General features: G+C 40.9%; 44 protein-coding genes and 1 other RNA gene. 20 read left to right on the top strand and 25 right to left on the bottom strand.

The annotated features are described in order from the left end of the window. Positions 1-227: 227 nt before the first annotated feature. Complete coding sequence (locus tag Q0064_RS12325; protein ID WP_298148518.1) at positions 228-626, bottom strand: hypothetical protein; 399 nt, start codon at positions 624-626, stop codon at positions 228-230. Between the two features lie 233 nt (positions 627-859). Beyond that, a complete protein-coding gene (gene dnaX / locus Q0064_RS12320) occupies positions 860-1945 on the bottom strand; it encodes a DNA polymerase III subunit gamma/tau (RefSeq protein WP_298148517.1) in 1086 nt (361 codons plus the stop codon). A 386-nt stretch (positions 1946-2331) separates the two neighbouring features. Between dnaX and Q0064_RS12315 the strand changes: the two genes are divergently transcribed. Together Q0064_RS12315 and rpsA are read left to right on the top strand one after the other, a co-directional pair. Further along, on the top strand, positions 2332-4563 hold the full coding sequence (locus Q0064_RS12315) for a M1 family metallopeptidase (RefSeq protein ID WP_298148516.1): 2232 nt from the start codon (positions 2332-2334) through the stop codon (positions 4561-4563). Positions 4564-5029: 466 nt separating this feature from the next. Then, a complete protein-coding gene (gene rpsA, locus Q0064_RS12310) occupies positions 5030-6790 on the top strand; it encodes a 30S ribosomal protein S1 (protein WP_094486184.1) in 1761 nt (586 codons plus the stop codon). A gap of 741 nt (positions 6791-7531) precedes the next feature. Here rpsA and Q0064_RS12305 read toward each other — a convergent pair. The 4 genes from Q0064_RS12305 to glyA are packed head-to-tail and all read right to left on the bottom strand — an operon-like array spanning position 7532 to position 11179. Beyond that, a complete protein-coding gene (locus Q0064_RS12305) occupies positions 7532-8794 on the bottom strand; it encodes an MFS transporter (protein ID WP_298148515.1) in 1263 nt (420 codons plus the stop codon). Then, entirely contained in the window at positions 8791-9303 is a 513-nt protein-coding gene (locus Q0064_RS12300; RefSeq protein WP_298148514.1) for a GNAT family N-acetyltransferase, read from the bottom strand. Before Q0064_RS12300 ends, Q0064_RS12305 begins: the two co-directional genes overlap by 4 nt. Continuing rightward, a complete protein-coding gene (locus Q0064_RS12295) occupies positions 9300-9887 on the bottom strand; it encodes a tRNA-(ms[2]io[6]A)-hydroxylase (protein WP_298148513.1) in 588 nt (195 codons plus the stop codon). The genes Q0064_RS12300 and Q0064_RS12295 overlap by 4 nt, the downstream gene beginning before the upstream one ends. Before the next feature lie 17 nt (positions 9888-9904). Continuing rightward, complete coding sequence (gene glyA / locus Q0064_RS12290; RefSeq protein WP_298148512.1) at positions 9905-11179, bottom strand: serine hydroxymethyltransferase; 1275 nt, start codon at positions 11177-11179, stop codon at positions 9905-9907. A 95-nt stretch (positions 11180-11274) separates the two neighbouring features. On the opposite strand from glyA, the gene fahA reads away from it, so the two are divergent. The 3 genes from fahA (at position 11275) to Q0064_RS12275 (ending at position 16062) form a co-directional block, all read left to right on the top strand. After that, on the top strand, positions 11275-12558 hold the full coding sequence (gene fahA / locus Q0064_RS12285) for a fumarylacetoacetase (protein ID WP_298148511.1): 1284 nt from the start codon (positions 11275-11277) through the stop codon (positions 12556-12558). A 158-nt stretch (positions 12559-12716) separates the two neighbouring features. Then, complete coding sequence (locus Q0064_RS12280; protein WP_298148510.1) at positions 12717-13964, top strand: DEAD/DEAH box helicase; 1248 nt, start codon at positions 12717-12719, stop codon at positions 13962-13964. 124 nt (positions 13965-14088) lie between these two features. After that, positions 14089-16062 (top strand): KUP/HAK/KT family potassium transporter, encoded by a 1974-nt coding sequence (locus Q0064_RS12275; RefSeq protein WP_298148509.1) that lies wholly within the window; start codon positions 14089-14091, stop codon positions 16060-16062. 246 nt (positions 16063-16308) lie between these two features. On the opposite strand, the gene Q0064_RS12270 is transcribed toward Q0064_RS12275, so the two are convergent. After that, positions 16309-16623, bottom strand: coding sequence for a helix-turn-helix transcriptional regulator (locus Q0064_RS12270; protein ID WP_298148508.1), 315 nt, complete (start codon positions 16621-16623; stop codon positions 16309-16311). A gap of 659 nt (positions 16624-17282) precedes the next feature. Here Q0064_RS12270 and Q0064_RS12265 point away from each other — a divergent pair. The 3 genes from Q0064_RS12265 to Q0064_RS12255 are packed head-to-tail and all read left to right on the top strand — an operon-like array spanning position 17283 to position 19078. Beyond that, positions 17283-18164 (top strand): hypothetical protein, encoded by an 882-nt coding sequence (locus tag Q0064_RS12265; protein ID WP_298148507.1) that lies wholly within the window; start codon positions 17283-17285, stop codon positions 18162-18164. A gap of 31 nt (positions 18165-18195) precedes the next feature. Beyond that, complete coding sequence (locus tag Q0064_RS12260) at positions 18196-18549, top strand: STAS-like domain-containing protein (protein ID WP_298148506.1); 354 nt, start codon at positions 18196-18198, stop codon at positions 18547-18549. After that, the gene (locus Q0064_RS12255) at positions 18536-19078 is read left to right on the top strand and encodes a PIN domain-containing protein (protein WP_298148505.1); all 543 of its coding nucleotides are present in this window, start codon (positions 18536-18538) and stop codon (positions 19076-19078) included. Before Q0064_RS12260 ends, Q0064_RS12255 begins: the two co-directional genes overlap by 14 nt. 202 nt (positions 19079-19280) lie before the next feature. On the opposite strand, the gene Q0064_RS12250 is transcribed toward Q0064_RS12255, so the two are convergent. From Q0064_RS12250 to Q0064_RS12215, 8 genes are all read right to left on the bottom strand, one after another. Then, positions 19281-19979: a hypothetical protein gene (locus Q0064_RS12250; protein WP_298148504.1), complete on the bottom strand. Its 699-nt coding sequence runs from the start codon at positions 19977-19979 to the stop codon at positions 19281-19283. An 87-nt stretch (positions 19980-20066) separates the two neighbouring features. Continuing rightward, the gene (locus tag Q0064_RS12245; RefSeq protein WP_298148503.1) at positions 20067-21509 is read right to left on the bottom strand and encodes a hypothetical protein; all 1443 of its coding nucleotides are present in this window, start codon (positions 21507-21509) and stop codon (positions 20067-20069) included. Between the two features lie 702 nt (positions 21510-22211). After that, positions 22212-22805: a CHAP domain-containing protein gene (locus tag Q0064_RS12240; protein ID WP_298148502.1), complete on the bottom strand. Its 594-nt coding sequence runs from the start codon at positions 22803-22805 to the stop codon at positions 22212-22214. A 71-nt stretch (positions 22806-22876) separates the two neighbouring features. Then, entirely contained in the window at positions 22877-23428 is a 552-nt protein-coding gene (locus tag Q0064_RS12235; RefSeq protein WP_298148501.1) for a GNAT family N-acetyltransferase, read from the bottom strand. Between the two features lie 6 nt (positions 23429-23434). Next, a complete protein-coding gene (locus Q0064_RS12230; RefSeq protein WP_298148500.1) occupies positions 23435-23845 on the bottom strand; it encodes a cupin domain-containing protein in 411 nt (136 codons plus the stop codon). Positions 23846-24087: 242 nt separating this feature from the next. Beyond that, positions 24088-25077: a serine hydrolase domain-containing protein gene (locus tag Q0064_RS12225; RefSeq protein WP_298148499.1), complete on the bottom strand. Its 990-nt coding sequence runs from the start codon at positions 25075-25077 to the stop codon at positions 24088-24090. Between the two features lie 2024 nt (positions 25078-27101). Beyond that, the gene (locus tag Q0064_RS12220; protein WP_298148498.1) at positions 27102-27683 is read right to left on the bottom strand and encodes a DUF4142 domain-containing protein; all 582 of its coding nucleotides are present in this window, start codon (positions 27681-27683) and stop codon (positions 27102-27104) included. 81 nt (positions 27684-27764) lie between these two features. Then, complete coding sequence (locus Q0064_RS12215) at positions 27765-29177, bottom strand: AAA family ATPase (RefSeq protein ID WP_298148497.1); 1413 nt, start codon at positions 29175-29177, stop codon at positions 27765-27767. A 117-nt stretch (positions 29178-29294) separates the two neighbouring features. On the opposite strand from Q0064_RS12215, the gene Q0064_RS12210 reads away from it, so the two are divergent. Next, entirely contained in the window at positions 29295-30083 is a 789-nt protein-coding gene (locus Q0064_RS12210) for a DUF3822 family protein (RefSeq protein WP_298148496.1), read from the top strand. After that, positions 30080-30628 (top strand): RsmD family RNA methyltransferase, encoded by a 549-nt coding sequence (locus Q0064_RS12205; protein ID WP_298148495.1) that lies wholly within the window; start codon positions 30080-30082, stop codon positions 30626-30628. The genes Q0064_RS12210 and Q0064_RS12205 overlap by 4 nt, the downstream gene beginning before the upstream one ends. 13 nt (positions 30629-30641) lie before the next feature. Here Q0064_RS12205 and rnpB read toward each other — a convergent pair. Then, positions 30642-30968: RNase P RNA component class A (rnpB, locus tag Q0064_RS12200), an RNA gene on the bottom strand. Positions 30969-31536: 568 nt separating this feature from the next. On the opposite strand from rnpB, the gene hisG reads away from it, so the two are divergent. Genes hisG through hisIE form a run of 8 tightly spaced genes read left to right on the top strand, consistent with a single transcriptional unit; the run spans position 31537 to position 38412 of the window. Next, a complete protein-coding gene (hisG, locus tag Q0064_RS12195; protein ID WP_298148494.1) occupies positions 31537-32394 on the top strand; it encodes an ATP phosphoribosyltransferase in 858 nt (285 codons plus the stop codon). 9 nt (positions 32395-32403) lie between these two features. Then, entirely contained in the window at positions 32404-33699 is a 1296-nt protein-coding gene (gene hisD / locus Q0064_RS12190; protein WP_298148493.1) for a histidinol dehydrogenase, read from the top strand. Beyond that, on the top strand, positions 33696-34709 hold the full coding sequence (gene hisC, locus Q0064_RS12185; RefSeq protein ID WP_298148492.1) for a histidinol-phosphate transaminase: 1014 nt from the start codon (positions 33696-33698) through the stop codon (positions 34707-34709). Before hisD ends, hisC begins: the two co-directional genes overlap by 4 nt. Then, the gene (gene hisB / locus Q0064_RS12180) at positions 34706-35794 is read left to right on the top strand and encodes a bifunctional histidinol-phosphatase/imidazoleglycerol-phosphate dehydratase HisB (protein ID WP_298148491.1); all 1089 of its coding nucleotides are present in this window, start codon (positions 34706-34708) and stop codon (positions 35792-35794) included. Before hisC ends, hisB begins: the two co-directional genes overlap by 4 nt. Further along, entirely contained in the window at positions 35791-36372 is a 582-nt protein-coding gene (gene hisH, locus Q0064_RS12175; protein WP_298148490.1) for an imidazole glycerol phosphate synthase subunit HisH, read from the top strand. The genes hisB and hisH overlap by 4 nt, the downstream gene beginning before the upstream one ends. Continuing rightward, complete coding sequence (hisA, locus tag Q0064_RS12170) at positions 36369-37082, top strand: 1-(5-phosphoribosyl)-5-[(5-phosphoribosylamino)methylideneamino]imidazole-4-carboxamide isomerase (RefSeq protein ID WP_298148489.1); 714 nt, start codon at positions 36369-36371, stop codon at positions 37080-37082. Before hisH ends, hisA begins: the two co-directional genes overlap by 4 nt. Continuing rightward, positions 37076-37828: an imidazole glycerol phosphate synthase subunit HisF gene (gene hisF / locus Q0064_RS12165; protein ID WP_298148488.1), complete on the top strand. Its 753-nt coding sequence runs from the start codon at positions 37076-37078 to the stop codon at positions 37826-37828. The genes hisA and hisF overlap by 7 nt, the downstream gene beginning before the upstream one ends. Continuing rightward, positions 37825-38412, top strand: a complete 588-nt coding sequence (gene hisIE, locus Q0064_RS12160) for a bifunctional phosphoribosyl-AMP cyclohydrolase/phosphoribosyl-ATP diphosphatase HisIE (RefSeq protein ID WP_298148487.1) — start codon at positions 37825-37827, stop codon at positions 38410-38412. The genes hisF and hisIE overlap by 4 nt, the downstream gene beginning before the upstream one ends. Before the next feature lie 2 nt (positions 38413-38414). Here hisIE and Q0064_RS12155 read toward each other — a convergent pair whose 3' ends face one another. The 7 genes from Q0064_RS12155 to Q0064_RS12125 all read right to left on the bottom strand — a co-directional run bounded on the left by Q0064_RS12155 (position 38415) and on the right by Q0064_RS12125 (position 46836). Continuing rightward, entirely contained in the window at positions 38415-41432 is a 3018-nt protein-coding gene (locus Q0064_RS12155) for a glycoside hydrolase family 3 N-terminal domain-containing protein (RefSeq protein ID WP_298148486.1), read from the bottom strand. A 1-nt stretch (position 41433) separates the two neighbouring features. Continuing rightward, the gene (locus tag Q0064_RS12150) at positions 41434-41916 is read right to left on the bottom strand and encodes an ABC transporter ATPase (protein ID WP_298148485.1); all 483 of its coding nucleotides are present in this window, start codon (positions 41914-41916) and stop codon (positions 41434-41436) included. A gap of 2 nt (positions 41917-41918) precedes the next feature. Next, entirely contained in the window at positions 41919-42710 is a 792-nt protein-coding gene (locus Q0064_RS12145) for a (Fe-S)-binding protein (protein ID WP_298148484.1), read from the bottom strand. A gap of 12 nt (positions 42711-42722) precedes the next feature. Then, entirely contained in the window at positions 42723-43169 is a 447-nt protein-coding gene (locus Q0064_RS12140; protein WP_298148483.1) for a phosphoheptose isomerase, read from the bottom strand. A gap of 186 nt (positions 43170-43355) precedes the next feature. Next, positions 43356-44675, bottom strand: a complete 1320-nt coding sequence (locus Q0064_RS12135; protein ID WP_298148482.1) for a (Fe-S)-binding protein — start codon at positions 44673-44675, stop codon at positions 43356-43358. 5 nt (positions 44676-44680) lie between these two features. Then, a complete protein-coding gene (locus tag Q0064_RS12130) occupies positions 44681-45640 on the bottom strand; it encodes an MlaD family protein (protein ID WP_298148481.1) in 960 nt (319 codons plus the stop codon). Positions 45641-45681: 41 nt separating this feature from the next. Continuing rightward, complete coding sequence (locus Q0064_RS12125) at positions 45682-46836, bottom strand: N-acetylmuramoyl-L-alanine amidase (protein ID WP_298148480.1); 1155 nt, start codon at positions 46834-46836, stop codon at positions 45682-45684. 131 nt (positions 46837-46967) lie between these two features. Between Q0064_RS12125 and Q0064_RS12120 the strand changes: the two genes are divergently transcribed. Together Q0064_RS12120 and Q0064_RS12115 are read left to right on the top strand one after the other, a co-directional pair. Then, positions 46968-49625 (top strand): putative LPS assembly protein LptD, encoded by a 2658-nt coding sequence (locus Q0064_RS12120; protein ID WP_298148479.1) that lies wholly within the window; start codon positions 46968-46970, stop codon positions 49623-49625. Positions 49626-49840: 215 nt separating this feature from the next. Continuing rightward, positions 49841-50224, top strand: a complete 384-nt coding sequence (locus Q0064_RS12115; protein WP_298148478.1) for a RidA family protein — start codon at positions 49841-49843, stop codon at positions 50222-50224. A gap of 62 nt (positions 50225-50286) precedes the next feature. Here Q0064_RS12115 and Q0064_RS12110 read toward each other — a convergent pair whose 3' ends face one another. Continuing rightward, positions 50287-50793: a hypothetical protein gene (locus Q0064_RS12110; protein WP_298148477.1), complete on the bottom strand. Its 507-nt coding sequence runs from the start codon at positions 50791-50793 to the stop codon at positions 50287-50289. A 3-nt stretch (positions 50794-50796) separates the two neighbouring features. Continuing rightward, a complete protein-coding gene (locus tag Q0064_RS12105; protein WP_298148476.1) occupies positions 50797-51171 on the bottom strand; it encodes a DoxX family membrane protein in 375 nt (124 codons plus the stop codon). Between the last annotated feature and the right edge of the window lie 1039 nt (positions 51172-52210).

Below are 52210 nucleotides of genomic sequence, written 5' to 3'. Positions count from 1 at the left end.
TTATTTCGAGGAATTTCGTACGTGGGAATCGCTCCCCATCCCTCCCGCCCCCATCAAAGCGAAGATTTTAAAAAAAATCGATATACGATTACGGGTTTTCCACATATTTTTTGGAAGTAGTAAGATTGGAGTATTAAGACTTAGCGACGCATTACAAAAAAAATCTTAATTTGGAGGTAAAAGTTATGCTTTCGTAAAAATTGTCTGTTACCACAGTATCACTCCTCTTAATCCAATTCCAAATCGAAGGTTCGGCGCAGCTTATCAAGCAACGGATTAATTTCTTCCAAGCGGTTGTACTTGTCTTGAGGTGTAATATACCGTTTCGGCTTTGCGTTTTCATTAACCGCTACTTCGATGTCGATGTCGTGATTTTTCAAATGTCCGCGCAAATACCCCAAAAGTGCTGGAATTTCCTTTTCAAAATCGAGCTTAGAACCTTCGTTCGGAAAAGTCACAAAAACTTGCGTTCCTTCCAAGCGCGGCTCGTTCATCAGCAGTAACGATTCGGCAATTTTTTGTCCGCTATCCCCTAATTTCTGCGCATATTTCGACCAGTAAATGCGAAAATCTGTTTCCGTAAACGATTCGCGCAGATGTATATCGGTAGATGGTCGGAGTTCCAATCCCGCTGCTTTTTGCAGTTCTTTTTTTAACGCTAAGGCTTTTAATGACGTTGCCGAAACATACGAACCGCTTGCTACTGCGGGTGTTGGCGGACTACTCGGTGCAGCTTGTTTTGCTATTTCTGCTGCCTGATTTTCGACTTCAGCAGAAGTAACTGCTGGAGTCTCAGTTGGTGTACTTTGGTTGCTAACTGCGGGCGTTTCTTGTACAGCGACCTGACCGTTAGGTGGAATTATGAAAAACCTAGATTTTTTTTTTCAGGGTCGGCAGTAAGCGAACAAATTTGCATCAGGCAAAGTTCGAGCAGTAATCGCTGATTTTGAGACGATTTGAAGTTTAAATCGGCCGCATTTGCCAAGTCTATAGCGCGCAACAAGAAATCTACCGTTACCGTTTGCGATTGTGCGGCATATTTTTGTTTGGTAAGTTCGCCAGCTTCAATTAAATCGAGCGTTCCCGGATTTTTCACCATAAGTAAATCGCGAAAATGTAAGCCCAATCCAATAATAAATTGATGGCTATCGAATCCGCGACTCAAAATATCGTTAAACTGAATTAATGCCGCAGGAATATTCGCTTGACGCAGATTTTCAGTCATTTCCAGATACACATCGTAATCTAAAACGTTTAGGTTCTCGCTAACAGCTTTTCGACTCAGATGATTTCCGGCGTAGGTAACAACACGATCAAAAATCGACAATGCGTCGCGCATGGCACCATCTGCTTTTTGAGCGATGATTTGCAGAGCTTCGTCTTCAACAGTAACATTCTGACTTTTAGCTACTTCTGCTAAATAATTTTTAGCGTCAGTTACGGTTATGCGTTTGAAATCAAAAATTTGGCAACGCGATAAAATCGTTGGCAGTACTTTGTGTTTCTCGGTGGTCGCTAAAATGAAAATGGCGTAGGAAGGCGGTTCTTCCAAGGTTTTTAAAAATGCGTTAAAAGCAGCGAGCGAGAGCATGTGCACCTCGTCGATGATATATACCTTATATTTTCCGGTTTGCGGCGGTATACGCACTTGCTCGGTAAGCATTCGAATGTCATCTACCGAGTTATTCGACGCCGCATCGAGCTCAAATACGTTGAATGAAAAGTCTTCATTCGGATCGTCGTAATCGGGCTGATTTACTTTTCGGGCTAGAATTCGCGCGCAGGTTGTTTTCCCAACACCACGCGGACCCGTAAACAGTAGGGCTTGCGCCAAGTGATTTGTTTCGATAGCACGCAATAAAGTAGAGGTAACAGCCTCTTGGCCAACTACATCTTTAAACGTGGTTGGGCGGTATTTACGAGCAGAAACGACGAATTGATCCATAAACGTATGTCTGCAACAAATATATTAATCTGTTTCAGAATGCCTCTTCTTTTTTCAAACTTAATTCCCAAATTCCGAGCAAGATTTTAAAATCAATTCAATCGTTTGATTTATTGAGTATTATGGAAAATCATGTGCATTTTATGCTACAATTTCCTTAGGAAACCGATATTTCCAACCTTGAAATTCAAACGTTAGTTATCAACAAGGGGCAGTTCATGAATCGACTTCTTTTCTTGTAAAATTGCAGAGAATTGGATTGTTTAGCGTGTAAAATCGCAAGTGCGTTACCGACTATTGCATGTTCAAAAAAAGTAGTGAATTTTCTTTCGAAGGAAGGTGCTGCGCAATCTTGAAATTACTTTCTTTGTAAAAATCTAATTGATATGACATTAAGGTATTATGTGCTCTTAGCTTGTGTGCTTTTCTTTCAACTCCAGGCGCAAGAAAAAGAGGAATCGGTTTACAATTACAACGAAACGTTTGGTCCGGGATTTTACACAGATCATCCGTCGGGAACCAGAAGCACTTCGGGAGCTCCGGGATATGCGTATTGGCAAAATCGCGCCGACTATGATTTGAAAGTTACGCTCGACGATCAAAATCGAACGGTAGCTGGAACAGCAACAGTTAAGTACACCAACAACAGTCCGGATAATTTGCCGTTTTTGTGGATGTATGTGGAACAAAATCTCTTTAGAGAAGATTCACGCGGAAATGCAGTTGTTCCTTTAAAAGGTAGTCGCAACGGATCTCGTGGTGAGAAGTTCGACGGCGGACACAAAATCAAATCCGTTAAAGTAGTATCGACAGTCGGTAAAACTACCACTGAAAAAGAAGTTCCTTTTCGTATTTACGATACGCGCATGCAAGTTGATTTACCCGCGGCATTGAAAGCAAAAGGCGGACAAGTTACGCTGAAAATTGAGTTTTCATTCGTAATTCCAAAACAAGGAAGCGACCGTCTGGGCATTTACGAAACACCAGCTGGTAACATTTTTCAAATCGCACAATGGTATCCTAAACTTTGTGTATACGACGATATTTCAGGATGGAATACTTTGCCCTATCTCGGAGCTGGCGAATTTTATCTGGAATATGGCGATTTTAACCTGAGCGTAACTGCGCCGGCAAATCACATTGTAGTTTGCGGTGGTGCGTTACAAAATCCTGCTGAAGTTTACACATCCGAACAACAAAAACGCTGGACAGCAGCTGCAGCATCCGATAAAACGGTATTTATACGTACAGCAGAGGAAGTTTCGAATGCAAATTCGCGACCAACAGGTAAAAGTACACTTACTTGGAAATACGCGTTGAAGAATTCCCGCGATATCGCTTGGGCATCGTCGGCTTCTTTTGTTATTGATGCCGCTAGAATCAATCTTCCCGGAGGTAAAAAGTCGCTTGCAATTTCGGCTTATCCAGCAGAAGTAAAAGACAATGACGGTTGGGGAAGATCAACAGAATACACCAAAGCATCTATCGAACACTATTCTGAAAAGTGGTTTCCGTATCCGTATCCCGTAGCCGTGAATGTTGCTGGCGTAGTAGGCGGAATGGAATATCCAGCCATTGTTTTTTGTGAAGCGGAAGCAAAAAAAGCAGCATTATGGGGCGTAACCGATCACGAATTTGGTCACATTTGGTTCCCGATGATCGTAGGAAGCAACGAACGTATGTACGCGTGGCAAGACGAAGGTTTCAATACGTTTATCAATAGTTTAAGTACGGCTGCTTTTAATGGTGGCGAATATGATAATCCGAAACCAGACCGTCATGCCATGGCAGAAGTGCTTACAGGAAAAGAATTAGAACCTGTAATGGTTGCGCCAGATAACTTGCAAGAGCGTAACTTAGGTTTATTAGCCTACGAAAAGCCTTCTACGGCACTCGAAGTATTGCGCACACAAGTACTCGGAGAAGAGCGCTTTGATAAAGCATTCAGAACGTATATCGAGCGTTGGGCGTACAAACATCCTACACCATACGATTTCTTTAGAACCATGGAAAACGTTGCCGGCGAAGATTTATCTTGGTTTTGGCGTGCTTGGTTCAAGAATAATTGGAAACTCGACCAAAAGATTGTAAAGATAAAGTACCCGAAAAACGATCCTAAGCAAGGTTCGATTATCACCATCGAAAACCTTCAGCAAATGGCTATGCCGGTTACGTGTAAAATTACGTACAAGTCGGGCGGATCGCTAACAGTGAAATTACCGGTAGATATCTGGCAACGCAATAAAGTGTGGACATTTAAGGCCGACTCGACCGAAGAAATTGGAAACATCATGTTAGATCCCGATAAAGTTTTGCCAGACAGCAATCCGGCAAATAACCTTTGGAACTCGGTTACAGGTGAAATTGAAAAAGCACCAGACTTTGAGAAATTCGTGGGAACATACAAAAGCGATAAAGCTCCTGTGACCTTAAAATTCACAAATGAAGACGATGAATTGAATATCGAAATTGTAGGTCAAGGAAAATTCCCAATTCAATCATCAGGTCCAAACAAGTTTTCATTTCCGGAAGCTGGTTTAACTGTTGAGTTTTTAGAGGACGGAAAGACCGCTAATATTAATGTTCAAGGACGATCTATTCCTTTTACAAAGCAGTAAGAACGTTTTATCGACTTTTTAAAGCCTGAATTTAAGTTACGAACTTGAATTCAGGCTTTGTTTTCTAAAATGCTTAGCGAATAAACCGTTGATTACTGTCCATATCACTTCTTTAATTTCAGAAATGCTTGCTTATAGTTGTTTCGTTTACCAAAGTACAGTACTAAAGTTAGAATGAAAATCGCAACCATGGGCGGCGTAGTAAATTGTTTTCAGCATATCGCTATTTTTATGGAAATCGATTTTGAGGAACGAGTAAGTAGCTTGCAATTCGATAGATTTCTATTTTTCTGAGCTTAAAATTCTTCTAACAATTTCAGGATTAATAACTTTTTTGTACTTTTGCGCACCTTTTCAAGGCAGTGGAATGTGAGAAAAGGGATGAACTAATTTATTGAAAAACAACTTCTGAAGGTTTTTGCTGCAGCATTCCGAAACATCAGAATACAAATTTTTAAATCAGATTATGTCTGAAACAGTAAACAAAGAACAGTTTTTAGCGGACTTTAACTGGCACAATTTCCAAGAAGGAATTGACGCGGTTGACGAAAAAAACTTGAAAGAATTCGAGGAATTAGTTGCTAAAACGTTCATTTCAACGGATCAAGAAGAGGTTGTAGAAGGTGTTGTAGTTCGTATCACAGACCGCGATGCGATTGTTGACATCAATGCAAAATCTGAAGGTGTAATTTCCCTTAACGAGTTCCGTTACAACCCAAACCTTAAAGTAGGCGACAAAGTAGAGGTACTTATCGACATCCGTGAAGACAAAACCGGACAGTTGGTACTTTCTCACAGAAAAGCACGTACCATCAAAGCATGGGATCGCGTAATTGCTGCTCATGACTCAGGTGAAATCGTAAATGGTTTTGTGAAATGCAGAACTAAAGGAGGTATGATTGTTGACGTATTCGGTATCGAAGCGTTCTTACCAGGTTCACAAATCGATGTGAAGCCAATCCGCGATTACGATCAGTACGTGAATAAAATGATGGAATTCAAAGTGGTGAAAATCAACCACGAATTCAAAAACGTTGTGGTTTCTCACAAAGCGCTTATCGAAGCTGATATCGAAGTTCAGAAGAAAGAAATTATCGGTCAGTTAGAAAAAGGACAAGTTCTTGAAGGCGTTGTGAAAAACATTACTTCTTACGGTGTGTTCATCGATTTAGGAGGTGTAGACGGTTTGATTCACATCACCGACCTTTCTTGGTCACGCATCAACCACCCAAGCGAAGTATTGGAGCTTGATCAGAAATTGAACGTAGTAATTCTTGATTTCGATGATGAGAAAACAAGAATCCAATTAGGTTTGAAGCAGCTTAATGCACACCCATGGGATGCTTTAGATGCAAACTTGAAAGTAGGCGATAAAGTAACTGGTAAAGTTGTTGTTATTGCTGACTACGGTGCATTTATCGAAGTTGCTGAAGGTGTTGAAGGTTTAATCCACGTTTCTGAAATGTCTTGGTCTACGCACTTGCGTTCTGCTCAAGATTTCGTAAAAGTTGGCGATACTGTTGAGGCAGTTATCTTGACACTCGACAGAGAAGAGCGTAAGATGTCGCTTGGTGTAAAACAAATGACTCCAGATCCATGGACAGATATCACCGCGAAATACCCTGTTGGTAGCAAGCACGTAGGTATCGTTAGAAACTTCACTAACTTCGGTGTATTCGTTGAGTTAGAAGAAGGTATCGACGGATTGATCTACATTTCTGATTTGTCTTGGACTAAGAAAATCAAGCACCCATCTGAGTTTGTTAGCGTAGGCGAGAAACTTGATGTAGTAGTGTTAGAATTAGATGTTGACGGACGTAAACTTTCGTTAGGTCACAAACAAACACAAGCAAATCCTTGGGATAAATACGAAGATTCATTCGCAGTTGGAACCGTTCACAACGGAACAATCAGCGAGATCGTTGACAAAGGTGCTACTGTAGAGTTTAACAGCGATATCGTAGCGTTCATCCCAACTCGTCACTTAGAAAAAGAAGACGGTAAGAAATTGAAAAAAGGAGATGCAGCTGATTTCAAAATCATTGAATTCAACAAAGAGTTCAAGCGTGTTGTAGCTTCGCATACTGCTATTTTCCGTGAGGAAGAAGAGAAGAATGCAAAAGCTGCTGTTGAAACAGCTAACAACAACCAAGTAACATCTACACTTGGTGATAACAACGACATCCTCGCTGCTTTGAAAGCGAAGATGGAAAAAGGTGGAAAATAATCCTTATTAATTCTGAGAGAAAGCCCGGCATTGTCGGGCTTTTTTTATGGGATAGTACTTCAGAATAATAAGAATCAGCTTTTTTAGTTTTTGGGCAATGCGCCGCAACGATTTTGCTTCATCGAAAATGAGTGCAAGCGTCGCCCGCGCTTTCTGCTACAACTCCTCGCTTCGTCGTGCCTCCTCGCTGTGGGGTTTTCGCGTCAATCGCTATTGCGGGAGCGATACTCAGCGACGTTCACCACTGCATGTATCATTTTTTGGGAAGCTAGTCCCGATAGCTATCGGGATCGTGACGTTTACCACTTAACGTATCAGTTTGCCCTCCTGAGCCCGCGCATCGTCGGTACCTGAGTATGTCGAAGGCGGCATTGCGTACATCGTGAAAAACTTCGTGAAACATAGTGCTCCATTTTCCCTTTTTTTTCATTCTCACGCTTTCTTTCTATTTTTTTGCTTTTTCCATTTTTTCTATTCCTAACTTGCACCTTTCCCGCGCGAACGGGTGCAGCGATATCCTTTTTTGCGCTTCGGTATTTCCACTACTGTTTTGGCAAAAAAGATAAAGCGGAACACGTGACGGCGTGCACACTTTTTGCGCAGCGACGACTCGTGTGCCGGCGCGCCCAAATTACCTAAAGAATTATTCTAACTGGCATGATTATTGACCATTTGGAATTGTCGGGATGTATATCCCCACTCCTTCCCTTCTAGGGAGCAACTATATATCAAGATCGCGGACTACGGTTCGCGATTTTTTTTATCGGTGTCGTCCTCAAACTTAAAATTTCGAAGTTGCGGAACCTTAGCAAACGTAAACAATACCACGCCCAAGGTGATGCAGCCGCCAACGACAACCGCCCGAACCGTTCCCAGCCAATGCGCCATTAAACCACTTTCGAAATCGCCCAACTCATTCGAAGAACTGACAAACATGGTATTAACCGCTGCCACTCTGCCACGCATGTGATCGGGAGTAGTGAGCTGTAAAATAATCGAACGAATAACAACCGAAACAGCGTCGAACATACCCGATAAAACCAACATAGCAAGCGACAAATAGAAATTTTTCGAAATTCCAAAAATGATGATGCTCACGGCAAAACCGCCCACACACCAAAACAATTTTATGCCGGGTTTGGTTTTTAGAGGCAGAAACGCCAGCAATCCTAACGTAAGTAAAGCGCCAATTCCGGGAGCGGCTCGAAGTATTCCGTAACCCATATCGCTAATGAACAAAATCTCTTTTTGATATACCGGAAGTAGCGCGATGGCTCCGCCGAACAGCACCGAAAACAAATCGAGACACAAAGCAGAAAACAAAACCGGCGTTTTAAACACAAATTGTAAGCCTTCGCGAACGCTGCGCAAAACCGGCTCTTTTACCAAAACTTCGTGCGCTTGTGGCTTTATCGACGTTGTTACTAGCAGCATTACAACCTGAACGGCAACAATAAAAATCAACGCGTTTTCGATTCCGAGTAACGCAATAGAAAATCCGGCGGTTAAGGGTCCGATTACCGCGCCAAGTTGCCAAGACATAGACGACCACGACGTAGCATTGGGATACAGCGACTTGGGCATGATTTTTCCAAAGAGTGAAAAGATAGACGGACTATAGAACGCGCGCAGTACGCCGCCTAAAAAGACCAAAACAAATATGCAAACCACTTGCAGCGAACGATCTGCAAACGGAAAATACGCTACGCCAACCAACAGTACGCTTACAAGTATGTAACCTAATATGCAAGCAAGTACCATTTTTCTTTTCTCGGTATGATCGACGATATAGCCCGAAAAAAACGAGATGCCCACGGCTGGAATTACCTCCGCCAAACCTATTAATCCGAGTGTTAGCTTGTCTTTTGTTAATTCGTAAATCCAGTAGAAAATGATGGTGGTTTGCATGTTTAGTGAAAAAACCACTCCAAATCGGCTTGCTAGAAATATTTGAAATTCGCGGAGCAGCAGCGACGGATTTTTCTCGAAAAAAGATTGTTTCATAAATTGGTTGTCAGGTTTTTCACCATCACAAAATCTTCCATTAAATACCCGTTTCCGATGGCAATATCGACCGTTTCAGAAACAGTAAAACCGCACTTGTCGTAAAAATGCTTCGCCGGATTATATCGATTTACGTTTAACTCGATTGTAAGTTGTTGTTGTTCTTTAAGATAGTGCTCAACTTCTTGCCAAACTTTTTGTCCGATTCCTTTGCCTTGCGTAGCTGTTTTCAGATACAGCTTATGTAAACGGGCGTTTCCTGCTGTTTTGTAATCGCATTGAACAGCTAGAAATCCGATTGTCTGTTCGTGTTGACGAATGAGAAAGAAATCTTGTCCGTTTTGCATTTGCGTGAGTAGACTTTCTTCGGTATAAAACAAATCGAGCATATAGCTGATTTGCTCTTGCGAAAGAATACTGCCGTAACAATCGGGCCAAATTTCGCGCGCTAGAGTTTTTATACTTGATATATCGGCAGCAGAGGCGGCAATTAACTGCACGCTACTCATCCGTGGATCGCTTGTTTTGTGCCGTAGTTTGCGATTACGGAAGCTTCGTAATCAAGCCATTCGCGCCAACGTTTTTCGACATCGATTCCTTGTCCGTATTTTCTTGCGTAATGAATAAAAGTGGTGTAATGCTGTGCTTCACTTTCCATAAGTTCGCGATAAAATGCGGCCAGTTCAAGATCGGGAATGTGTTCCGATAAAACTTTAAAACGTTCGCAGCTGCGGGCTTCGATCATAGCTGAAAACAGCATACGTTCCACAAAACCCGAAACGCGGCTGCCGTTATTTTGTTGCTTCATGTATTTGGCGAGCTCGCCTACATAATCGTCTTTACGCTCCCGACCCAAAGCAAGTCCGCGTTTTTTAATCATTTCGTGAACTTGCTCAAAATGATCGATTTCCTCTTTGGCTACGCGCAACATATCGGTAACTAAATCCTGATATTCGGAATTAATCGTAATAATAGTAATGGCGTTCGATGCCGCCTTTTGTTCGCACCAGGCGTGATCGGTTAAAATTTCTTCAATATTCTCGTATGCAATATCAACCCAACGCGGATCGGTTGGCAATTGCAAGCGCATCATCGACATAAATTTTCTCTTTAAAATACAAACATGGCTCTTTCGCTCATCATTTCATTCACTTCTTCTGCGACAGCTTCCAAAACAGCTTCATTTTCGTGATTCATGATTACGCGATCGATCAAATCAACAATAGTACTCATATCCGATTCCACTAAACCGCGAGTAGTAATTGCTGGAGTTCCGATTCGAATTCCAGAAGTTATGAACGGCGATTTGTCATCAAACGGAACCATATTTTTATTCACGGTAATTTCGGCTTTTACCAATGCGTTTTCGGCTTGCTTTCCGGTGATGTTTTTGTTTCGTAAATCGATAAGCATCATGTGATTATCCGTTCCGCCGGAAATAAGGTGGTATCCTTTTTCTACAAAACAACGTGCCATTTCTTTAGCATTGCGTTGAACTTGTAAGGTGTATCGGAAAAACTCGTCGGTTAACGCTTCACCAAATGCCACCGCTTTTGCAGCGATGATGTGCATTAACGGTCCGCCTTGATTACCCGGAAATACAGCTAAATCCAAAAGGTTCGACATCATTTTCAAATCGCCTTTTGGTGTTTTGAGTCCAAACGGATTTTCAAAATCTTGTCCCATCATAATCATACCTCCACGCGGACCACGTAAGGTTTTGTGCGTGGTTGTGGTTACGATATGACAATGTGGAATCGGGTCGTTCAACAATCCTTTGGCAATTAAACCTGATGGGTGTGAAATATCGCCCAATAAAAGTGCGCCACAAGCGTCGGCTATTTCTCTAAATCGTTTAAAATCCATGTCACGCGTGTACGCCGAAGCTCCAGCGATGATCATTTTAGGCTGTTCGCGCATGGCAATTTCTTCGATTTTATTGTAATCGAATTGCCCTGTTTCGGCTTCTACACCGTAAAAGGCGGGCTTGTACAATTTTCCCGAGAAATTTACTGGCGAACCGTGCGTTAAGTGTCCTCCGTGAGACAAATCGAATCCCAAAATCTTGTCGCCCGGTTGCAAGCAAGCTGCGTAAACAGCGGTGTTTGCTTGAGAACCCGAGTGTGGTTGCACGTTTGCATACGCAGCACCGAACAGAGCTTTTGCACGATCGATGGCAATTTGCTCGACGATGTCGACAACTTCGCAGCCGCCGTAATAGCGTTTACCTGGATATCCTTCTGCATACTTATTGGTCAAACAAGAACCTGCAGCTTCCATAACTTGGTCGCTTACAAAGTTTTCTGAAGCAATTAATTCGATACCGTGTAGCTGACGGTCTTGCTCATCCATAATCAAATCGAAAATCTCACGATCTTGTTGCATAACAGCTAAAATTTTATTGTGCTCAAAAGTACGAATTTGGTTTTTTTAATTGGTAAGAAATAATACATTTGAACACGTTTCTCAATAAAAAATCTATGCCAATTACTGCAAATAATCCGAATAGAAAATCTTGGTTAGCTGTTGCTCCAGAAAGCGATTTCCCGATTCAAAACATTCCTTTTGGTGTTTTCTTAACCAAAGACGATGTGATTACAATCGGTACACGAATTGGCGATTACGCCATCGATTTAGGCGCGCTGCAAGCACTTAACTACTTTGCAGGCATCGAGTTAACCGACGATATGTTCATGCAAGATACGCTCAATGATTTTATCAGCGACGGAAAAAAGACTTGGCGATTGGTACGCAACAGAATTGCCGACATTTTTGATGAAAACAATCCGGAACTGCGCGATAACGAAGAAGACAAGGAACAGGTTATCTACCATATTTCGGATGTAGAAATGCAATTGCCGGTTCAAATTGGCGATTATACCGACTTTTATTCGAGTCGCGAGCATGCTACAAACGTCGGAAAAATGTTCCGCGACCCTGAAAATGCCTTACTGCCAAACTGGCTTCACATTCCGGTAGGTTATCACGGACGAAGTTCTAGCATCGTACCAAGCGGAATTCCAGTGCATCGACCCATGGGACAAACGCTTCCGGCAGGCGAAAACACGCCGCTTTTCGGTCCGAGTCGCACTATTGATTTTGAATTAGAAATGGCGTTTATCACGACAGATGCTAATATTATGGGCGAGAATATTCCAGTTCATGAAGCCGAAGATTACATTTTTGGTATGGTTTTGCTCAACGATTGGAGCGCCCGTGATATCCAGAAATGGGAATACGTTCCGCTAGGACCATTTTTGGCAAAGAATTTTGCGACTTCAATTTCACCGTGGATTGTTACTATGGACGCCTTAGAACCTTTTCGAACAAAAGGGCCAAAACAAGACCCTACTCCTCTGCCCTACTTGCAACAAAAAGGAAAGCACGCATTCGACATTAATCTAACCGTTGAAATAAAACCAGAAAACGCCGAAAGCACAGTGGTTTGCCATTCGAACTTTAAGTATATGTATTGGTCGATGTCGCAGCAATTAGCGCACCACACCTCAAACGGTTGCCGCGTCAATTCGGGCGATATGATGGGAAGCGGTACCATTTCTGGGCCAACTCCCGATTCGTTCGGATCGATGTTGGAATTAACTTGGGGTGGAAAAAATCCGATCAAATTAAACGATGGAACCGAACGTAAATTTATCAACGACAACGACACGGTAATTATGAAAGGTTTTTGTAAAAATGCCGATGTGCGCATCGGATTTGGAGAAGTTTCCTCGAAACTCCTGCCGCCTTTCGTAAGAAGCTAAGTTCCTTAAATTGACGTTCTTTAAAAATCAGCTTTACGTTCTGCGAAAGCTGATTTTTTAATTTAATGCATTAGAAAACAACACTTTAACAGCGAAGAATTCAAATAAAAAAGCATCCATTATTTATGTTGTAGCTTTGCTGCGATTTAAAATAATTTATGACCACATTTTCAGACTTCGACATTTCTCCAAATATACAACGAGCACTAGCCGATTTAAACTTTCAAACACCTACTCCTATTCAACAGCAAGCCATTCCAATTGTGGCTGCCGGAACCGATTTAGTAGGTTGTGCACAAACGGGAACAGGAAAAACTGCTGCCTTTGCAATTCCCATAATCGATTACATCCAAAAAATGCCTGGTGTTGGCAAAAAACACAACAATATTCGCGCGCTAATTGTAACACCTACGCGCGAATTAGCACTCCAAATCGAAGAGTCGTTCAAATCGTTAGGACAGTACACACGCGTGCGCACAACGACCATTTTTGGCGGTGTGTCTCAAATTCCACAAGTCGAACAACTAAAACGCGGCACCGAAGTCTTGGTAGCTACTCCGGGTCGTTTACTCGATTTGGAAAAACAAGGATTTATCGATTTAAATCAATTGCACATTTTAGTTCTCGACGAAGCCGATCAAATGCTCGACATGGGTTTTATTAACGACGTCAAGAAAATTGTGAAGCTTACGCCAAATAACCGCCAAACGCTGCTTTTTTCGGCAACAATGCCGTTGGAAATTCGCGCTTTAGCTGAAGATTTTCTCAATCAACCAAAGCACATTACGGTAAATCCGGTATCGTCGACAGTTGAACGCATCAATCAAGAAATATATTTTGTCGAAAAAACCGAAAAGCGAAATCTGCTCTACCACTTGATTCGGAATCGAGGTTTGAGCGACGTTTTGGTATTCAGTCGAACAAAGCACGGAGCAGATAATATTGTGCGCTCATTAAAGAAAAAAGGTGTGGAAGCTGAGGCTATTCACGGCGACAAATCGCAGTCGGCACGACAACGCGTTTTAGAATCTTTCAAAAACAAAAGTGTTGGCGTTTTGGTTGCCACAGATATTGCCGCACGTGGCATTGATATCGATGCACTTCCTTTTGTCATCAATTTTGATTTACCGAATATTCCCGAAACTTACGTACACCGAATAGGTCGAACCGGACGTGCCGGAAAAGAAGGAACTGCTATCAGCTTTTGCGGCCGTGACGAAGAACCGTACTGGAAAGACATTATTAAACTTACTCGTGCAGCGGTTACCGAAATTAAAGACCATCCGTGGCCTTGGGTGGGAGCCGAACGGGTAGAAACACCAGTTGCCGATAATGCAGCAAAAAAAGGTACTTCTAAAAGTCGAAAGTCGACAACCAGCAAAAAAAACAAGAAGCGCTGGTATTAAACCCTACTTAAAATTGCATTTCCACGTAAAGTGAAGTCGGTGGGTAAAACACTCGAAAAACAACTACACTAATTCGATGTCGCGTTGCTAAAAAAATCTTAAATTTGCAGGATAATTTTTTGCAATGAGCGCAAGCAAAGATCTCCACAGTAAGTGGACAATTGGCGGGCTTCTCGTCAGTTTAGGGATTATTTACGGTGATATCGGAACCTCTCCACTTTACGTAATGAAAGCCATAGTTGGGCTTGACAATCCGATAAATGAGGACTTAGTTTTGGGCGGTATTTCTTTGGTTTTTTGGACTTTAACCCTTCAAACCACCTTGAAATACGTAATTTTAACGCTAAATGCCGACAACCACGGCGAAGGCGGAATCTTTGCCCTGTATGCCCTAGTTAAAAGAACGAAAATCAAATGGTTAATAGTTCCGGCGATTATTGGCGGATCGGCCTTATTAGCCGACGGAATTATTACGCCTCCAATCTCGGTTTCCTCTGCGGTAGAAGGGGTTAAGAATTTCTATCCCACAATAAATACGGTACCTATTGTTATCGCTATTTTGTGCGTGTTGTTCACCATTCAACAGTTCGGAACCAGCTTAGTTGGTCGGTTTTTCAGCCCGGTAATGATGATCTGGTTTGGAATGCTGGCAACCTTAGGTGTCATTCAAATTTCAGACAACTGGGGCGTTTTAAAGGCAATAAATCCGTATTACGCCTATCATATTTTAGTTGCTCCGGAAGGTATAAACCCAGAAGGATTCTTCGTTCTTGGTTTTGTATTCCTTTGTACTACAGGTGCTGAAGCGCTGTATTCAGACATGGGACACTGCGGAAGAAAAAACATTCGCATCAGTTGGATTTTTGTAAAATCAGCTTTATTGCTCAATTATTTCGGACAAGCGGCGTTCCTGATCGACCACGAAGGCAGTACGCTACGTTCTTTAGGAACTTCAAATCCGAATCCGTTTTACATGATTATGCCCGATTGGTTTCAACCCATAGGTGTTGTTATCGCAACCTTAGCAGCAGTTATAGCTTCTCAGGCATTAATCAGCGGATCGTTTACGCTCATCAACGAAGCCATGCGCCTGAACTTCTGGCCTAAAGTGCGCATTAAATATCCAACCGATTTAAAAGGACAATTGTACATCCCAAGCATCAACTGGTTGTTGCTTTTTGGTTGTATCGGCATTGTCTTGTACTTCGAAGAGTCGAGCGCCATGGAACACGCCTACGGTTTGGCTATTGTACTTTGTATGATCATGACCACCGTTCTACTCAATTACTACCTCATTATGAAGCGTGTAGCGTGGTACATCTATGTTCCGTTGATCACGTTATATCTGATAATTGAAGGTTCGTTTTTGGCTGCCAACGTGGTAAAATTTGCCGAAGGTGGTTTCGTAACTCTAATTATTGCGATTGTTTTGATTGCGATTATGAGTATCTGGTTCCGTGCGAAGAAAATCAGTAAGAACTATACGAAAATGGTACAAATTGGCGATTACAGTCAAATGTTGCGCGAACTAAGCGTCGATTTATCCATTCCAAAATATGCAACGCATTTAGTGTATTTGACCAATGCGAGTCGTGTGGATGAGATCGAAGAAAAAGTGGTGTACTCCATTTTTGAAAAACGTCCGAAGCGCGCCGATATGTATTGGTTTTTGCACGTGAATATCTTAAACGAACCCTACAAGACCGAATATAAAGTAACGCATATTTTACGCGACGACGTTATTCGAATCGACTTCAATCTCGGTTTCCGTGAGCCTACTAAAATCAACATCATGTTTAAAGAAGTGGTGAAAAATATGGTGGCAAATGGCGAGGTGGACATCCGCAGCCGTTACGAATCGTTAAACCGCAACAACATTATTGGCGACTTCAAATTTGTGTTATCCGAGAAATTCTTGTCGAACGACAGCGACTTACTTTGGTACGAAAAACTGATTATGAATTCGTATTTCTTCTTGAAAAAACTCAGTTTAAGTGAAGAAGGTGGTTTTGGTTTAGACAGCAGTTCGGTGAAAGTAGAGAAATTCCCGTTGGTGTTACATCCGCCGGAGAAAATCTGCATGAAGCGCATCGACTAAGCAGCTCATCAAGTTTTGAAACTAATACTCAAAAACCGGTCGTCAATCTAATGTTGAAAACCGGTTTTTTTGTTTTTTATTTGGGCGGCATTTCGCGCTGTTCGTTGCAACAAAAACGCACAAAAGCGGTTCGTGCTGCTTTTGTATAGGGCTTCCGTTGGTCGCCTATTCAAAACCGCTCTCACACACTTTTGTTGCATTTTTGTTTCCACTGCCATCACGGCCGCGGGAGCGTTACCGGGGGTACTATCGCCCAACACTTATGTTCAGGTCGGCTAATTCTACTTGGAATTTTACTTTTGCTTTTAGGGCAGTAAAAACACGCAACAAAGTGTCCATTGTTACGTTACTTGCATTGTTTTCAAGCCTTGAAATTTGAGCTTTTTGCACACCTATAAGTTTCCCTAAATCGTCTTGAGTCAAATTGCGCTCTTTTCGGGTTTGTTTTATGGCTTTTCCGATTAAATCCATTTGAAGTTCGTATTCAAAAAAGTTTCTTTCTGCTGTTCCCACTTTTCCGATAAGTTCATCTTGTACTTCTTCTAAGGTGTACGTTTTCATTTTGTCGAATCGTCTAGTATTTCAAAAATAATAAAAGTATCGTTTAAACGAAACATTTAACTACCTACCTTTTCAAAAAACCAACGAAGTTATCGATAATCGCTGCTGTAAAAACAGCTCCACATGCACACGCAAAGCCATAATTTCCATTGCAATCGGTGCTGCGATAAACGTTACTGGGGGAAGTTTCCGAACGCACGGGAACACGAATTAAACCCGAGGCTCCAACCTAACAGACGAAGTAAATTCGCGCGAGTGGGAACGCTGGTAAACTTCAGAAATATGAAGCGGGTAAACACCCGTGGCATTAAAAATGTCAACAAACACGTGCTCATGGCAAGCTTAACCTACAACTTGAAGAAATATCTGACCTTCAAAACCAAAAAACCAGCGGCAATAGCCAAAGTTATATCACAAAAACGAGAAAAGCTTTGCGGTTTTACAAAATGACTGTTTTTTGACTCCAAAAAAGGCGTTTTAAGGCTTAGTTACTTTTTAAAACCACACGCTATTTTGCGAACGAGCGTACTTTAAAACGTCTAATTTGAGCTCGTTTTAATTTGGAATTTTTATATTTTGGAGAAAGATGATAGTTCTGCAACGGTTACCGCTGTTACCGTTTGTGCTGTGTTTCGTATCTTAGCTGAATAAATCTTGTCATGAAAATTGATATACCAAACGACATTAAAAGTGAGTATGAAGGTTACGATTTAATTGTCACTTGGTTAAACACTTACAAACATCTATCGGGAACCGAAATAATTTTCGATTTTACAAAAGTTACGTTTCTTGAAGCTAATCTTTCCGCATTGATCGGTACTATTTTCGAACTTCTTGAATCAAAAGGCAACAAAGTGTCTGTGATTAATATGAATAATGGTATTGAGACTATTCTCAGAAAAAATGCCTTTCTCGTTCCATTTGGTTTTGACAAAATTGACGATAGATATGATACCGTGTTAACATATATGAAATTTATGCCTAATAATGATATTGGTTTTCAAACATACTTGAACAAAGAACTTCTAAGCAAACCTCAATTTCCAAAACACAGTGAGAAACTTGGAAAAGAAATTATTAGGAATATTTTTGAAATATACGAGAATGCAAGAACTCACGGGAAGTGCGATTTTATCCATACTTGTGGACAATTTTTCCCGAGAAAACCCGATAAGCCTTTACACTTTACAGTAGTTGATAAGGGAGACAACATTAAGCAAAATGTATCAAACTATCTCCGAAGAGACATAACTGCAGAGGATGCCATTGAATGGGCCATGGTTAAGGGCAATACCACAAAAACAGGTACAACGTCAGGCGGTCTGGGCCTTGCTGTAATCTTTGACTTCATCAAACTCAATAAAGGGAAAATTCAAATAGTCTCTTCAGATGGTTTCTATGAGTTTAAAAATGGAAATGTTATCAAAAGGAGGCTTAATTCTATATTTGATGGAACAATAGTGAACATTAAATTTAACCTTAATGATAAGAATCATTACCTCCTCACTGAAGAATTAGATAGTTTTGATAACATATTTTAATCTTGTATCTTTGCCCTAACCAAAGAACACCATGCAACACATAATAATCAGAAACGTAATCAATTCAGAATTAGCAGTTTCGACCGAAAGTGGCATGAAAGTTTTCGAGCTTGTTGACACTTATCTCCAAAAAAAGGAGAAGGTTGAATTGGATTTTGCTGGCATAACTATCATAATAACTGCGTTTTTAAATGCGGCGATTGGTAGTTTGTATAGCAAAAAGGAATACACGCCCCAATTCCTAAACGAGTATTTGAAATTAGAAAATGTCGAAAAGGACGATAGAATACTGTTCAGAGATGTAATTCAACGAGCGAAAGAATACTTTGCAGATCGTGAATCGTTTGAGAGAAATTCTAACGACGCGATTTATGGCAACGATTAACATCAAGGATTATAAGATTGGATTTACTGATCAAATCTTCTTCGATACGAATATTTGGCTTTTGTTATATGGAACAATGGCAAATTATCAAGCAAAGGAACAGAAAATTTACACTGATTTCTTTCAAACATTGTTGCAAAAAGCGACTCCCATTTTTCTTACTTCAATGGTAATTTCCGAGTTCGCTAATGTCATATTGAGAAGAGACTTTAATCAATGGATATCTACAGAAAAACTATCGAATAAAGATTTTAAAAAAGACTTTGTTGGGACTGCTAAATATGAGGAGACAATTTCTATAATAGCTGTCGCAGTTAATAAGATTTTAAAGTTACCAAATATTGTTATCGTTGGAGATGATTTTAATGCAATTAATAAAGAAGCTATTCTAGAAAATTTCAAGCTAGTTGATTTCAATGATTCTTATTATGCCGAATTAGCTTATATGAATAAATATAAAGTTGTTACAAATGACAAAGACTTTATAAAAATGAGTTCAAAAATCGATATTATCTCGGCTCAAGTTTGATCAGTTTTTTCATTTTTTTGGGTTTGTTTAGGTGAACCTAGATGTCGGTTTCAGCATTACCGGCTAACGTTTTTAGGATTGACGATGTGGCGGATTTTTAGTAAAAAAGTTCAATAGAATTACTGCTGTTGAAGCTTGCACAAATGTTTCATAGAAGCACAAAACCCCCGCTTTTGCAAAACGGCTGTTACAAGCTGCTTTTCTATTTTCGTTCTTGTAGTAGTTCGTCATTTCCAATTGGTTTTTCGTCAAAATACAAAGTGTTAACCTTGTTATTTTTTACTGTTAAAATTGTCGTGTGAATTGCGTTAAATGTTCCATTATGCCAAAGACTTACAAATTTGAAGTCATTAACTCCGTCTTTGTTGAAGTCTACAATTTCAATTTCAGGTGTCGTGATTTCAAAGTCTGTTTTTAGTTTTGTCGGTATTAGTTTTCCGTGCTCAAAGTCATATAAGACCCATAGATTAAAGTCAAAAACGTTGTCTACAAATTCTTTCTTTTGATTGTCGTAGAATAATGCTCTACTGTTAACTTCATCTGTCGGATAATGCTTTAAAAGGACTAAGTAAATTGTATATAGACTGTCGTATAGTCGAATTGTGTTAATGTAAGTGTCTTTATATGTTTGAGTGCTGTCATAAAATTCAAAGTCTTTAGCGTAGTCTTTAACCGTTTCTTCGATTTTGGAATTAACTCCGTCATTCAATTGAACTGAATTGTTTTTGTCTTTAAGATTAAGCTCGTTTAAACGCAATGGTAGTTTCCCGTCAATTGCTGATATTTCAAAATTATTAGTATGTTCGAGATTGTCGTTATTACTCACTTTGTCTTCTTTCGATTTTCTGTTAGAGCAACCAAACAAAATTGTCAGTAAAAATATTGCAGTTAGTGTACGCATTGTCGTCTGTTTTAAGTTGCTTGTAACGGTTTCTGGCTTGCCGCAGGTGGGGATTTAGAAGCACCAACCTGTCAATAAACACCAATTTTATTTAGAAGCACGAACTCTCGATTTACGCTTAACCCCCACTTGCGGCAAACCCGTTTTAGGTGTAGTGCTTTCTTTTTCTTTTAGTTCTTTCGCTGATTCAACCTTTTTAAAGGTTTTTTCTTTAAGTTCTTTGTTCTTCTTTATTTCCTTGGTTATCAATTCTTGAAGAGGTCTCATTGGAGTTTCCATTACAGAATATTCTTCTTTGAAAATAAACTTGAATGTTTCTTTGAACTTCTCTTCTGTCCTAATTTTATTGAATAAAGGCCATTGTTTATAATCGGATTTGTCAACTTCTCCTTTATCTCCAATTTTACTCATTATTTTATAAGCCTTTTCATAGTCGTCAGTCAGAACCGCGTATGCTAACTTGAAATCGTCACTACTTGCACTCCAGTCTTTTTTGTCAAGTATTTGTTTTGCTTCGTCTTTTCTGTCCTGTAGATATTTAGATAAAGAGCCGTTGACAATAAATACGTTTTTTAGTGAATCATTAAAATGTCTTTTTTGGTGACAACCAAAATCAAGGAGAATGTCAGCAAGGTCGAAAGAGTTTGTATTTATTAAATGAAAACAAACATCATTTAATTCTCTGTCAGCTTCTTTTAAGTCTGAAATAAGTAGTTTTCTCCAAATTGTATGTGTCAACTTTGTAGCAATTTCATAAAGGCACTTATAAGCAATTGAAAAATATTTAGGCTCAACGCCTAATCTGTCACCAACCTCAGTTTTTTCTATCTGACAATTGTGTTCCTGGCAGTTCTTTACGTATTGATTTGATACAACACCATCACAATGCACAAGTAAATTTCTTCTCTCAGTAATTTCTATGAAGGTTTGCCAAATAGGTAGGTTTTCCCTTAGTTTAATACCAATTAGTTTTTCGAGATAATCGAATTGTTCAGAATGGCTCCTTCTTAAAACAGTATCAATTTCTTTATCTATTATGAATTCCCTTGCATTCTCAATGGTCTCCATTTCAACAAGCTGGGAGAAAGTTAGATTCCTTTCAGAGCCATTTAATACGTCTGGCTTAATTTCATATATAGCACGGAGCAGACGAGTTAAAAAAGCGTCATATTGAGAAATTAAAGAAACAAACAAGCTTTCTGGAATAATTTTGTTTGCAAGTGATGAAGTAGAAGCATTTCTCTCAAGTGTTTCAAACTTTTTAGATTCGTCAGCTTTTACTAAAAGCCTTTTCTTGCCATTGTCGTCTTCAATTTCTTCAACACTTTCTTTAAGAAATTTCATAAAGTCATCATTCGCCTTTTTGTTGTAAGGTTGAATAAGGAGCATAGTCATTGGCAACGTATCTTTAATAGCGTCAATGTGTCTCAAAAATGTCTCTAAATTTTTATTTAAATTTTTTCCTGTAGTCATATTAGTATTTTCGTTTTTAGCATTACACCTAACTCCCAAATATACGAAAGTTTTCATCTTTTATCTAAGCACGTTATCCGCGAAAACACGCGCAAATACTCGAAAGAATCATTTTTTATTCGTTTGAGAGACTTTTATAAACTTTCGTTTTTTGAATATGTTAAATTTGTATGCGATATCTCAAAATTTACAATCTAAAAAGTAACCACAAAAACTTTTGTATTTCTTAGCAGCAAAGTTGTTTTTATTCGTAAAATCTCAAAAAAATACATATCAAAAAAACAGAATTCGCATTTGGGTTTCGTTTGCTAAAGTAAACCGTTCGTAACTCCCAAAAATACCTACTTATAGGTATTTTTCCACCAAACGTTAGTAACGTATTCCCTAGCCCGGATGGCAGCGGCAGCCCGCAAGAAAAATACGGCTACGTGAACCGCTACTGTGGTGGCGACACGAGGAGCCCGCCGCAGGCCGAGTGAACGTGCCGTATTTTTTGCGGACTAAAGCGAACAGCCGGAAAAGCTTCTAAAAACTAGTACTATCAATTTTTACCTAAAAGTGAAATACTGTTTTTGGGTATTTCGACGAAATTATTACCGAATCGTGTTGGGGATACCGCGGCTTAGTTTGTATGACGACTGAGGGAACGTTAACAAACATATTTTGGCAAACCTGCATTGCAAATAATCGATTTTAGTCACAAATACCTGTTTAAAACATTTTCTTACGACGACAGCAATAATTGAAAATTCTGTTCTACTAAACTTTTCGCAACCAACCCAAAATTTCGTCGTGCTTAATGGTCCACTTTCCGTTTTTATAATTGAGGTCGAGGACGATTCGGGATTTTGCGTTTGGTCCCAGATTTTGCTGCACAATTTGTATCTGTGAAGCTGTTACTTTAGAAATAATTGCCACATGACCGTATTGGTTGAATACATTTCCATCAAAAATCAGAAGATCGTTCACCTGAGGCTTCGATTTACTCGTATTTGTAAACTGAATTAAATTTCTTTTTTTGTTCATTCCGCCATCTGCAACTGCGCGATCATAAAAATCTTTTGCATGACCATAGCTATCGGGCATTTTGTGTTTAAGATGTTGATAGTAATAGCGTTTAACAAACTCAACGCACTGATACTTCAATCCAAGATTGTAGCCGTCGATAGTGGTATTCCGACCCACTACATTACCAACCGAACCGTTGTAATAAACGTAAACTCCATTTAAACTGTCAATCTTTTGTCCGACTTTTAAACCTGTTATAAAACCGATCTTATTAAACGACCAAAAAGCGGTAGTTACTACTAAAATAATAGCGATAAAAAGGTATTTTAAAGACTTTAATTTCATAGAAAGAAACTTTAATAAAGCGAATCAGCGTGACGTAAATACTACATAATCAAGGTTACATCAACAATTAACTAACGTATTGATTGTCTATTAATTGTATAATCCGTTCTTTCAATTTTATACCAATTCCATGGCGTATCTTCATCGAAGTAGGTTTCTACGAACTGCATGCCAATTTTCTCCAAAACTTTTATAGATGCCTGATTGTTTGCATCGGCAGCTGCGTACACCTGCTGCAGTTTCATGGTGTTAAAAGCATAGTCGAGTGTTAAAAAAGCTGCTTCGGTAGCGATTCCCTTCGACCAGTATTTTCTGATGAGCCTATAGCCTATGTCGTAATAATTTTGGTGATTATTGTTTTGTTCTGTAACAAATTTTAATCCGGCCCAGCCGATGAAGTTATTGGTTTCCCTGTCGATGACAGCCCAACGACCAATGCCGTGCTCTTGGTATTGTTGCCGAACAAAAGTGATGACGTTTGCAGATTGTTCTTTGGATGTCAGTGGTTTATTGCCCAGAAATTTGTGCACTTCCGGATCCGAATCGAGTTCAAACATACCCTCAACGTCCTCGGGAACTAATTCTCGTAAAATAAGGCGTTCGCTTTCAGCAAATATTTTCATAGCGGGTTAGGGTTGGTTTGATTCGAACCAGTTAACAATAGCGGGCATATTTCTTTCAAATCCGCCCGGAATAAAAAAGTTTAGTACGGCACATTTCTCGGACGTATTATTTGCAAAATCGTGTTGCGTCTTGGCAGGAATGCGCAAAAAATCACCGGGTTCTACATCTATCCATGTCTCGCCAACCAGTACCGATGTAACGCCTGAAATACCGCAGAAAACCTCATCGTTAGCCTCGTGCTGGTGAGCGCCCGGACCGGTAGAATAAGGTTCTAACCACCATTCGGAAATACTGTACTTGTTAGCCGTTTCGTTTTCATCGGCTTTAAAAATTGCAGTCATACTGCCGCAATGGTACACTCTGCCCTCTTTCTTTTTGAGGAAAAGTACCGAGTTGTCGTCTTGCTTGTGTTCCATAGTGTGTAATTTTATCAAAGATGTATTTTAGAACTCTTTGAAATTCCAGCCGAATACACGACCAAGGTATTTTATTTTTTCTAAACGTATTGTAAACGAAAGGTAATTCAAGGATGGTTAAGGGTTGGTTTCAACGTCCACTAAAATACAAGTTTTATCGCTCCTCCCAGATCGTGAAAGTAATATGCCAACTTTATACATTCGAGCCCATAACCTGCGGCTGTTGGCAATAATTTTTGTTTCTAGTTAACATAAAATTTAGTGATCTCTTCTATAAAATTTTGAGGATGAGATCCCATTAAATTTGTCAAAATTACCACTGAAATATTTTTCTCAGGATAAATAAACACCGCATTTCTGGAACCACCCATTAAAGCTATTATTGGATTCTCGGCTCTAGAACTTAATGAAAATCCAATTGAACTTCTGTCCAGCAATCCATTTTCTTCAAATTGTTTTCCATTCTCAAATTCAATAGGTTTTAAAAGAATTTTTAGATTTTCAGCGTTTATTAATTGATTAGTTTGAAGCGCAATTATCCACTTTGCCATTTCTTCGGCTGTCGCATATACTCCGCCTGCTGGCAATAAAATTGAAGGTATTGGTTGATAAACATTAGTCAAAACGTTATTTCTAAAATATGTATAAGGTCTTGCAGAGTGCTTTATGATGTTGTAAAAATCGCCAAGTCCTGCTTTCATGGCGTTTTTCATTCCGGCTTTTTTAAATTGGTTAAGGGTAATAAATTCTTCAAACGACTGTCCGCAAATTTTTTCTATGAGCATCCCAAGTAGCATGTAATTTATTAAGCATATTCTTACATTTTTTCCAGGCTCGAAAGCACAGGGCAATTCTTTGACTTTTTCGAACAAAGTATCACCATCTTCGGATAGCAAATTACCTTGAGAATCCCAAATATCAGGAAGACCAGATTTATGAGTAGCCAACTGTTCTACCGTAATCTTTTGCCAATTAATGGGTAGATCATTTAAATAATTTGAAATAGGTTGTCCAAGGTTTAGTTTTCCATTTTCAACCAATTGCATTATTGCAACTCCGGTAAATGCTTTTGTAATTGAATTAAGACTGAAAACAGTTTCTCGATCAACTGCAATTGAATCTTGAATATTAGCGAATCCATAATGACTTGATTTTACAAGTACATTATCTTTAATTACCGATAGTTGTAAACCAACAATTTTATGTTTTTTGATAATTTCTTTTATTGCCAAGTCAGCTTTGTCTTCCTACGAAAAAGAAATAGTATAAATCATTAAAAGACCAAGTAAATGCAATTTTATTTTCATGTTTTTTTTATCTTCTTAATTCTGCGTTGCCATTACTACTAACAGTCTAAAAATATGCAAAAGCGCGGAAATCAGAGTTCAAAATTATCGGTAAGCGCTCAACTTGATTCATTGCAAAAAGCTCTAATTAGCTACTAAGACTATTTTTTTTCCAAATGCGTGTTAACTGCTGTTTTTCTATCCCTTTACAAATACCATTACTAGTCCTAAAGCCATTACAATAATCACAAAACTTGCTAATCCTTTTCGAAACTTTTGATAGTTCTCTTTTGTTTTTTCAACTTTAAACACTCTAAACCAGTACCAAGTGCTATTAAGATTTTTGACCTTTTCGTAAGTTCTGTCTGTTCATTTTTCATTAAAGTCTAACGAAAACAGAAAAATTATTAGCAGTGAAAACGAGATCATCAAAAATTTCTCAATCATTTCTTCTATCTAAGATTCGTAAATTTAACCTAATTGTGATAATTTGAGAATAACATTTTGGCCTGCTTGCCTAATCCCGAGATTTACACTTCCGTTATCAGTTTCAACAAAACTCGTAAATCATTTAAAAACATAACGTTAAATCAGCTAATTTATGCGTGTCCCGAAAATGTGATATTAAAAACTTGCTTTTTCTCTTATCTCTTAAAAATATACACCTTCCCACCAAACGTTAGTAACGTATGCCCTAGCCCCGGTTGCAGCGGCAGCCCGGAGGAAAAGACGCTCGATTGAATTGGGCTAGAAACGGCGACCCAAGAAGCCGGGTATAGCCCCATGAAAACCGCGCCTTTTACGAGGACTACAGCGGAAAACGGGAAGAGCTTCGAAGAGATTTCGAGATTTCGAGATTTCGAGATTGAAAGATTAAAAGATTAAAAGATTGAAAAAATGGAAAAAATGGAAAAGAAGTGAATTCCAATAGCTATCGGAAGTGAAAGAAATGAAAAAATTCCTTCTTGTGGAATTCGAGTAAAACCTTTTGTGAACTCTGTGCCTATGTGGTCAACCGAAATAAGATAGAAAATGGAAAAAATGGAAAAGAAGTGAAAAAATTGATTCCGATAGCAATCGGTAGTGAAGAAATTCCTCCTTATGAAATTCGAGTAAAACCTTTTGTGAACTCTGTGCCTATGTGGTCAACCGAAATAGGATAGAAAATGGAAAAAATGGAAAAGGAGTGAAAAAACTGATTCCGAAAGCTATCGGAAGTGAAAGAACTGAATTGCGATATCTTTAGGAACTGAAAGAGATGAAGAAATTCTTCCTTTTGAAATTCGAGTAAAACCTTTTGTGAACTCTGTGCCTATGTGGTCAACCTAAATAAGATAGAAAATGGAAAAAATGGAAAAGAAGTGAAAAAATTGATTCCGATAGCAATCGGTAGTGAAGAAATTCTTTCTTGTGGAATTGGAGTAAAACCTTTTGTGAACTCTGTGCCTATGTGGTCAACCGAAGTAGGATAGAAAATGGAAAAGAAGTGAATTCCAATAGCTATTGGAAGTGAAAGAAATGAAAAAATTCCTTCTTGTGGAATTGGAGTAAAACCTTTTGTGAACTCTGTGCCTATGTGGTCCGCTGGGATATTCGCGTAGATTGGCTAAGGGGAAAAGTTTTTCCTATGCGAACTTGTCGGTTAAAACAGCGACTCGCTCAGGTACCGATGGAGCACAATGCTTCACAACGCTTCTCATAACGGACAGAATGTCATACGCTTCACAAGAATTGTGGTTACGTGTAGGCAAAAACATTAAGAAGTGATCGTAGCAATCCCTGTAGCTATCGGGACTAGCTTCCCAAAAAAACTCTTGCCCTCGACAGCATTAAGCCCTTTCCCAAAATAAAAAAGACCGGACACAAAATGCCGGTCTTTCCCCCAAAAACAATTAAAACAAATTGATTAGCAACACTTTCCGAAGAAAGCTCCCCAGTTACTAATCGTTCGCCCTAACACAAAATTTATATCATCGTTGCGAAACTTCATTTTTTAACCTGATGTCCACCAAATGCGATTGCAGTTCCGGTAAAGCACGACCCGCCAATTTCTGTAAATCAGATTTCGACGTGCTTGCCGCAAGTTTCTCCGCAATCAAAACCGTTTGCGTATGCGAATCGCGCAGCGTTTTAATAAACGTAGCTTCGAAACTCGACGCATTTACGCGGTACAACTTCTCGATTTGCGCTTTTCCATCGTCTGACAAAGCATTCGGAATCGTTATTCCCTCTGCGGTTGCAGCAGCGTGAATGTCGTCGTTAAGCTTTTGATGCGCTTTCAGCAGCATATCCACTTTCTCACGTAATTCCGTTTTCGCTGAACGACGGTCAGCTAAACGCAGCATTTCAAGTTCGACCAAATTAATGGCAGCCCACTCAACCAACAAAGACGCATCGGCCGTAAGCTGTTTCGAATTTTGGAACTTCTCCGCGTTGATTTCCTTTGCCAATACTACCGGATCATCAGTTTTTTTGCAAGAACATAAGATCAAAGAAATACAAAGCCATGAACTCAACAGCACTTTTCTTGGTTGCACCAAAGATCGGCTCATGTTTTTTCTTTTAACAAAGATGTCTCTTCTATAGTTCATAAACTTTATAAAATTTCATTAGATTTTTACATGATTTCAAACCTACCCACTAAAATACTCGTCCGAAAAATTTAGCAAGTACAACTTTTCTTTTGCCCGAGTAATTGCCGTGTACAACCAACGATAATACGGAATTGACACGCCTTCAGGAAGATACGGCTGTTCTACAAACACCCTACTCCATTGTCCGCCTTGGGCTTTATGACAAGTCATGGCGTAACTAAACTTTACTTGCAAAGCATTAAAGTACTGATTTTCTTTCATCTTCTTATAACGTGTACTCGGACTATACTCAATATAATCTTCTTCAACTTGAGAAGCAAAATCGCGGAATTCGGCTTGCGTTAGTGCGGGCGACTCACTTTGCAACGTATCGAGCATCACCAAACATTCAAAGGTGTCGGATTGCTGGTAGTCGAGAAACTTCACTTTTACTCTTGCAAATTTTTTGCCATAAAGTTCTTCTTCCTTAAAAATCTCAAGTACTTCAACAATATCACCGTTTGCAATGAAATCTTTACTGGCATCGTCGGCCAACCAATAATAATTGTTTTTAACAACCATGAGTAAATCGCCGGTAGCAATTTCGTGATCGCGCATCAAAATACGGTTCCGAATTTGGTTGTTGTAGGCATTGGCCCGTTTGTTGGAACGTACAATAACAATCGATTCGTCGATTTCCCGCTCGTTAAAAGCACTTTCAAAAGCATCTTGTATATCGTACGGATCTTGCAAACGTACAATATCGGGAAATCCAGAAATTTGGAACTGAAACGTACTGAGTTCTTCGCTCTTAATCAGATTCCGAATACCGGTTGCATTCATCAAAATGCCCGAATCGGTTGCTTGTCGCATTACTTCGGTAAGTTCCGTAATTCCAACTCCAGCAGAAAAATAAACCGCTAATTTTTCGGGATCTAATGCCGGCGATAAATCGCTGTGAACGGGCGGCAACTGCGCAGTATCGCCAACAAAAAGCACGGCACAATGGTCGGCGCTGTACACAAACGTCAGCAAATCGTCGAGCAAACCGTTGCCAACTGCTTCTGAACCCGAATCGGAAAGCATAGACGCCTCATCGATAATAAATAAAGCGTGCTGCCATTTGTTTTTCATCAGTGTAAAAGCATACTGCCCATCGGTAACATTCGGATAATAAATGCTTCGATGAATGGTGGCGGCATCTTTTCCAGAATAACCCGACATCACTTTTGCAGCACGTCCGGTTGGAGCCATCAAAACCACGTCTTTGTCGATCGATTCAAAAAACTGAACGATACTCGCAATTAGCGTTGTTTTTCCTGTTCCCGCATAACCTTTAAGCACAAATGCCGACTGTTGCGATTCGCCACTCAAAAATTGAGCAAACGTTTCGAAGAACACCTGCTGCGAAGGCGTTGTTTCAAAAGGAAAAAAGGCTTTAAGCCGCTGCGCTAAAATAGAGCTGTTTTGCATGGGCGAAGGCAATTGAAAACAATTTGCAAAAGCGATGGTTGATTGCTGTCCAAAAATAGCGGAATATCTCGGGCCGCTGCACGAAAAATCGTAAGTTTGCGCAACTGCTTATTAACCATGACGCAAGGTAACCAACTGAACTTAATTGTAGGCTTAAACGGATTTTCATTTCTAGTGTCAAATCCCGACAACAACTTGTTTCATGCGCCTACACAAGTCGAATTTCCAGTAGCCGACTTCCGAAAAACCACCGAAGAACAATACTGGGAAGCGTTTTTGAAGTATCCAGAATTAACGCGCAGCTACGAAAAAGTAGTTGTTTTCCATAAAAATGCCTACGCTACATTTGTTCCCAACGAATTGTACGACGAAGGTCAGCCCGAATTGTACCTACAATTTGCGACAAAACTTTTCGAAACCGATTCATTCGATATCGATGAGATACCAGAACTCGGCGTAAAAAACGTCTTTGTTCCGTACGTGCACATTAATAATTTTCTGCTCGACCAGTTCGATACCTTCGAATACCATCATTTCGAAACAAGCTTATGCAAGCAGTTCCAGAAAATTGCAGCTCAACGAACCGACAAATTGGCTTTGGCCTATGTCGATAAAAATTTGTTTTCATTATACGTTTTTCAAGGAAGTAACTTGCTGTTTAACAACACGTTTGAAATAATGAAACCGGCAGATTTTGTTTATTATCTGCTCTTTACCGCCGAACAGTTGGAATTAGATCCTGAACAATTTCATTTGCAGCTATTTGGCTCAATTTCAGAAGATTCGCCCTTTTATCAATTAGCGTATCAGTACATTCGAAACATCGAAGTAGCTCAAGTTGATACCGCATCGCAAAACCTTTCACCACTCGAAGCACGCACCTTTTTTCCTATTTTAAATCTATGAGAATCGTTTCCGGAACTTTTAAAGGTCGGCGAATCCAAGCGCCAAAAAATTTACCGGTGCGCCCAACAACCGATATGAGTAAAGAAGCGCTTTTCAATGTTTTGAATAACCGCTACCATTTCAGTCAGTTACGCGTACTCGATTTGTTTTCAGGAACCGGCAATATTTCCTACGAATTTGCCTCGCGCGGCAGCCAAGAAATTACCGCTGTCGATGCCGATTTCAACTGCGTAAAATTCATCAAAGCAACCAGCGCCGGATTTGAAATGGATTTAAGCGTCGTAAAATCCGATGTGTACAAATTCTTAGAAGCAAACAAAACGGCGTACGACTTAATTTTTGCCGATCCACCGTACGATTTCTCCGAAAAACAATTTCTAACTATTGTCGATTTGGTTTTTGAAAAACAATCGCTAGAATCCGAAGGCTGTCTCATTATCGAGCACAGCAAGCACACCAAGTTAGATGCGCATCCCAATTTTGTGGAAAAGCGTGCCTACGGAGGTTCTGTCTTTAGTTTTTTCGAAAATCTAGAAGTAGAATAGCTGAGGAAAAATTAAAAAAAGCAGACCTATAAGCCGGATTCTGTCAACCTCCAAACGGAAGAAGCCTTATCATTTATCTGGATTGGCGGTTACCCGACAATTCTAGCTTTCTACCCTTCAGCCTCAGGCGAGAAACCTTTATCGCTTGCGCGAAAGCTGATATACTTGAAATTTCACCGCATAGAGTTTACCTGATTTCACTACAGCTTAACCTGTACATCCTTTCTGTTGCACTTGTCCTTCCCGATTGCTCGAGCGACGGGCGTTACCCGCTATGCTTCTCTGTGGTGTCCGGACTTTCCTCCCCTGCCTAAACAAGAGCGATAAGGCGGTCTGCGGGCGCAAAGATAAGCCTACTAACGCATTTTCCTCGAGAATTCCATCAAGAAATAATGTATTTACTACTTGGGCGTTCCCTGCCGTGCCAAACGTTTCAAACCGCCTTAAACAAATTTACGGCTGCGGCAGGTCGCGTTTTTGCTGCAACTCCTCGCGCTAACGCCCACAAAAACAAGTCGGTAACAGGCTTCCTGTGGTCGCCCTTTCCCTCCTGTTTTTGTTTGGGCCTCAGCGCTGTGGGGTTTCCGCGTCAACCGCTAACGCAGGCAATCGTTACCAACAATCGTACTCGTAAAAATTTTTTTTTCAATACATTACAAGCTCTACGAATCGCTTTAACAACACATTAATTAAAATTTAACAATCATGCATCGAATAAAGCTTCTACATTTACGGCAGAATTTTACAACAACATGAAAAATCAATTTGTACATCTACATCATCTTACTGGCTTACAGGCGAGGTGATACTGATATGCAAATTTTAAACGAAATATCTTTCAAACCCGTCTGAGTATCCGACGGGTTTTTTGTTTTTCCGCACGTTTACTCAGACACATTTTCTAAACCATGAGTAAACTAAAAATTGCGGTCCAAAAAAGCGGCCGTCTTACCGAAAAATCGCTCAATCTGCTCGAAGAATGCGGTATTAAAATCTCGAACGGCGCCCGCAAACTCAAAGCCGATGTTGCCAATTTCCCCATCGAAATACTGTTTCTGCGCGACGATGATATTCCTCAATACGTCGAACAAGGCGTTGCCGATATCGGAATCCTCGGTCAAAATGAAGTCAGCGAACGCGGCAAAGACGTACAAGTAATCGAAAATTTGGGCTTTGCCGCATGCCGCATGTCGCTCGCCATTCCCAAAGACGAATCCTATAACGGCATTTCGTACTTCCAAGGAAAACGGATCGCTACAAGTTATCCCAAAATCTTAACCGAATTTTTCCGTGAAAACGGCATTACAGCAACCATCGAAGAAATTAGCGGCAGCGTAGAAATTGCTCCAGGAATCGGACTCGCCGAAGCCATTTTCGATATCGTAAGCACCGGCAGCACCTTGCTAATGAACGGCTTGAAAGAAGTTGAAGTTGTTGCTAAAAGTCAGGCTGTAATGATTGCCACCCAAGAACTTTCCGAGGAAAAGCAACGCATTTTAGATCAGTTGCTATTTCGCATTCGTGCCGTTCGCAGTGCAAAAGAGAACAAGTACATTTTGCTAAATGCGCCAAACAAGGCCGTAACCGAAATAAGTAAAATCTTACCCGGAATGAAATCGCCAACTATTTTACCCTTGGCAGAACCCGGCTGGAGCAGTTTGCATGCCGTTGTTCGCGAATCGGAGTTTTGGGAAATCATCGATCAACTCAAAAATTTAGGTGCACAAGGCATACTCGTAATTCCTATCGAAAAAATGGTTCTTTAAAAATCTGCTATGATACAATTTGTAAATCCTTCAAAAAATACGTGGGCCGAACTCAGCAAACGCCCTACTCTACCCACAGAAAATCTCGATGCCAACGTACGTGCCATTTTTACCGACGTGCAAAACCGCGGCGATGCAGCCGTGCTCGAATACACGGAAAAGTTCGACCAAGCGAAACTTACGACATTAGCCGTTTCCCAAGCAGAAATCGATGCTTCGGAGTTTGAAATCGACACTGAACTGCGCACTGCTATTGAAGTTGCGAAAAATGCCATTTACAAATTTCACGAATCGCAACGCGAAGTTCCTGAGATAGTAGAAACAACTACAGGCGTGCGTTGCTGGCGCGAAAGCCGACCCATACAGCGTGTAGGTATCTACATTCCCGGCGGAACCGCGCCTTTGTTTTCGACCGTGCTCATGTTGGGAATTCCAGCAAAATTGGCTGGTTGTGCCGAAATTGTTCTGTGCACGCCACCCGATGCAGAAGGGAAAATTCATCCTGCAATTCGTTATGCAGCCGATCGCGTTGGTATCACAAAAGTGTTTGCTGCAGGCGGTGCACAAGCTGTTGCAGCACTAACGTCCGGAACCGAAAGCATTCCCGCAGTGATGAAAATTTTCGGACCCGGAAACCAATACGTAACAGCAGCAAAACAACTGGCGTTACAATTCGGTGTGGCCATCGATATGCCCGCCGGACCCAGCGAAGTTTTAATCATAGCCGACGAGTTCGCTAATCCCGAATTTACTGCAGCCGATTTACTTTCTCAAGCCGAACACGGAACTGATAGTCAGGTAATCTTGTTATCCAATAGTTCCAAAATTATTGAGCAATCAATCCTTCAAATTCAAAAACAATTGCAAGAATTGCCGCGTGCAGCAGTAGCAGCCGAAGCGCTTGCAAACAGTAAGGCCATTCTATTCGAAGATTTAGATACTTGTTTCGCGTTTAGCAATGTTTTCGCACCCGAACATTTAATTCTCGCATTAGAAAATGCAGCCGAATACCGAGGTTTAATTCAAAATGCCGGTTCTGTTTTCTTGGGTCGTTACAGTTGCGAAAGCGCCGGAGATTACGCCAGCGGAACCAATCACACCTTGCCTACCAACGGCTACGCACGTCAGTACAGCGGCGTCTCGCTAGACAGCTTTATCAAAAAAATTACCTTTCAGGAAATCGATGCGCAAGGAATCAAAAATCTGGGACCAACCATCGAAATCTTGGCCGACGCCGAAGGCTTGCAAGCACACAAAAATGCCGTAACGCTGCGTCTTCAAAAAGTAAAAAATTCGAATTCATGAAAAGCATTCAACAATTAGCAAACCCGCACTTGCTTAATTTACAACCATACAGTAGCGCACGTTCTGAATACTCAGGCACAGCGAAAGTGTTTTTAGATGCAAACGAAAATCCGTTTGGTGCTTTAAATCGCTATCCCGATCCGTTGCAAACAGCACTAAAATCCAAACTTTCTGAACTTAAAAATACAACGCCCGAGCAGCTTTTCATCGGAAACGGCAGCGACGAAATTATTGATTTAACGATCCGGCTGTTTTGCGCAGCGGGAGCCGATGCCGTTACGATTTGTCCGCCCACATACGGTATGTACGAGGTTTCGGCAGCCATCAATAACATCCGAGTAAATCGAATTCCGTTAACCGTTGATTTTGAATTAGATGTATCGAAAATTCTGGAACAACAATCCAAAATATTGTTTTTGTGCTCACCGAATAATCCCACGGGCAATACACTAAAAAATATAGCCGAAATCGTTCGTGCCTACTCGGGAATCGTATTCATCGACGAAGCGTACTGCGAATTTAGCACCAACGAATCGTGGGTCGCAAAAGTAAATCAGTATCCTAATGTGATCGTTTCGCAAACCTTCAGTAAAGCCTACGGACTTGCTGCGGCGCGAATCGGAGTGGCGTACGCATCCGCAGAAATAATCGATTTACTCAATAAAATAAAACCGCCCTACAACTGTAGCTCGTTAAATGTTGCAGCTGCTCTGGAAGCACTTTCCGACAACGGAAAAGTAATGCAGCAAATCGCTGAAATCGTATCTGAACGCAAACGCCTAGAAAACGAACTTGCTGCGGTGTCTGTAATTGAAAAAGTCTTTACATCCGACGCCAACTTCCTCTTCCTTAAAACAACCAACGCAACGGCTATTTACAATCAACTGATTAACCGCGGAATCGTAGTTCGTAACCGACACAACATAGTAGAAAATTGCCTGCGAATTACAGTAGGCACAAAACAGGAAAACGATTTGTTAATCAACATCTTAAAAAGCATCCAAGCATGAAAAAAGTACTCTTCATCGACCGCGACGGCACGTTAATTATAGAACCAAAAACCGATTTTCAGGTGGACAGTTTGGAAAAACTCGAATTCTATCCGTATGTGTTTCAATACTTGGGGAAAATCGCAAAAGAACTCGATTACGACTTGGTAATGGTTACCAATCAAGACGGTTTAGGTACGGCTTCGTTTCCAGAATCCGATTTCTGGCCAGCTCACAATAAAATGTTGCAAGCATTTGAAAATGAAGGTATTGTTTTTAACGAAATTCTCATTGATAAGTCTTTTGAAAACGAAAATCTACCTACTCGCAAACCCGGAACTGCCTTGCTTACACACTACATTAAAGGTAATTACGACTTGGCAAATTCATTTGTAATTGGCGATCGAGAAACCGACGTGCAGTTGGCAAAAAATCTGGGTTGCAAGTCGATTTTCCTTGGCGAAACAGCAACAAACGCCGATCTCGCCACAACAGCATGGGCAACGATCTATAAGTACTTAAAATCGCAACCACGAACCGCAACAGTTACACGAAAAACCAAAGAAACAGACATTGCTATTACACTAAACTTAGACGGCTCTGGAAAAGCGAACATAAATACTGGTCTTGGTTTTTTCGATCACTTGCTGGAGCAAATCGCTAAACACGGAAGTTTCGACTTAGCTATTTCCGTACGCGGTGATTTGCATATCGACGAACACCACACAATTGAAGACGTGGCCTTGACATTAGGACAAGCTTTTTTCGAAGCGCTAGGCAGTAAAATCGGCATCGAGCGTTACGGTTTTGTCTTACCTATGGACGATTGCTTGGCGCAGCTAGCCCTTGATTTCGGAGGACGTCCGTGGTTGGTTTGGAAGGCTAAATTCAAAAGAGAGAAAGTGGGCGATATGCCAACGGAAATGTTTGAGCACTTTTTTAAATCTTTTTCCGATCAGGCGAAATGCAACATCAACATCAAAGCCAAAGGAAAAAATGAGCACCACAAAATCGAATCGCTCTTCAAAGCTTTTGGAAAATGCCTCAAAATGGCAGCAACAAAAAACAATCAATTTTCAATTCCAAGTACAAAAGGAACCTTATGATCGCAATAATTCAATACAACGCTGGCAACGCTACTTCGGTGAAAAACGCCGTGGAAAGCTTGGGATTTGATTGTGAAATCACTTCAGATCAACAGAAAATCCGAGCCGCCGAAAAAGTCATTTTTCCCGGTGTAGGTGCCGCACAATCGGCCATGCTGTATCTAAAAACATACGGATTAGATAACTGCATTCAAAAACTTCAACAACCGGTTTTAGGAATTTGCCTAGGGCAGCAACTGCTGTGTGCGCATTCTGAGGAAGGAAGTACGACGGGACTAGGAATTTTCAATGCAAAAGTAAATCGCTTCCCGGCAAACGGTATCGTTCCACACATGGGTTGGAATACGATTACTCCTGTAAAGGAAACTGCTCTTTTAGAAGGACTTACCCCCTACGACGACGTTTACTTCGTGCATTCTTACTATTGCGAACCCACTTCAGATACTGTTGCTACCTGCAATTACATCTTGCCATTCAGCGCGGTTATGCAAAAAGATAACTTCTATGCCACACAATTTCATCCAGAAAAATCGGCAGGAATCGGACTCCAAATATTAAATAACTTCTTGAAATTATGAGAATTATACCTGCCATAGATATCATCGAAGGAAAATGCGTTCGATTAACAAAAGGCGATTATTCCACACAAAAAATATATCGAGAAAACCCTTTAGAAGTAGCCAAAGAATTTGAAGCCAACGGCATTGAATACTTGCATTTAGTGGATTTAGACGGTGCAAAATCAAACGGAATTGTCAACTATGAAACCTTAGAATTACTAGCTACGAAAACGCAACTAAAAATAGATTTTGGCGGCGGCATTAAATCGACAACCGATGTAGAAATTGCATTTTCGAGCGGTGCGGCACAAATTACGGCAGGAAGCATTGCCGTTAAAAAGCCGGAACTATTTGCCTCGTGGTTGGATAGATACGGTAGTTCGAAAATCATTCTTGGCGCCGATGCCCAAAATCGAAAAATTGCAGTTCAAGGATGGCAAGAGAAATCGGATGAAGATGTTGTGGCTTTCATCAAAACCCATGTCGAAAAAGGAATTCAGTATGTGGTTTGTACCGATATCGATAAAGACGGCATGTTAGCAGGACCGTCGTTCGATTTATATCAAGAAATACTGAAATCGGTTCCTGTAAAACTAGTGGCGAGCGGAGGCGTAAGCTCGATAAACGATTTGCAACAACTCAGAAAATTGGGTTGCGACGCGGCAATTATCGGTAAAGCCTTGTATGAAAATAAAATAACCCTAACTGAACTGGCTACCTTATGTTAAAAAAACGAATCATTCCGTGTTTAGACATAAAAGACGGTCGAACTGTAAAAGGCGTACAATTTCAGAACATCAAAGACGCCGGCGATCCGCTAGAATTGGCCAAGCGGTACTCCGACGAAGGCGCCGACGAACTCGTATTTCTCGACATAACCGCTACATTGGAAAAGCGACAAACCTTGGTGAAACTCGTTGAGCAAATGGCATCGAAAATTCGTATTCCCTTTACTGTTGGCGGCGGAATCAATTCTCTAGCCGATGCCGAAGCGGTTATTCGTGCGGGCGCTGATAAAATAAGTTTGAACTCCGCAGCGGTAAAACGACCTGAGTTAATCTCTGAAATCGCAGAAGCTTTTGGGAGTCAATGCGTTGTTGTTGCTATCGACACCAAACTGGTACAAGACCAATGGAAAGTCTTTGTAAACGCAGGCAAAACCGAAATGCCACTCAGCACGGTCGATTGGGCGAAACGAGCATTTAATCTAGGTGCGGGCGATCTTTTACTCACATCTATGAACCACGACGGTTCGCGAAACGGATTTGCCATTCCGATTCTAAAACAAGTAGCTAATGCGGTAAACATTCCTGTAATTGCTTCGGGCGGAGCGGGTACAAAAGAGCACTTCGCTGATGTTTTTCAGCAAACCAATGTATCGGCAGCTTTAGCAGCGGGTATCTTCCACGAAAGTGCAGTTAGCATTTCCGAAGTAAAATCGTATTTAAAAACACTAAACATTCCTATTCGATGAAAATAGATTTCGATAAAGAAAACGGACTCGTTCCAGCTATCGTCCAAAACTACCAAAATGGCAGCGTTTTGATGCTTGGTTATATGAATCGTGAAGCCTACAAAAAAACCTGCGAAACAAAGAAAGTGACGTTTTTCAGCCGATCAAAACAGCGTTTGTGGACGAAAGGTGAAACGTCGGGCAACTTCCTAAATGTAGTATCGATTTCTGAAGATTGCGACAATGATGCTCTATTGATATTGGTAATTCCAGAAGGTCCGACTTGCCACACGGGAACGGATTCTTGTTTCAAAGGCAGTTTCCAACAGTCGTTTTTATACGACTTAGAAGCAACCATTTCTGAACGAATTACAGGTTCCGACGAAAATTCTTATACTAAAAAATTAGTGGAAAAAGGCATCAATAAAGTGGCTCAAAAAGTAGGTGAAGAAGCTGTGGAGTTGGTTATCGAGGCAAAAGACAACAATCGCGAATTGTTTTTAAACGAAGCCGCCGATTTGTTGTATCATGTTCTGATTTTGCTTCGCGCGAAAGACACGTCGTTGGCAGCAGTAGAAGAAGTATTAAAAAGTAGATCGCGATAAAATTACTCGAGAATGGCGTCTTGAATGGCTTTTTGAATTTGTTCGCGAACGTTTTGTTGCGATAAGGCATTAGGCGCATTGCTGTCGGGAAACGTTCGATTGGATAAAAACACATAAACCAATTGCGTTTTCGGATCGGCCCAAGCAATAGTGCCCGTAAAACCGGTGTGTCCGAAACTTTCTGCAGACACACAACCACACGTTGGGCCAGAAGTTCCCGGCAATTGCGGCTTGTCGAATCCCAAGCCACGTCGGCTTCCCAAAGTTTCGAAATAACGTGTATTGAAGGTATCGAAGGTAGCAGAACTAAAATATTGTTCGCCTGCATAATTTCCTTTTTGCAAAAAGAGTTGCATCATTTTGGCAACATCAAGCGCATTTCCAAAAAGGCCAGCATGTCCTCCTACTCCACCCTGCATCGCAGCAGCCATATCGTGCACAAAACCTTGAATGGTATCTCTGCGGAAATAGGTATCAATTTCTGTTGGTACAAGGTCATGTAAATCAAACCGTTGCGTCGGATTATACGTTAAAGTACCGGCACCGATTTTTTTGTAAAAATGCGTATATGCGCTGATATCCAAAGAAGCATGCAATTGGTCTTCCAGATATTTCTGCGCCAAAATAAAGGTGTAATCGCTGTACTTATAACCTTGATTTGGTACGAGTTTCGAATTTTTAATTTTCTGAAGAATCGAATCGCGGTACGTACCAATGATGTACAAACTGTCGCTCACACGCGTATTAAATGTTTGATTGGCTATTTTTGAGTAATAAGTCGGATTGATCATTCCGTTTGCCAAGAGCGTTTGTTTGTAAAACGGTGTCCACGCTTCGAAACCGGCTTGATGCGAAAGCCATTGCTTTACCGTAATATCTTTTTTATCAGATGTTTGCAAATACGTCAAAAGTGTTCCCAGATTGGTGTCTAAGGTAAACTTGTGCTGCTCGTAGTTTTGCATCAATAACGGCAAAGGTGCTAAGATTTTGGTAAGCGAAGCCAAATCGTAAACAGCAGCGTTGGTTACCTTTGGTGCCGTAGCGTCGTAGGTAAATTTTCCGAAGGATTTTTGATAAACAACTTTACCGTTTCGTGCTACAAGAATTTGTGCACCCGGCGTTGTTTTCTTTGCAATAGCCGTTTCTATAATGTTATCGATTGCTTTCAACTTTTCGGAACTCATTTTTTGCAGTTCTGGAAGCGAAAATCCGAGTCGGTTTACTGCTTTTGTATCGATTCCAAATCCGGCTGGATAATTTGCGTTAATGCTTACAGGTAAACGTCCGGCGGCGGTAGTGGTTCCGAAAATGACGTCGGCACTGACACGTTGTGCAACCTCGGCATTTTGGTACGAAACGATAATCGCTGCAAAACGATTTAGAAAAGAAACTGGCATTAACGAATACGGACGCACAAAAACGTCAAGAATTACGGGCTTTTTCTGCGTTAAGCGATCGAGAATTTGAATTTCATTGTCGGTAAACGATTGCGATTTCCAGGCGCGATCCGACTTGTGAAAACCTACAATTACTTTTGAAAATTCGGCAAACTGACTTTCGATAGAATCGAGTGATGTGACAGCAACTTCGGTAATATCTGCGTAATTTTTAAGTGACTCCAAAAACGCTGCATTCTGGTCGTCGCCGAGTTTTATGTACGCAATACGCTCGTTTTCGAGTTTTTGAATTGGCAGGATCTCGTTTTGATTCTGAACAACCGTAACGGCATTTTCAAACAATTGCTGTTGAAGAATTTTGTTTTGCGGCGGATTGATATCTGCGATTAGGTTTTGCTCGGCAATGGGTTGGTACTTGTTTAAACCAATTCTGTATTTGTGTTGCAGAATTTTCTTCACAGATTTACTGAGGCGTTCTTCGGTTAAAACACCGTCTTGATACGCCATGCAAATGAGTTCAATTCCGAGCGGAATGTTTTCGGGAAATAGCAAAACGTCGTTGCCCGCCAGCAGCGCTTCAAGATTAATTTTTCCGGCCGGACGTGTCCCCGAAGCCGCTTTCATATTTAACGCATCGGTAAAAATTAATCCTTCGAATTTCATTTCATCGATAAGTAAATCGGAAATGATGTTTTTAGAAACGGAAGACGGAATATCTGCCTGCGGTTCGATAGCGGGAACGTTTAGGTGCGCCACCATTACCGATGAGAGTCCGTTTTTAAACAACTTTTTATATGGATAGAGTTCCAAACTATCGATTCGTTCTTTTGAAAAAGGAATTACCGGAAGCGCATAATGCGAGTCGGTCCCGGTATCTCCGTGGCCTGGAAAGTGTTTTCCAGTGGCGTAAATTCCGCTTTCTTGAATGCCAGTCATCAACGCTAATGCCGATTGGGTCACGTTTTCTTTGCTTTCGCCGAAGGAACGGAAACCAATAATCGGATTTTTGGGATTGGTATTCACATCGAGAACTGGAGCAAAATTGAAATGCACGCCTAAACGTTTGCTTTCTTTTGCCATTTGAATTCCCATGCTTTCCAATAACTTTTTGTTGCGAACGGCACCCAATGTCATGTTAAAGGGAAACTTGAACGTAGAATCGAGACGCATGTTTAGTCCCCACTCGGCATCGATACCAATAAACAAAGGAAGTTTCGAAAGTGCTTGATATTGGTTGGTCAGTTTTGCTTGACGCATCGGACCGCCTTGAAAGAAAATCAGACCACCAATTTTATAATCGCGAATGAGTTTCTTAACCGAATTTACGTGCACGCTGTCTTTGTTGGAATAGGCCGCCACCATGAATAGTTGCCCGATTCGTTCGGTCAGGTTCATGTTGTTGTACACGCTGTCGACCCAACGTTTTTCTGCATTAGATTCCTTCATCCAAGCGAACGAAACGGGAGGCAACGAATCGATTGGATTATGGTGACTCTTGGCATGGGAAAGCTCTTCGGCACGATGTTGCTCGGCTTTTTTTGCTTCCGCAGATTTACAGGCCGCGATTCCTAAAGCGATTGATACTAAGACGACACCGAGTTGAAAACGAGCAGATATCTTCATATTAAAAAAACCTGCTGTGCCAGCTTTGCGAGGCTTCAACTTCCCAGTCGTTTTGATATTCCTCGATGGTGTTTACCAAATTATTGAAAACGATCGTATGAGGCGATACGGCGCGATCTTTGACCATTTTTTTAAAATCGATCAATGACTTATGTGCGATATGGTCTCCCAGACGATATGTTACATTCATTTTATCGAGCAAAACGATATTGAATTGTTTCTCCAATTCTTGTATGAAATGTACGGATACATCAATCGAACAGCCCGTTGCAGCATTAAACTCCTGATCAACAGCTAGAACGATAAACCGGTCGTAGCGAATTTCAAAAGAAGCTTGCAATGGTTTTCCGTGTGCTGCCCAATTTTCAACAAATTGTTGCAGAGCGGTTTCAATTTGGCTTAGTTCTTCAGGTTGTAAGCGTCGGTTGCTTTGGTAAATCCAAACGCGCGACTCTTCGGGTAATTCTTCAAAAGGTACGTACATTTTTATAAGTCTTCTGCATTAGCGATCAATTCGGCAATGTCCATCACTTTTACGCTGGCTTCTTTTTCTTTGTTTTTCACACCGTCGGTCATCATAGTGTTACAAAACGGGCAAGCAGCGGCTATGATATCGGGTTGCGTTTCGAGCGCGTCTTCGGTTCTGAGGATGTTTACTTCTTTATTTCCCGGCTCTGCGTCTTTAAACATTTGTGCACCACCGGCGCCACAGCAGAGTCCGTTTGCTTTTGAGCGTTTCATTTCAACAAGTGCCACATCGAGTTTTTCCATTAACTCGCGCGGAGCTTCATAGATGTTGTTGGCACGACCGAGGTAGCACGGATCGTGGAAAGTGATTCGCTTTCCTTTAAACTGACCTCCTTGAATGGTGAGTCGGCCGGAATCGAGCAACGATTTTAAGAATTCGGTGTGGTGAATGACTTCGTAGTTTCCGCCGAGTTCTGGATACTCGTTTTTTAGTGTATTGAAGCAGTGCGGGCAAGCCGTAACGATTTTTTTCGCTTCGTATGCGTTTAGCACTTCGATATTCATCATGGCTTGCATTTGGAATACGAATTCGTTTCCGGCACGTTTTGCGGGATCGCCGGTGCAACTTTCTTCGGTTCCGAGCACGGCAAATTTTACTTGTGCTTTATTGAGAATTTTCACGAGGGCTTTCGTGATTTTTTTGGCTCGATCGTCGAAACTACCTGCGCAGCCAACCCAAAAAAGAACTTCGGGTTGTTCGCCGGTTGCTAGCATTTCTGCCATTGTTGGAACTGAAAGTTGCTCTGCCATAGTTATAAGTTTTTATTCGTGTTTACCATCGTCGAAAACTTGGATGGTGACTTCTTTTTCAATTAAATCGGTGAATTTACCTCGGTAACGAGTTGCTTTCACCAAGTGATTATCGATCCAGTGGTAATTTCCGCCCCGTGGTTTACCCATAACCATGCCGTGGTATTTGAAACCGTGTTTTTTAAGCCATATTTCCGTGTACTCGCGGTGGGCTTCGGTGCGTGAGGTGAAGAAGAAAATGATGTGTCCTTCATCGTACCACTTATTTAATGTTGCTAGTGCATCTGGATATACTGCTGCGGTTAGCATGCGTTCAGGCTCTTCGTTTGGAATATCGTCGCAAACAGTGCCGTCGATATCAATCAAGTAATTCTTGATGCCTTCAGGTAGGATTGGGCTGATGGTTTTGCCGTTTTCCGTTGCGCCGATAAGTTGTTTTTCTACATCTTCAAGTTTCATTTTCGTTTTGTTTTTAATTTGTTGTTAATCAGATTAAAAACAGCCTTACGCTCACATATAAGATCCGTTTTTTGGTATTGGTGCCCGCATTAGGGATTGCAGTGGAAATCCTGCCTTTGACAAAAGGCAGATTGGAACGGAAAGCCCGACCGCCCGGAGGTACGGAGGGTGGGAATGCCCAAATCCTTATTCATTTTTCCAATTCAATCGATCTTGCTGGCTGTATTGCCATGGTGCTCCGTTATTTTCGATGTTGCTCATCATAGCGTTAAGCGACATAGGTGCGGCGCTTTGTTCCATTACGAGGAAGCGGCGCAAATCGAGAATAATTGAAAGCGGATTTATATTTACTGGACATTCCTCGACACAGGCGTTACACGACGTACAAGCCCATAACTCCTCAGGCGTTATGTAGTCGTTTAGCAAGGTTTTGGTGCTTTGCGGCATTTGTCCGTTGTTCTTATCTATTTCATCACCCAACTCTACCATGCGATCGCGCGTGGCCATCATGATGCGTCTTGGAGATAATTTTTTACCCGTTTGATTTGCCGGACAAGCCGAAGTACAGCGTCCGCATTCGGTACACGTGTAGGCATTAAGCAATTGTACGCGGTTGAGATCGGTTACGTCGGCGGCGCCAAATTTCGTTGCTGGAGCGTCGGCTGGAGCTGCCGCATAAGGATCGGCGTTTGGATCGAGCATCAATTTCACTTCACGTGTAACCGATTCCAGATTAGTAAACTTCCCTTTCGCGTCTAAGTCAGCAAAGTACGTATTTGGAAATGCGAGTAAAATATGTAAATGCTTACTGAAATACAGATAGTTAAGGAAAATCAAGATTCCGATGATGTGTAACCACCAAGCAGCGCGCTCTACTAATGCCACCACGCCTGGACTCATGCCTTCGAAAATGGGCAATAGGAACGACGAAACGGGAAAAGCGCCGGCTTCGGGATAGTGCGTGTACCCAATAAGTTGCAGATGACGATCGGCTGCATTCATTATTAAAAAGAGCGACATCAGCACAACTTCAAAATACAAAATATAATTCGCGTCTGATTTAGGCCAGCCGGTCAAGTCGTTGTGGATGAAGCGTTTTAGTTTAATGATGTTTCGTCTGGCGAAAAAGGCAAAGACAGCCACGAGAACGAGCAAGGCCAGAATTTCGAATGAGGCGATTAGCACATTGTACGTTGTTCCTAAGAAACTGAAAATGCGGTGTGTCCCGAAAAGGCCGTCGATTATAATTTCGAGAACTTCGATATTGATTATTACAAAACCAACGTACACGATGATGTGTAGCAATCCGCTGATTGGTCTGGTGATCATTTTCTTTTGACCGAGTGCGATGAGCGCCATATTTTTCCAACGTTCGGAACTGCGGTCGCTGCGATCAACTTCTTGACCGAGTTTGATATTGCGAATGATTTTCTTGGCACTTTTTGCAAAGAAGGCAATTCCAAGAGCTAGGACAATAAGAAACAGTATGTTATCAATGTATTGCATCTGTTTTAAGGTTTTGGTTCGGCGTTAGTTTCGGGCGCTTTGTATGGTTTATTCTTTTTTCCAAAGAGCGATACGTTGATGTAGCGCGTTGGATTTAGGCGTAAATCTTGCAAGAGTAACTCCAATTCTTTCGCTGTTTTATTGAAGTTGTTGTACATGGCTTCGTCTTTCAGGATTTTTCCGGCGGTACCTTTTCCGCTTTGGAGATCGGCGATAATTTTATCCATGCTAGCAAGCGTTGATTCTAGCTTTTTGACCGTTTGTCCAATATTTACTTTGGCTAACGAATCGGATATTTTAGCGAAGTTTCCGGAAGTTTTATCAAAATTAGCGATGGTGCTATTTAGTTTTCCTTTGTTGTCGGCGATTAAGTCGTTTGCATTTGCAGCGAGCGACTTGAATTCGGCCATTGTTTTCTCAAGTTCGGCAATTGAATTTTTGAGATGATTTTGTGTTTTGGTATCGAGTGTATTGTTGATTCCGTTGAGTAATACGTTAACCGACGAAAGTATCGTCGAAATTTTTTCTTGCAGCGGTTTTAATGTTTCGGTCACTTGTGCAGTGATTCCCGAGATTACTTCACCTTGCAAATAGGTTCCGTTTTCGATCAGGTTGGTGTCTTGCAGGTTTGGAATGATTTGTACTTGTTTGCCACCGATTAATCCGGGCTCGTACAGATTTGCTTTGGAGGACTTGGAGATAGGGAAATCGCCTGTGATTTTTAACTCAACGAGTAATGAAGCGTCTTTCGGATCGAGAGTAATGGATTGTACCTTTCCTACGGCGAGACCATTAATGGTTACTGCTGCCGACGGCAAAAGACCCTCGACGTTTTTATATTTAACGTAAACGATTTTAGATGAATCAAATAAGTCGCTCCCTTTGAGGAAATTATATCCCCAAATGAATAAGAGAATGGATGAAACGACGAGTATGGCGGTTTTGAGCTCTCTGCTTAGTTTCAAGGTGCAAGTTTTTGCGCAAATTTAAACTAAATTATAGAAGCTTATTGCTTAATCGCTTCTTGTACACTGATTTTTTTTCCGTCTTTGAAAGCAATGATGTACGCTGAATCGTAGCCTTTTGATTTTGCTGTTGCGAGGAGTTCTTTCGCTTTGGCGTAATCGGAAGTATTTCCATACATGTATTTGTAGAGGGTACCGTTATCGGTTGCTACACTGATGTCGGTTAATCCTTTAAAATTTGCTGGCGTTGGTTCCAATTTTTTGCCGCTGGCACTGATTTGTACTTTGAAGACAATGCCCGAATCTACGGGATTGGTTTGCTGTTGTGGTTCTTGATTTCGAGGAGTTTCTGTTACGGGTTTTGCGGGTGCTACGCGATCTTCAGGAGCTAATTTTTCCGACGGCTTTTCGGAAATTTGCCCTTCCCCACCAAAATATTCCTTTTTGTAACTAATGATGGCTTTTGCGATTGCCTCTGCCATTTTATCTTGTCCTTCGTCTGAATTCAGAAAAGCTCCTTCTTTTGCATTAGAGATAAAACCCATTTCGATAAGTACGCGAGGCATATACGCTTTATGTAAAACCATAAATAAGGCTTGTTTTACGCCACGACTCTTCCGGCCGAGCATATCGGTAAAGTTATTTTGGATTTTACTGGCTAGAGCGATACTGTTGTCCATGTACTCTTCTTGGAGCATGGTCATCCCGATCATTTTTTCTGGAGAATTCGGATCAAATCCCTCGTATTTAATTTTATAGTCTTTCTCCATGGTGATTACGGCATTTTCGCGTTTTGCCGCTTCGAGGTTGCTCGCGTTTTTACCCGGACCCATAACATAGGTTTCGGTTCCATCGGCAGAGAGGTTCGCGTTTGCGTTGCAGTGTATCGATACGAAAATGTTGGCGTCGGCGCGATTGGCGATGTTTGCACGTTCGATAAGTTCGATAAAAACGTCGGTTTTACGAGTATAAACCACGTCGATATCGGGCTGTTTTTCTAAAATTTTACCAACGCGAAGCACTACTTCTAGGGCGATTCGTTTCTCTAAGTATCCGTGATACGAGGCGCCAAAGTCTTTACCACCGTGACCTGCATCGAGAGCTACTTTAAATGTATTTGACTGAGCTGAAACGACTTGCGTAAAAAAAAGTATACTTAATGAAATGAATTGTAAAGATTTGCGTTTGAAGTTCATCTTTCAGGCTTGTTTTTTGTGGATTTAAATGCTTCGTTAAAATTACTTCCGGCTTATATAGCTGAAAAATTATATGTAAGTTTGACCCACCAAAAAGTGCGCCACTTTTCACAAAAGTAGTATTAATACATTTGCGTTCAAACTTACTTCATATCGTTTTTTTAGCAACGTTTTTAACAATCTGTTGCGGAAAAGTTCAGGCGCAGGAATTGCCTGCAAAATCACTTAACGTTTCACGTACCCAAAAGAATACTCTGACAGAATCACTACCGACCACAACCGTCGATACATCAAAGAAAGGTAGTGTTGAACCTAAGAAACCCGTCTTAGAAGACATCGTTCGCCGTAAGGCAAAAGGTTACGAGCGGATGAATCAGAAAACAAAGCAGTTAACGCTGTACGACCAAGCTGAATTGTACTACCAAGACGTGGAACTTACCGCAGGAATAATTGTAATGAATTACGAAACCAATGAAGTTTCGGCGGGAAGAATTAAAGATTCTACAGGTACATTAACGCAGCGGCCTGTCTTAAAACAAGGTGCAAATGTGGTTGAACCCGATTCGATCCGTTTCAATACGAAAACTAAAAAAGTAATTATTTACAATTCGCGTTCGCAACAGGGAGAACTTAATTTTATTTCTGAAATAGCTAAACGCGAAAACGACTCGGTGTACTTTTTATCGAGAACGAAGTTTACCACCTCGGAAGATATCGACAATCCGGAATATTACTTTTTGGCACGAAAGGCAAAATTTGTTCCTAAAAAGAAAGTAGTCGTAGGGTTTACGAATATGTACATTGCCGACGTTCCGACGCCTATTGCCTTGCCTTTTGCCTTTTTTCCAATGACTACTAAAAGTCAGTCGGGTGTGTTGATTCCTACTTTTAACGACACAAACAATCGCGGCTATTCTTTACAAAATGGAGGTTACTATTTTGCCATCAGCGATTATTTGGATTTGAAGTTGACTGGCGATTATTTCACGAACGGCAGTTATGGAATTCGAGCCGAGACAAATTATGCTTTGCGCTATAAATTTCGAGGAACTTTAAATTTCAGGTATGAAAACCAAGTGTTTAGCGAGCGAGGTTTCCCAGATTACAGTAGAACAACGCTATACAACATACAGTGGAGTCATGCGCAAGACGGAAAATCCAATCCGAATTCTCGATTTTCAGCTTCGGTGAATTTGGGAAGCTCGCAGTTTTTCCAAAGTTCATTTAATCAATTGGCGGCTGCATCTCGTTTAAATAATACGTTAGCGTCGTCGGTATCCTATTCTAAAACGTTTAATTGGGAACCTCAGGTAAACATCACTTTATCGGCAACGCATTCGCAGAATACGCAGTCGCAAGTTATAAACATGACTTTGCCAACGTTCAATGCCAGTATGGACCGCGTTTTTCCGTTCGCTCCGAAAGAAGGAATCAAGAAAGGATTTTTTCAAAATATAAACTTCCAATACAATGTTCTTGGTGAAAATCGAATAACTACTACCGATTCATTGTTTTTCAAACCTGAGATGTTCCGGAATGCGCAGGCGGGAATGCGACATAGTATTCCAATAAATACCAACATTAAATTGTTCAAGTATTTTAGTGTACCTTTTAATGTTAATTATAATGAAGTTTGGTACATCAAAACGATAAACCGAAAATTTGATTCTGAATTGAATCAAGTAGTTGATCGCGAGGTAGGTGGATTCGATTCGTTTAGAACCTATAATTTCAGTACTGGACTTGGAACTACAATTTACGGAACTTACGATTTTGGAGACAAGGGAAAGGTTAAAGCAATTCGACATGTGATGCGTCCAGCAGTATCGTACAATTACACACCGAGTTTCGACCGGTATTACGACACGTATGCAACCGACGCTAGCGGTAACATGCGTAAAGAATACACGCGATTTGAAGAGGGAATCTACGGTGCGCCTCAAAGAAATTACAGTAATGTGCTTGGCTTTCAGTTATCGAACACTTTTGAGGCGAAAGTAACTGACAAAGATTCTACTAAAACGGAGTACAAGAAAATAATGTTGCTCAACAATTTAAATTTTCAAACGGGTTATGATATAAGTGCTGATTCGCTGCGTTGGTCGCCTATGCGCGTTAGTGGAAGTACCTTGCTATTTAAAGAGAAGATGAACGTTAACTTAGCTGCAACTTTTGATCCGTATGCCGTAAATGCTGCTGGGCGACGTATTAACACCTTTAACATTGATAATGGCGGTTCTTTATTCCGACTTACTAGCGCTAACGTTACTATGAACTATTCGTTTGACAGTAATTTCGGGAATAAGAAAAACAATGCTGCGGGCGAAGAAAACCAGCGAAACGGCGGTCGGGAAGACGATTTATTTGGAACTGCAACGGATTTTGGGGATCGACGGAAATCGCAGTTTGATGAAGATGATGAAGATACCAAACCTTTGGAATTATACGCCGCCGACATACCGTGGGATTTAACTTTGGCCTATTCGCTTACGTATTCTAACGATAGAAGGCAAAGCGAAATCACGGGCAATAGTATAATGGCTTCTGGAAACTTAACATTAACGCCGAAGTGGAAAATTGGTGCATCAACAGGTTATGATTTTGTTCAAAACGGTATTACGTATACACAACTTCGATTTGAACGGGATTTATTAAGTTGGCGAATGGATTTTACTTGGGTTCCGATTGATGTATACAAATCATGGGGGTTCTTTATCGGTATCAAGAGCGGTATGTTGAGTGATATTAAGTGGGAACGTCAGAGTTTACCCGACGGCGGACGACGTTAATTTATAAACCTGAGTTCGATTTAAAAATTGCGGTCAGAAAATAGATAACTAGTTGATTACAAAATAGATTTGTTTTGGGATGGAGTAATCTTACGAAGTAGGCAGCAATTCTTGTGTTTAGTTGGGAAGTTGTTCATCTTAAGCGTTCCGACAATGATTTTTAGTCGACCGCAGCTTTTTAGTTCTTACTGCAAAAAAATCGTACTTTTAGAATTATGAAAAAAATCATTTACACAGCTCATGCACCTGCACCTATTGGACCGTACAACCAAGCCGTACAATTTGGAAATCAATTATATACGAGTGGGCAGATTGCTATCGATCCAACTACAGGACATTTAAAGTTAAAGAATGTGGCCGAGCAAACAGAACAGGTCATGGAGAACTTACGCGCGGTTTTAGAAGCGGCTGGTTTTCAATTTTCGGATGTAATAAAAACGAGTATTTTCTTAACGGACATGAACGATTTTGCTACGGTGAATTCGGTTTACGAAAAGTACTTCGACGAATCGGTAGCGCCTGCTCGAGAAACTGTAGCTGTGCAAGGATTACCAAAGGGCGTAGATGTCGAAATATCGATGATTGCGTTTAAAGAATAATTTCTTTTTTAAACACGGTCAAAGTATTCGACATCACTTAGCGGATTATTAAAGAGGAAAAACTAATCTAAATGTTCGACTACTTCGATATTATTACCTTCGATAACGCGACTCAAATCGCCTTGAATAGTAGTCGAAATAGCTGAATAAAGCTTTATTTGGTTTGTACTGCTATTTGAAATTTTCAAACCCGCGGAAGTTGATCCCGAACCGCGATCGTGTTGTTCGTAAATGACGTACTGGTCGTCACCAATTTTAAATCGGACCAACTCAACATCAACTTGTTTTCCGTTGTTTAGGAAAGCTATTCTATGGGAATATTTAAATTGTTTCCAACTGTTAGGTTTTGGTTTAGGAAATTCAATTTTATCTTCTAGTGGATTTACAAATCGAAACTGTAAATAGTAATCGGTTTTATCTTTAAGAAGTATAATTTCTTCGCCGGTTTTTGCTTTGAAACGTAAAATAGCTTCTTCGTTTTCAGCCAAAACAAGTTGCGCGTTGCTGAATTGCGTCAGGAAAAGAAAACCGACTGCAAAAAGTGTTTTAAAAGAAAAAAGGTGTCTCATAGTTTAAAAAAGCGGTTTGATTTTCTCGCGGTCGGTGATTAAAATGTAAAGATCCATAAGTAAAAGCGGTATCGCGAGTGCTAATCCGCTTGGTTCAACGCTTGCGCAAAAGGCATTGATTCCGATCAAAATTGGAAACGAAACGATTGCACCTAAGGCTCGAAAACGAGGAAAAAGAAGTAAAAGACCGCCGAGAATTTCGCCGATACCGACTAAGGGCATCAACCAAGAAATTTCGACAAATGCGGCAAAATCCTTTTGCATTTCAGGATTCATTTGTTCGGGCATGGGCATGTATTCTAAGAATTTGTTTAAGCCGCCGTTCAAGAACATGAGACCTAAAATCCAAGCTGCTGCAAGTGTTGTGATTTTTTTCATGGTTATTATTTTCTGAATGCTAACGTAGTGATTATCGATTAAGAATACATCTCATTATTGTAAAAAAATAAAAAAAGTAATGCCAAATTCACGGGATATTCTTATTGGCTTATTTTTCTTAATTAAGAATACCTGTTTAGCGTTTTTAACGCTTACTAAATTACGAAACGCTTGAGAACTAGGTTACGGGTTTTCCGTAAATTTTGAGGAAAATTTCGGCAATGAAAACGCGAGGTGGAAATTTGAGTTTTCAAGCGCGGGAATGAACCAGTGTCGACGGCGATTCGATTTAGAGAACCGCAGTCTGCCTTGTTTTGTGGTCGGTTGTGGACGTTTGTGGCTGCTTGTGGTGAACCGTAGAAAACCGTCGTCAGCTACCACTTATCTGACAATACGGAATTTAACCGAAACGATTTTACGGGTTTTCCGTAAATTTTGAGGAAAATTTCGGTAGCGAAAACGCGAGGTGGATATTTGGGTTTTCAAGCGTGGGAATGAACCATTGTCGACGGCGATTCGTTGTAGAAAACCGCAGTCTGCCTTGGTTTGTGGTCGGTTGTGGGTGTTGCGATTGCTTCTGGCTGATTGTGATCTCTGCTGCTGAGTTGTTTAGAACGGTAGAAAACCTTCCTTGCGTGCTAGTTATCTGGCTTTTCAAGGAGTGACGACTACACTTCGTTGTAGAGAACCGCGGTGTTCCTCAGGTTGTGGCTCGACGTAATGTGTTGTGGCTGCTTGTGGTGAACCGTAGAAAACCGTCGTCAACTACCACTTATCTGACAGTACGGAATTTATCCGAAACGATTTTACGGGTTTTCCGTAAATTTTGAGGAAAATTTCGGTAGCGAAAACGCGAGGTGAATATTTGGGTTTTCAAGCGTGGGAATGAACCAGTATCGACGGCGATTCGTTGTAGAAAACCGCAGTCTGCCTTGGTTTGTGGTCGGTTGTGGCCGTTTTTGGCTGCTTGTGGTGAACCGTAGAAAACCGTCGTCAACTACCACTTATCTGACAGTACGGAATTTATCCGAAACGATTT

It is taken from the genome of Flavobacterium sp. (genome assembly GCF_027490375.1).
In the GTDB taxonomy this organism is placed as follows: domain Bacteria; phylum Bacteroidota; class Bacteroidia; order Flavobacteriales; family Flavobacteriaceae; genus Flavobacterium.
Note: the sequence above shows the minus strand (reverse complement) of the source record. Positions and strands in the feature narration are given on the sequence as shown.

Excerpts from the sequence above, each read along its gene's own strand:
- Q0064_RS12255 (WP_298148505.1), top strand. The coding sequence starts at position 18,536 with ATGGCAACGATTAACATCAAGGATTATAAGATTGGATTTACTGATCAA.
- rpsA (WP_094486184.1), top strand. The coding sequence starts at position 5,030 with ATGTCTGAAACAGTAAACAAAGAACAGTTTTTAGCGGACTTTAACTGG.
- Q0064_RS12300 (WP_298148514.1), bottom strand. The coding sequence starts at position 9,303 with ATGAGTAGCGTGCAGTTAATTGCCGCCTCTGCTGCCGATATATCAAGT.
- Q0064_RS12105 (WP_298148476.1), bottom strand. The coding sequence starts at position 51,171 with ATGAAAAAAATCACAACACTTGCAGCAGCTTGGATTTTAGGTCTCATG.
- Q0064_RS12145 (WP_298148484.1), bottom strand. The coding sequence starts at position 42,710 with ATGGCAGAGCAACTTTCAGTTCCAACAATGGCAGAAATGCTAGCAACC.
- hisIE (WP_298148487.1), top strand. The coding sequence starts at position 37,825 with ATGAAAATAGATTTCGATAAAGAAAACGGACTCGTTCCAGCTATCGTC.
- Q0064_RS12150 (WP_298148485.1), bottom strand. The coding sequence starts at position 41,916 with ATGTACGTACCTTTTGAAGAATTACCCGAAGAGTCGCGCGTTTGGATT.
- Q0064_RS12235 (WP_298148501.1), bottom strand. The coding sequence starts at position 23,428 with ATGAAAATATTTGCTGAAAGCGAACGCCTTATTTTACGAGAATTAGTT.
- dnaX (WP_298148517.1), bottom strand. The coding sequence starts at position 1,945 with ATGGATCAATTCGTCGTTTCTGCTCGTAAATACCGCCCAACCACGTTT.
- Q0064_RS12140 (WP_298148483.1), bottom strand. The coding sequence starts at position 43,169 with ATGAAACTTGAAGATGTAGAAAAACAACTTATCGGCGCAACGGAAAAC.
- Q0064_RS12240 (WP_298148502.1), bottom strand. The coding sequence starts at position 22,805 with ATGAAATTAAAGTCTTTAAAATACCTTTTTATCGCTATTATTTTAGTA.
- hisG (WP_298148494.1), top strand. The coding sequence starts at position 31,537 with ATGAGTAAACTAAAAATTGCGGTCCAAAAAAGCGGCCGTCTTACCGAA.
- Q0064_RS12315 (WP_298148516.1), top strand. The coding sequence starts at position 2,332 with ATGACATTAAGGTATTATGTGCTCTTAGCTTGTGTGCTTTTCTTTCAA.
- Q0064_RS12110 (WP_298148477.1), bottom strand. The coding sequence starts at position 50,793 with ATGAGACACCTTTTTTCTTTTAAAACACTTTTTGCAGTCGGTTTTCTT.
- Q0064_RS12230 (WP_298148500.1), bottom strand. The coding sequence starts at position 23,845 with ATGGAACACAAGCAAGACGACAACTCGGTACTTTTCCTCAAAAAGAAA.
- Q0064_RS12210 (WP_298148496.1), top strand. The coding sequence starts at position 29,295 with ATGACGCAAGGTAACCAACTGAACTTAATTGTAGGCTTAAACGGATTT.
- Q0064_RS12295 (WP_298148513.1), bottom strand. The coding sequence starts at position 9,887 with ATGATGCGCTTGCAATTGCCAACCGATCCGCGTTGGGTTGATATTGCA.
- hisF (WP_298148488.1), top strand. The coding sequence starts at position 37,076 with ATGTTAAAAAAACGAATCATTCCGTGTTTAGACATAAAAGACGGTCGA.
- hisA (WP_298148489.1), top strand. The coding sequence starts at position 36,369 with ATGAGAATTATACCTGCCATAGATATCATCGAAGGAAAATGCGTTCGA.
- Q0064_RS12125 (WP_298148480.1), bottom strand. The coding sequence starts at position 46,836 with ATGAACTTCAAACGCAAATCTTTACAATTCATTTCATTAAGTATACTT.
- Q0064_RS12260 (WP_298148506.1), top strand. The coding sequence starts at position 18,196 with ATGCAACACATAATAATCAGAAACGTAATCAATTCAGAATTAGCAGTT.
- hisC (WP_298148492.1), top strand. The coding sequence starts at position 33,696 with ATGAAAAGCATTCAACAATTAGCAAACCCGCACTTGCTTAATTTACAA.
- Q0064_RS12115 (WP_298148478.1), top strand. The coding sequence starts at position 49,841 with ATGAAAAAAATCATTTACACAGCTCATGCACCTGCACCTATTGGACCG.
- Q0064_RS12250 (WP_298148504.1), bottom strand. The coding sequence starts at position 19,979 with ATGCGTACACTAACTGCAATATTTTTACTGACAATTTTGTTTGGTTGC.
- Q0064_RS12135 (WP_298148482.1), bottom strand. The coding sequence starts at position 44,675 with ATGCAATACATTGATAACATACTGTTTCTTATTGTCCTAGCTCTTGGA.
- fahA (WP_298148511.1), top strand. The coding sequence starts at position 11,275 with ATGCCAATTACTGCAAATAATCCGAATAGAAAATCTTGGTTAGCTGTT.
- Q0064_RS12155 (WP_298148486.1), bottom strand. The coding sequence starts at position 41,432 with ATGAAGATATCTGCTCGTTTTCAACTCGGTGTCGTCTTAGTATCAATC.
- Q0064_RS12245 (WP_298148503.1), bottom strand. The coding sequence starts at position 21,509 with ATGAAAACTTTCGTATATTTGGGAGTTAGGTGTAATGCTAAAAACGAA.
- Q0064_RS12270 (WP_298148508.1), bottom strand. The coding sequence starts at position 16,623 with ATGAAAACGTACACCTTAGAAGAAGTACAAGATGAACTTATCGGAAAA.
- glyA (WP_298148512.1), bottom strand. The coding sequence starts at position 11,179 with ATGCAACAAGATCGTGAGATTTTCGATTTGATTATGGATGAGCAAGAC.
- Q0064_RS12205 (WP_298148495.1), top strand. The coding sequence starts at position 30,080 with ATGAGAATCGTTTCCGGAACTTTTAAAGGTCGGCGAATCCAAGCGCCA.
- Q0064_RS12280 (WP_298148510.1), top strand. The coding sequence starts at position 12,717 with ATGACCACATTTTCAGACTTCGACATTTCTCCAAATATACAACGAGCA.
- Q0064_RS12305 (WP_298148515.1), bottom strand. The coding sequence starts at position 8,794 with ATGAAACAATCTTTTTTCGAGAAAAATCCGTCGCTGCTGCTCCGCGAA.
- hisD (WP_298148493.1), top strand. The coding sequence starts at position 32,404 with ATGATACAATTTGTAAATCCTTCAAAAAATACGTGGGCCGAACTCAGC.
- Q0064_RS12220 (WP_298148498.1), bottom strand. The coding sequence starts at position 27,683 with ATGAGCCGATCTTTGGTGCAACCAAGAAAAGTGCTGTTGAGTTCATGG.
- Q0064_RS12275 (WP_298148509.1), top strand. The coding sequence starts at position 14,089 with ATGAGCGCAAGCAAAGATCTCCACAGTAAGTGGACAATTGGCGGGCTT.
- hisH (WP_298148490.1), top strand. The coding sequence starts at position 35,791 with ATGATCGCAATAATTCAATACAACGCTGGCAACGCTACTTCGGTGAAA.
- Q0064_RS12265 (WP_298148507.1), top strand. The coding sequence starts at position 17,283 with ATGAAAATTGATATACCAAACGACATTAAAAGTGAGTATGAAGGTTAC.
- Q0064_RS12215 (WP_298148497.1), bottom strand. The coding sequence starts at position 29,177 with ATGCAAAACAGCTCTATTTTAGCGCAGCGGCTTAAAGCCTTTTTTCCT.
- hisB (WP_298148491.1), top strand. The coding sequence starts at position 34,706 with ATGAAAAAAGTACTCTTCATCGACCGCGACGGCACGTTAATTATAGAA.